This is a genomic window from Endobacter medicaginis, from assembly GCF_014192375.1.
GTDB classification, from domain to species: Bacteria; Pseudomonadota; Alphaproteobacteria; order Acetobacterales; family Acetobacteraceae; genus Endobacter; species Endobacter medicaginis.
On sequence record NZ_JACHXV010000007.1, the window covers coordinates 56406 to 111866 of the forward strand.

Genomic DNA, 55461 nt, shown 5'->3' on the forward strand with positions numbered 1-55461 from the left:
CGACGATGTCGCCGCCGCCGGCATAGGCGAGATTCTGGGTGTAGTTCCACTTGATGCGCTGGGTGTCGAAGGCGGTCAGACCGACGAAGACAAGCACGCCGATCGCGCTGACCACGAACTGCACCATCGGGGAGTGCAGGAACATGTTGACCAGGCCGGCGATGATGATGCCGATCAGACCCATCATCAGGAAGCTGCCGAAGCGCGAGAGGTCGGCGCGGGTGGTGTAGCCGTACAGGCTCATCGCGGCGAAGGTCGCGGCCGTGATGAAGAAGGTCTGCACGATGGAGATGTCGGTGTAGATGAAGAAGATGTTGGTGAGACTCGCACCCATCACCGCGCAGAAGGCCCAGAACAGCGCCTGTGCCGAGCCGCGCGAGAGGCGGTTGACGCCGAAGCTGAGCACCAGGACGAAGGCGAGCGGCGCGAAGATGCTGGCGTAGCCCAGCAGCGTCGGATGAAGCTGCATGTTGCCGTAGGCGTTCGGCACCACGTGATAGAACAGCGCGCGCAGCCCGGTATGGGCGACGCCATAGGCGACCAGACCGGTCAGCAGCACGCCGGACGCCATCCAATTGTAGATGCGCAGCATGTAGGCCCGCAGACCGGCATCGATCGCGCCTGCCTGCGCGGTCGCACCCGGTATGCCGGCCGATCGGTAGTCAGGCATGAAGGCCATGATCGAACTCCCAAGGATCGCTTCCCTCACGCTAGCACAGGCAGGCGGTGGAAGCTGACAGCAATCTTGGTGTTACAATACCACCGGTCAAGCCGCATGGCGCCGACCGGCGGATTAACTCGGCGATAACCGTCGCGGAGCATGCTCGCCGACACCGGGGCCCGCGACTCGCGGGCCGCATTGACCCCCGGGATGGGGCTTGGCACGCTGTGATCCCGGGCATTCGGTGGATGGAGGGTTTGATGCGCCTGTTCGTCGCACTCGATCTGCCCTGGTCCGTGCGCGAGCGTCTCGCGGATCTCGCCGGCAGCCTGGCGGGCGCGCGCTGGGTCCCGGCTGAGAACTACCACATCACGCTGCGCTTCATCGGCGAGACGCCCAACCATGTCGCCGAGGAGATCGATCTGGCCCTCGCGGCGGTGAAGGCGCGTGGCTTCAACGTCGAGATCGCCGGGTTCGGCACGTTCGAGCGCCAGGGCCGGCCGACCACGCTGTGGGCACGGGTGGCGCCCAATCCGGCGCTCGACCATCTCCAGGGCAAGGTGGATACCGCACTGCGCCGCGCCGGGCTCGATGCCGAGCGCCGGCGCTTCTGTCCGCATATCACGCTGGCCCGCGTGGACCATGTCGCCCCTGCCGCGTTGGCGAGCTGGGTCGCCGCGCATAACCTGATGCGCAGCGCGCCCGTCGAGGTGCAGCACTTCACCCTGTTCAGCTCCGCGCTCGGCAAGGAGCAGTCCGTCTACACACCGGAGGTCGATTATGCGCTTGCCTGAGCGGCGGTTCCTACATCCGGCGGCGCCGCTGCTGGCAGGTGCGCTCGCCGTGACCGGAGGCGACGGCCTTGCCCGTGCGGCGCAGGTCAATCCCTATCCGGCGCCGGCGCGGGCCTCCACCATGGCGGTGGCGCCGCTGTATGTCGGCCCCGCCTGGGGCGACGCCAATCCGCAGGCGCGGACCGCGACCCTGCATGTGCGGATCGACAATACCGGCACCGTGCCGGACCGGCTGGTGCGCATCAACTGCGCGCCGATCGGCCAGGCAGCACTGCTCGACGGCATCGTGCGCCAGGTCGACGGCGTGCAGCAGAACGGGCTCGACATCCCCGGCCGCACGCCCGGCAGCGATGCGGACCTCGCTTCGGCAGCGCAGGCCGACATCTCGCTGACCGGGCTGCAGAGCCATCTCGCGCCGGGGATGACGGTGTCGTGCACGCTCGGCTTCCTCAATGCCGGCGAGCGGCTGGTGGTGTTCTCGCTCGGCGCGCCGGGAAACCCCGTCAACGAACCCTGAGCCCGATCGCGAGGATCTCGCCAGCCTCGCCGCCGAGATCCGCGCCTGCCGGGTCTGCGCCGAGGTCCTGCCGCTGGGGCCGCGGCCGATCATCCATGTCTCGACCACCGCGCGGCTGCTGATCGCGAGCCAGGCGCCGGGCACCAAGGTGCATCTGTCGGGACTGTCGTTCTGGGACGCGTCCGGCGACCGGCTGCGCGACTGGCTCGGGGTCGACAAGGCGACCTTCTACGACGACAGCCGCATCGCCATCGCGCCGATGGGGTTCTGCTATCCGGGCCGGCTGCCGAACGGTGGCGACCGGCCGCCGCGGCCGGAATGCGCGCCACTGTGGCGGGCGCGGCTGCTGGCGGCGATGCCGCAGGTGAAGCTCACGCTGCTGGTGGGATCGTATGCCCAGGCCTGGGCGCTCGGGCGCGGCCAGATGACCGAGCGGGTGCGGCGGTTCCGCGACTACCTGCCGCAGGTCATGCCGTTGCCGCACCCGTCCTGGCGCACCGGCGTGTGGGAGCGTCGCAACCCGTGGTTTGCTGCGGAGGTGCTGCCGGAGTTGCGACGGCGGGTGGCGGAACTGCTCTGAGCTCCCCGCATGCTTCTCGATGAAAAACGCCGCCGCCCCTCATGACAGGTTCATGACACCCTTTCGTCCAGATAAGGCTTCAGCACGTCCCGTATCCAATCCATAAATATCCGGACGCGACGCGACAGGTTTCGTCGATGGGCAACGACGAAAGACACTGGCAATGCTTCGGGGCGCAAGGTTGGGAGGATTTCCACCAATGTGCCGTCGTGAAAGTGATGCTGAAGAGAAAACAAGGGGGCCTGGATCAGGCCAATACCGGCCAGGCCAGCCGCCTCGTATGTCTGGACACTATTCACCTGCAGGTTTCCAGCCAGAGGAAGCGTGGCATAGGCACCGCCATCGGGATATTCCCAGCCAGGAGGCCTGGCGCCAAGCGTCATGGTGTAGTGAACCATACGATGCCCTTGCGACTGAAGGTCATCCAGCGTCTGGGGAGTGCCATGGCGCTCCAGGTATTCGGGACTGGCAGCATTCACCATCCGCAAGTGACCAAGAGGTCGGGAAATGAGCGTTTCATCGCCGATCGGACCCAAGCGCAGGACACAGTCGAAACTCTCCTGAACCAAATCGACCCGCCGGTCTGTGCTGGACATTTCCAGGACGAATTCCGGATGGTTGGCCATGAAGGTGGGCAAGGCCGGCATAACGATGCGGCGCGCCAGTTCGGTCGGCAAATCAACCCGGAGCCGCCCTCGGATGGCAGCCTGGTCGCCGGAAAACATTGACTGCAGCTCATCGAAATCCGTCAGCAGATCATGGGCACGCGCCAGAAAGGCTCGCCCGTCTTCCGTGAGCTGCACGGAACGCGTCGTCCGGTGCAGAAGCCGCACCCCGATCTCGGATTCCAGTTTGCGAACGGCCAGCGAGGCGCTTCCCTTCGGCATCCCGAGACTGTCGGCCGCACGTGTAAAGCTTGCCATATCGGCCACGCGGATGAACACGGCCAGGGCCTCGAGATTTCGCATCCATCACTCCTGGAAGGATTGTTTTGGAAAATGATAACAATGCGTTTGGTTACACGATATTTATCATAAGAAAATCACACACCATGCTGTTGGCTCATCATCCAGATGACCCGGTCAACGGCAGAGGTGAATCTCCATGAAATACAATCAACTAGGACGCACAGGACTGTTCGTTTCCGAACTTTGCCTCGGGACCATGACGCTCGGCGGCAATACCGATGCGGGCATGTGGAAAATGATCGGTGCGTTGGGTCAGGATGAAGCCGATGCGCTGATCGGCCACGCTCTCGCCTCGGGCATAAACTTCATCGACACCGCTGATGCCTACTCATTTGGCCACTCCGAGCGCCTGGTGGGCCAGGCCCTGCGAAACCTCGACGTCAAGCGCAGCGACGTCGTGATCTCAACGAAGACAGGGGTATCGACAGGGGACGGTCCCAATGATCGCGGCGCGTCGCGTGCCCACATCATGGATTCGGTCAGCGCCAGTCTGAAGCGGCTACAACTCGATTACATCGATCTCTATCAGATCCACAGCAGCGATCCCGTAACCCCGATTGAGGAAACGCTCCGCGCTCTGGACGACCTGCGCAGTCAGGGACTCGTACGCTATTTTGGCGTCTCCAATTGGCGCGCCGGCAAAATTGGCAAAGCCCTCGGATTGAGTGCCGCATCCGGGATCGGCCGGTTTGAAACCCTTCAGGCCTATTATTCCATCGCTGGCCGCGACCTCGAACGCGACCTTGTACCCCTGGTCACTGACGAAAGACTGGGACTGATGGTGTGGTCGCCGCTTGCGGGTGGCCTGTTGTCGGGAAAGTTCGGTCCAGGCGCACCTACGGTCGAAGGGGCACGTCGCACCGAATTCGACTTCCCGCCAGTCAATCTGGATCGAGCCTGGGCCTGTGTTGCGGAGATGCGTGAAATTGCCGATGCACGAGGCGTCTCGGTCGCGAGAATTGCCCTGGCCTGGTTGCTGGCGAAGCCATATGTGACGAGCGTCATTGTTGGAGCGAAGAAGGTCGTGCAGCTTGAGGACAATCTCGGTGCAACCGAGGTCGTCTTGACGGCTGACGAGATGGGCCGGTTGGACGCAGTCAGCGCACTTCCGGCTGAGTATCCCGGCTGGATGATCGAAAATCAGGATGAGGGCCGGGTGCCTCAACCTTTCAGACGCACGACGTCGGCATAACTTGGCCCGACACCGTAAACCCCACGATGCTGATCGATGATCATCGCCTGAACGGGGGGTCGAGCTCCGCCTGAGCGAACCAGCGTCAGGTAGGGCACGACCACCGGCCACCCGTCGTCGGAAATGTCAGAAGGATACGGTTTGCGGGCACTCGTCCTGCCCTCCCGCCTGAACCAGGCCGGTCGGGAAGTACGTGACACCCTCTAGCCAGCAGGCCCGCGCCTTGTCACAACACGCGCGCCCGATACATCCGAACAAAGGCATCGACATGACCGCCTCGCCGCTGATCATGATGGTCGACCCTGCCCATTACGAGGTCTCCTACCAGATCAATCCGTGGATGGAGCCCGGCACCTGGGCCGCGGATTCGCAGGCCAATGGCGAACGCGCCCGCGCCTCGTTCGCCGCCCTGCGTTCCGCCCTCACCGGGGCGGGGGCGCGGGTGACGACGGTGGCCGGCATTGCCGGACTGCCGGACATGGTGTTTCCGGCCAATGCGGCGGTGGTGCTGGATCGGCGCGTGCTGGTGGCGCGTTTCGCCTGGCCGCAGCGCCAGGGCGAGACCGACGCCTTCGTCGAGACCTTCGCCGCGCTGGCACGGCACAACATCATCGAGGAGGTCGCCACCTTCCCCGAGGATTCGGTGCACGAAGGCGCGGGCGATGCGATCTGGGACCAGCGGCGGCGGTTCTTCTGGGCCGGGCACGGCCAGCGCACCAACCTCGCCGGCGTGCATGCGGTGGAGGATTTCTTCCGGCAGAAGACGGTGCGCCTCGAACTCGCCACCCCCGACTACTACCATCTCGATACGTGCTTCTGCCCGCTCTCGGGCGGACATGTGCTGTATTATCCCAAGGCGTTCACCGAGGAGGGCCTGCGCACCATCGAGGCGCATGTCGCTCCCGAGCAGCGGATCGTGGCGAGCGACGAGGATGCGGCGGCGCTGTGCGTCAACGCGGTCAATCTCGGCCGCACGGTGGTGATGGCCAAGGCGCCCCCTGCCCTGCGCGCCCGGCTGGAGGCCGCGGGCTATGAGGTGCGCGAGGTCGATCTGGGACCGTTCATCCTGTCGGGCGGGGCGGCCTACTGCATGACGCTGCGGCTGGACCGCAGCAGCGATCCGGCGTGAGCGATCGCGCGGCAGCCGCCATCGCGCTCGAGAAGCGGTTCGGGGCGAACAACTACAAGCCGCTCGACATCGTCATCGAGCGCGGCGAGGGCGTGTGGGTCTGGGATGTCGAGGGGCGGCGCTATCTCGACTGCCTGGCCGCCTATTCCGCGGTCAACCAGGGGCATTGCCACCCGCGCATCGTCGCGGCGCTGAGCGAACAGGCGGCGCGGCTGTCGCTGACCTCGCGGGCGTTCCGCAACGACCAGCTCGGCGCGTTCTACGAGGAGCTGATCGCGGTGCTGCGCCCGGCGATGCCGAAGGCGGAGCGCGTGCTGCCGATGAATTCCGGCGCCGAGGCGGTGGAAAGCGCGCTCAAGCTGGCCCGCAAATGGGGCTACGAGCGGCATGGCATCCCGGCCGGGCAGGCGGAGATCGTGGTGTGCGCGGAGAATTTCCACGGGCGCACCATCGCCATCGTCGGCTTTTCCACCGATCCCGGCTCGAACGGCAATTTCGGCCCCTTCCCGGCCGGGTTCCGCACCGTGCCGTATGGCGACGCCTCCGCGATGGCGGCGGCGATCGGGCCGAACACCGCCGCGGTGCTGGTCGAGCCGATCCAGGGCGAGGCCGGCGTCATCATCCCGCCGCCGGGCTGGCTCGCGGAAATCCGGCGACTGTGCGACGCAGCCGGCTGCCTGCTGATCCTCGACGAGATCCAGACCGGGCTGGGCCGCACCGGGCGCTGGCTGGCGGCCGAACACGAGGGGGTGGGCGCGGACCTCACCCTGCTGGGCAAGGCGCTGGGCGGGGGGCTGTATCCGGTCTCGGCGGTGGTCGGGCGGGCGGATGTGATCGAAGTGCTGACCCCGGGCACGCATGGCTCGACCTTCGGCGGCAATCCGCTGGCCTGCGCGGTGGCGCGCGCCTCGCTGGCGGTGCTGCGCGACGAGCAGATGATCGGCCGCGCGGACGCGCAGGGACGCCGGGTGATGGCAGCACTCGAGGCGGCCGCCCTGCCAGGCGTGGTGGCGATCCGCGGGCGGGGGCTGATGATCGCGCTCGATCTCGATGCGCGCGCGGGCGGCGCGCGACGTTACTGCGAGGCGCTCGCCGCGGCCGGGCTGCTGTGCAAGGAGACGCACGACCACACCATCCGCCTCGCCCCGCCACTGGTGCTCAGTGACGAGGAGGCGGACGCGATAGTCGCGACACTGGCACGGGTGTTCGCCGAATTGGCCTGAGTGACCGGGCGCGTTACACAACGACATGCATGTCGCGACGCCCGTTCTGCTTCTCCTGCTGGTCATCGCCGTGGCCGGGCCGCTGTCGCGGCTGGTGCGGCTGCCGCTGCCGCTGCTGCTGATCGCCGCCGGGGCGGCGCTGGCGGTGGCCGGGGTGCATGTGCGCTTCGAGCCGGACCTGTTCCTGCTGCTGTTCATTCCGCCGCTGCTGTTCTCGGACGCGTTCCTGATGCCGCTGCGCGAGTTCCGGCAGGTGCAGGGGGTGGTGATCGCGATGGCTGTCGGCCTGGTGCTGTTCAGCACGCTGGGCGGCGGCTGGCTGCTGCATGCGATCGTGCCGGAACTGCCGCTGGTGGTGGGCTTCACGCTGGCGGCGATCCTGTCGCCGACCGATGCGGTCTCGGTGGGCAGCATGATCGACGAGACGCAGGTCCCGAGCCGGTTCATGCGCATCCTGCAGGGCGAGGCGCTGCTCAACGACGCCTCGGGGCTGGTCTGCTTCAAGTTCGCCGCGGCGGCGGCGATGACCGGCAGCTTCTCGCTCGCCTCGGCCTCGGCAAACTTCGCGCTGGTCGCGTTGGGCGGGCTGGCGGTGGGGGTGGTGCTGACGATGGGGTTCAACCTGGTCAACAGCCAGCTCCAGCGGATCGGCTTCGACGACCCGGCGACGCAGTGCACGCTGGTGGTGCTGCTGCCGTTCGCGGCCTATCTCGGCGCCGAGCATCTGGGGGTCTCGGGCATCCTGGCCGCGGTCAGTGCCGGACTCTATGCCAACCAGAGCCGCATCTTCGGTCGCGCGCAGACGCTGACCCGGCTGCGCGCGACCTCGGTCTGGGCAATGGTGACGTTCGTCTTCAACGGCATGGTGTTCCTGCTGCTGGGGCTGCAACTGCCGGAAATCACCGCGACGGGCATCGCGCTGGCGCGGGCGGTGCATGTGCCGCTGTGGCGGCTGGGGCTGCTGGCGACCATGCTCACCGTGGGCCTGCTGGTGCTGAGGCTGCTGTGGATCTGGCTGGCGCTGGGGGTGCGTTGGGGCGTGGCACGGCTGCGCGGCCGCACCGCGATCGTGCCGACCTTCACCGGCACGCTGGGGCTGGCGTTGGCCGGCGTGCGCGGCGCGGTGACACTCGCCGGCGTGCTGTCGCTGCCGGAAGCGGGCGCGGAAGGGGCGGGATTTCCGCATCGCGACCTGCTGGTGACGCTGGCGGCCGGGGTGATCGTGGTGTCGCTGCTGGGGGCGGCCCTGCTGCTGCCGCTGGTCACACGACGGCTGCGGGAACGGCCGGATGTGGCGCGACGGCCGCATGACGACGAGGTCGAGGCGGCGCGCGTCGCGATGGCGCATGCCGCGCTGGACAGCGTGCAGGCGGACCACGCGCCCGAGCCCGACCCGGATGCGCAGGCCCGGGCGGAGGTGCGCGGCGGGCTGGTGGCCGAGTTCCAGCGCCGGCTGCGCCTGCTGGGCGACAGCGGCGAGGAGGACACCACGCGCGGCGAGCATGACGGGCGTGGCTGGCGGCGCGACGCGCTGATCCGCCAGCGCCTCGAAAGCTCGATGCGGCTGCGCGCGCTGCGGGCGGAGCGCACGCGGCTGGGCGAACTGCGCCAGCGCCGCCAGATCAGCGACACCACCGAGCGCGAGCTGCTGCGCGACATCGATTACGAGGAGACGGTGCTGGCCAACCAGGCGCAGGCGCTGCCGCGGCAGGTGGACGAGGCGAGCGCGGGCTGAGGGCGCGGGACCGACCAACCGGCCCGGCGGGACCTCGCCCTACAGCAGGGTGGTGGAGCGGCCGGCGAGGGTGCGGGTCAGCAGGCGGGTGACGGTCCCGGCGACGTGGCGCAGCCCGGGGCGGCGGCGGGGCGGTGGCGGGCTGAACAGGGATGGCAGGCGCGCCAGCAGGGCGGGCGCATGGCGGGCGTCGCAGCACAGATAGGTGGGCGGCGCACCGGCGGGCGCACCGGGCTGCGGCGTGGCGATGTGGACCGGGACGAGGCCGATATCGCTGTAGGTGCGCAGCAATGCGCCGCCGGCGGCGCGCCAGATGGCGAGTTCGCGGCCTTCCTGGGTGGCGAGGTCGCGCAGGCGCCAGATGGCGGCGACCCGGTCGGCGGGGGTGCCGACCGGGTCGCCCAGGCCGACCAGCAGGCGGTCGACGCGACGGAAGGGATAGGCGGCGCGGCCATTGTCGCTCGGCACCAGACCATGCGCGTAGTCGACGCAGGCGGGGCTGGGGACGGCGGAGGTGCCCTCGTTGAGGGCGAGATAGCGCTGGCGGGCGGTATGGCCCCAGGGCAGCGGATGCACGCGACCGGGCAGGATCAGGCGCAGCCCGGCACCGATGCTGCACAGCACGGCGAGGGCGACGCCGATGCGGATGCCGCCGGGCACACCCTCGGGGGCGAAGATCACCGCCCACCAGCTCGTCGCACCCATCGCCTCGAGGCGATGGTTCATCGAGACGAAGGCGACCACGCTGGCGACCAGCAGCAGCACCGGCAGGGCGGTGGCGGGGTGCAGCGGCTCGGACAGCAGGCGCGCCTGCCGGTAGTAGGAGCGGCGGAAGGGGGCGATGATGGCGGCGGCGGCGGCCAGGATCAGCGGCACGACCGGCGAGTAGCCTTGCGCAACGGTGATCGCGGCCGCTGCGGCCAGCGTGCCGATGGTGATGCTCCAGGCCAGCGAGACGCGGCGCTTGAGACCCACGGCGAGCACCAGCAGGGCGACCCCGATCAGCGAGGGGACGTAGCCGAAGGCGGCGGCGGCGAGGGTGGCGACATCCATCGAGTACCAGGGGATGTCGGGACGCACCAGGCCGGGGGTGTCGTCGAGGACGGTGAGGGCCAGCAGCATCGCGCCCGACAGTCCGACCGCGCCGACGGCGGTGCTGGCGGCGAATTCGGCATCGGCCTCGCGGATCAGGGCGAGGCGCTCGCCGGGGCGCAGGCCGGCGGGCAGGCGGTCGATCAGGCCGCCGCCGCGCAGCAGGATCTCGTGGGCGGCGAACATCCCGCCGGCGAGGAACAGCGGGATGATGTAGTAGAACAGGCGGAAGATGACGATCGCCGACAGGATGGCAGGGGTCGGGAACCACGGCGACAGGCCGACCAGCATCGCGCCGTCGAACACGCCGAGGCCGCCGGGGATGTTGGCGGCGAGCCCGGCCGTGTAGGCGGCGAGATAGATGGCGAGGAAGGTCAGGTAGCCGAAGGGCGCGGCACCGGGCAGGGTCTCGGACGGCAGGGCGGCGTAGGCGATGGCGGCGGTCGCCCCCAGTTCGGCGGTGGCCAGCACGATCTGGCGCAGGGCGGTGGCGGGGCCCGGCAGGTCGATGCGGTGGCCGAACAGGGTGACGTGACGGATGCGGGTCGACAGCGTGGCGTAGGCGGCGACGGCCAGCCACATGCCGGCACCGATCGCCCACAGCAGCGGACGCGGCGCGTGCAGCAGATGCGCGACCGCGCCGGGGGCGGCCAGCAGCACGACGCCGCCGAGCACAAGCGCGCCGAGGATGAAGGTGAGCGAGCAGAACGCCACCACGCGGGCGATCTCGGCCGCGCCCAGGCCCCAGTTGGCATAGAGACGGTAGCGCACCGCCGCCCCCGATACCGCCGCGAAGCCGAGATTGTGCGACAGCACGTAGGAGACGAAGGAGGCGAAGGCGGTGCGCAGGTAGGCGATGCGGTGACCGGCATAGATGGTCGCCAGCCGGTCGTAGAAGCTCAGCGTGCCGTAGGAGACCAGCGTCCACAGCGCGGCCATCAGCACCGCGTGGTGCGGGGTGGCGGAGAGTGCTGCGCGGATGTCGGCGAGGTGGATGGCGCGCATCTCGCGGTGCACGACCCAGACCGCGCCCCCGAGCAGCATCAGGCCGAGCAGATGCGGCAGGTGACCGCGCAGGCGCTGCATCGCGGAGGGCCCGGGGGCCGCGCACCGGCTGCTGTGGGGGGCCGGGTCCGGCGCGAGGTCGGAGGCGGGCGGGTGGACGCTCATCGGCCGGCCGGCTCAGGCCGCCTGCTCGGCAGGGGTGGCGAGCTTCGCCTCGATCAGGGCGATGGTCTCGGGCACGCCGTACATGGCGATGAAGATGCCGAAGCGCGGGCCTTCGGTCTGGCCGAGCAGCACCTCGTAGAGGCAGCCGAACCAGTCGCGGAGCGAGGGGTAGTCGTGGCGCTTGCCGACCTCGAAGACGAGGTTCTGCAGGGCATCGGCATCCAGGGCGGGCTGGGTCAGGGCGCCGGAGCTGGCGGCGCGCAGCGTGTCGGCGAGGTCGGTGAGGGCGGCGCGGTCGCGGGCGTCGGGAATGCGGAAGGATTTCTTCGGGGCGACGAAGTCGCGGTAATAGACGATGGCGTGATCAACGAGGCGGGCGAGCAGCGGGCTGCTCTGGGGGGTTACATCAGGTGCGTAGCGGCGCAGGAAGCCCCACAGCACCTCGGACTTGTCGGTGTTGGCGACGGAGGCGAGGTTGAGCAGCATGCCGAAGCTGACCGGCAGGTCGGTGCTGGCCGGTACCTCGCCGCCATGGATGAACCAGGTCGGGTTGTCGGAGAGCGCGGCCGCATCGCCGCTGGCCTGGGCGGCGCGGGCCTTGCCGGCAAAGGCCAGGTAGTCGTCCACCGCGCGCGGGATGACGTCGAAGAACAGCCGCTTGGCGCGCTGCGGGGCGGCGAACATGTAGGTGGCGAGGCTTTCGGGCGGCGCGTAGGTCAGCCATTCCTCGATCGACAGGCCGTTGCCCTTGGTCTTGGAGATCTTGCGGCCCTGGTCGTCGAGGAACAGCTCGTAGGTAAGGTTGACCGGCGGCTCGGCGCCCAGCGTGCGGCAGATGCGCGAGGACAGTTTCACGCTGTCGATCAGGTCCTTGCCGGACATCTCGTAATCGACGCCGAGGGCGAACCAGCGCATCGCCCAGTCGGCCTTCCACTGCAGCTTGGCAGCGCCCCCGGTGACTTGGGTGACGAACACCACGCCTTCGGGGTCGGTCCAGGTGACGGTGCCGGCGGCGGTGTCGATGGCGTCGATGCGGACCTGCATCACCTGGCCGGTGAGCGGGTGGATCGGCAGGATCGGCGAGTAGGTCGCGCGGCGCTCCTCGCCCAGGGTGGGGGCGATGATGGCGACGATCTCGTCGTGGCGCTCGAGCACGCGCAGCAGGGCGGCGTCGAAGCGGCCGGAGCGGTAGTATTCGGTGGCGGAGGCGAATTCGTAGTCGAAGCCGAACCCGTCGAGGAAGGCGCGCAGGCGGGCGTTGTTGTGGGCGCCGAAGCTGGCATGGGTGCCGAACGGGTCGGGCACCTCGGTGAGCGGCTTGCCAAGATGCTCGGCCAGCATCGCCTGGTTGGGCACGTTGCCGGGCACCTTGCGCAGCCCGTCCATGTCGTCGCTGAAGGCCAGCAGGCGGGTCGGGCGGCCGGTGAGCGTGGTGAAGGCCTGGCGCACCCAGCAGGTGCGCGCGACCTCGCCGAAGGTGCCGATATGCGGCAGGCCGGACGGGCCGTAGCCGGTCTCGAACAGCGGCACGTGGTCGGCCGGTTTGCCGGCGGCCTCGAGGTGACGGATGAGTTTTTCCGCCTCCTGGAAGGGCCAGGAGCGGGCGCGCGGGGCGGTGCTGGTGTCGGACATGGTCTGCGGAAGCTAGGTATCGGGGCGGCGCGGGTCAATCTGAACCGTCATCGGCGGCTCGCCGATCCGCTGGCCTCCGCCGCGCGGGCGGGCCATCATGCGGGCGAATGACCCCGCCTTCCCCTCCCGACGTGGTCGCCACGACGACAGAGCCCTGCCTGGTGGCGGGGTGGCGGCGGGCCAGCCTGCTGAGCGGGGATGGCGAGGTGCTCGACCTCGCCGCCGGGGCGGTGGAGGCGGCGCTGGCCGGGGAGAAGCCGCCGCTGCTGGTGCACGGGCCGGCGAGCTGGAGGCGGCTCGGGCTGCCGCCGCGACCGGCCTATGACCTGCTGGAGCTGTTCGCCTTTGCCTGCCCGGCGGTGGCCGCGGCGCCGACGCCGCGGGGGCTGGCGCTGGCGCTGGATCTCGCGCCGCCGCGCGATCGCGAGAGCGCGGCGATGATGCTGCACGACATCGCGGCCCGGCTGCTCGACCGGGTGCGCGACCTGGCCGCCACGCCCAACGCGCCGGAGATCACCGCCATCGCCCAGCGCATGGCGCAGGCCGGCTGGGGCTGGGGGGCGGCGGTGCTGGCAGCACTGCGCGAGGGCGGGGCTGCGATTCCGGGCCGGATGGACCCGGCCGACGCGCTGCGGATCTGGCGGCGGCTGCCGAAATGGGAGGAGACCGCGCCGCGATCGCCGCCCGCGACCCATCCGGTCGGCCCGGCCGAGGCGCGCACGCGGCTGGCGGGGCTGCTGGGTGCTGCGGCCGAAAGCCGGGCCGGACAGTCGGACTATGCCCATGCGGCGGCGGCGGCGTTCGCGCCGCGGGCGGTGCGTGGCGACCCGGTGGTGCTGCTGGCGGAGGCCGGTACCGGCACCGGCAAGACGCTGGGCTATCTCGCCCCCGCCTCGCTGTGGGCGGAGCGCAACCAGGGCACGGTGTGGATCAGCACCTATACACGGCACCTGCAGCGCCAGATCGAGGCGGAGAGCCGACGTGTCTATGCCGATCACGCACGGGCGGCGCGGGCGCGGGTGGTGCTGCGCAAGGGGCGCGAGAACTATCTGTGCCTGCTCAACATGGAGGATGCGGTCAATGCGGCGGCGAACGCGCCCGCATCGACGGCGGCGATCGGGCTCGGGCTGATCGCGCGCTGGGCGCGGGCGAGTGCCGATGGCGACATCCTCGGCGGCGACCTGCCTGGCTGGTTCGTCGAGCTGTTCGGGCGGGGCTACACCGCCGGGCTCGCCGACCGGCGCGGCGAATGCATCCATGGGGCGTGTCCGCATTACCAGACCTGTTTCGTCGAGCATTCGATCCGCCGCGCCCGGCATGCGGACCTGGTGGTGGCCAACCATGCGCTGGTGATGGTGCAGGCGGCGATGCACGGGCGGTTCGGCACCGCGGGCGACGAGGACGCGCTGCCGACGCGCTATGTGTTCGACGAGGGGCACCATCTGTTCGATGCCGCCGACAGCGCCTTTGCGGTGACGTTCTCGGGGGCGGAGGCGGCGGAGCTGCGGCGCTGGCTGCTGGGCGCGGAAGGGGCGCGGTCGCGGGCGCGCGGCCTGCGCCGGCGGCTCGACGAGCTGGTCGCCGGGCATGAGGGGCTGGAAGGCCCGCTCGACGCCGCCCTGCAGGCCGCGCGTGCCCTGCCCGCCCCCGGCTGGGCGCTGCGGCTGAGCCCGGCGCGCGCGACGGTGGATGGCGACGAGGATGCCCCGGCCGACGAGCCGGTGCTCGACAATCCATCGGAGGCGCTGCTGCATCGGCTGCGCGTGCAGGTGCTGGCGCGCATCCGGGGCGCGGGAGCGTCATCGCGCGAGCCGGGACGGCAGGCGGAATGCGACATCCATCCGGTGCCCGACGAGGTCGCGGCGATGGCCGCGCGGCTGGAACGCGCGCTCGACCGCATCGCGGCACCGCTCAACACGCTGGTCGAGCGGCTGCTGGCGCGGCTGGAGGACGAGGGCGAGGATCTCGATACGCCGACCCGGCTGCGCATCGAGGCCGCGGCGCGCACCCTGCTGCGCCGCGCGATCGGGCCGCTGGAGGCCTGGAGCGGCATGCTGCGCGATCTCGGCGATCCGCCGCCGGAGCCGGGGATGATGCCGGTGCATGTGCTGTTCCTGCGGCTGGAGGCGCGCGAGGGGCAGACGCTGGAGACCGGCGAGGTCGGGCTGCACCGGCATTGGCTGGACCCGACGGTGCCGTTCGCGGCCACGCTGGCCGCGCCCGCGCATGGGCTGCTGGTGACCTCGGCGACGCTGCGCGACGAGACCGGACCGGCGGAGGACGTCACGCGCGCGGATGCGCCCAGGCTGGATGCGGCGGAGGAGGGCTGGCGGGCGGCGGAGGCGCATGTGGGCGCGAACCACCTCCCCTCGCCCGCCCTGCGCGCCTCGGTGGCGAGCCCCTTCGACTATGCGCGCCAGACGCGGACCTTCGTGGTCACCGATGTCGCGCATGGCGAGACCGGCGCGCTGGCCGGCGCGTTCCGCACCCTGTTCACCGCTTCGGGCGGCGGGGGCCTGGGGCTGTTCACCGCGATCTCGCGGCTGCGCGCGGTGCATGCGCGGCTCGCGCCGGCGCTGGAGGCGGAGGGGATCGGGCTGTATGCCCAGCATGTCGATGCGATGGACAATGCCACCCTGGTCGACATCTTCCGCACCGAGACCGATTCGTGCCTGCTGGGGACGGATGCGATGCGCGACGGGGTGGACGTGCCGGGGCGCGCGCTGCGGCTGGTGGTGTTCGAGCGGGTGCCGTGGCCGCGGCCCGACATCCTGCATCGCGAGCGGCGCATCCATCTGGCCGGCGAGGGTGCGGCGTATGACGACCGCATCGCGCGGCTGCGGCTGCGGCAGGCGTTCGGGCGGCTGATCCGCTCGGCGGGCGATCGCGGGGTGTTCGTGCTGCTCGACCGGCGCATGCCGAGCCGGCTGCTCGGCGCGTTTCCGCGCGGAGTGGCGGTGGAGCGGGTGGGCCTCGCACAGGCGGCGGCGGCGATCAGGGATTTCCTGCCGCCGGCTTGACGGCGCCGCAGCGTCGTTTATCTGAATGATCGTTCCTGAAATCAGAGAGGCCATCCAGATGGCATCCACCGACACGCTGTTCCGCCCCTTCAGCCTCGGCAGCCTGAGCCTGCCCAACCGGATCGTGATGGCGCCGATGACGCGCACCTTTTCGCCGGAGGGCGTGCCGGGCGAGAACGTCGCCGAATATTATGCCCGACGCGCCGGATCGGTCGGGCTGATCATCTCCGAAGGCACGGTGATCGACCGGCCGAACGCGCGCAACGATCCCAAGATCCCGTTCTTCCACGGCGAGGCGCCGCTGGGCGGGTGGAAGCGGGTGATCGACGCGGTGCATGCCGAGGGCGGCCACATGGCGCCGCAGATCTGGCACACGGGGGCGATGAAATACGGCAATTTCGAGCCGGGCACGCCGGTCGAGAGCCCGTCGGGGCTGATCGGGCCGGGCAAGCCGCGTGGCGAGGCGATGAGCGAGGCGGCGATCGCCGACACGATCGCGGCGTTCGGTCGCGCGGCCGGCGACGCCAAGGCGCTCGGCTTCGACACCGTCGAACTGCATGGCGCGCATGGCTATCTGATCGACGAGTTCTTCTGGGCGGGCAGCAATGTCCGCACCGACCGCTGGGGGGGTGCGACGATCGCCGAGCGGTCGCGCTTCGCGGTGGAAGCGATCCGTGCGGTGCGTGCGGCGGTGGGGCCCGAGATGCCGGTGATCATCCGGCTCAGCCAGTGGAAGCAGCAGGATTATGCCGCCCGGCTGGCGACCAGCCCGGCGGAGATGGAAGCCTGGCTGACGCCGCTGGTGGAGGCGGGGGCGAACGTCCTGCACTGCTCGCAGCGGCGGTTCTGGGAGCCGGAATTTCCCGAGATCGACGGCGGGAACGGGCTGAACTTCGCCGGCTGGGCGAAGAAGCTGACCGGGGCGGCGACGATCTCGGTCGGTTCGGTGGGGCTGTCGGGGGAGTTCATGGCCTCCTTCCGCGGCGAGAGCTCGGAGCCGGCCAGCCTCGATGCGCTGCTCGAGCGGATGGAGCGCGACGAGTTCGACCTGATCGCGGTGGGACGCGCGCTGATCACCGACCCGCACTGGGTCGACAAGGTCCGCGACGGTCGCACCGACGAGCTCAGGCCCTTCAGCCCGGCCGCACTGGCCGAGCTGGTCTGAGGACCGGGGACGGGGCGCGCGACGACGCCCCGTCCGTTCAGACGGATTTGAGGTTGGAGGCGGCCGCCTTGCCGCGCTCGGTGACGATCTCGTAGGCGATCTTCTGGCCCTCGTTGAGGCCGCGCAGGCCGGCCGCCTGCACGGCGGTGATGTGGACGAACACGTCCTTGCCGCCATCATCGGGCATGATGAAGCCGAAGCCCTTGGTGGTGTTGAACCATTTGACGGTTCCAGTCGCCATAGCCGCAATCCTTATCCAGCCGCGGCGGTATTTTCGCCGGACCCATCGTTACTCAAGCGGAACCGTCAGCACGGAACCCACCGCTCGTTGCAATGTGGCATCGGGAAGCGCCGGCTTGTCAATTGTCTCTTGCGCGGCCGGCCCGACACACATGGTATGTATGGCATGACCCTGACCCATGGCCTGCTGGCCGCCATGATCGTCATCGCGCTGCTGGCGCATCTGCTGGTGCGCTGGCAGACCGGCGACGAGGCGCGCGCGATGCTCACCGCGCTGGTCATCGTCGCCCTCGGGCTGAGCGGTGTGCTGGCGCAGATGTGGTGGCGCGGCGTGATCCTGTAGGGACAGGGACAGGACCCGACCAAGGGCCGATGGAGATCGTCGATGGATCTGCTCCTGCGTGACCGTGCGGCTTTGGTGATGGGTGGCAGCAGCGGCCTGGGCCTGGGCATCGCAACGGCGCTCGCCGAGGCGGGTGCGCGCGTGTGTCTGCTGGCGCGCGATGCCGGGCGGCTGGCGGCGGCGGCCGAACGGCTGCGGCAGGCGAGCGGCGCCGGGGTCGGCACGCTCGCCGTCGATCTCGCCGAGCCGGAGGCGGTCGGCGCCGCGATCGGCGACATCGTCGAACGGATCGGCACGCCGGACATCCTGATCGGCAACGGCGGCGGCCCGCCGCCGGGCGTCGCCACCCGGTTCGACCCGGCGCTGTGGCAGGCACAGGCGGCGAAGATGCTGCTGCCGACGATGACGCTGACCGACGCCTTCCTGCCGGCGATGCGCGAGCGCCGCTTCGGCCGCATCATCATGGTCTCGTCGACCAGCGTGGTGGAGCCGATCCCCGGGCTGGTGCTGTCGAACGCATTGCGCGCCGCGCTGGCCAACTGGGGCCGCACGCTGGCGCGCGAGGTGGCGCGCGACGGGGTGACGGTCAACACGCTGATGCCGGGGCGGTTCGACACGGCGCGCGCCAGGGCGCTGACCGAGGCGCGGGCGAAGGACGGGCTGAGCGTCGAGGATGTCCGCCGCCGTGACATCGAGACCATCCCCGCCGGGCGTTTCGGCACGCCGGAGGAATTCGGCGCCGTCGCCGCCTTTCTCGCCAGCCCGCGCGCTGCCTATGTCACCGGCACGCTGATCCCGGTCGATGGCGGTCTGCTGGGCTGACCCCGGCGGGTGAGCGGCGCGGGGGCCACGATTGACATCGTTTCGGCAGTGGCGTCCATACCGCGCATGGGACCGATCGCCACGATCGCGAGACGGCCCGGCTGGCGACGCCGGGGGATCGTGCTGCTGGTGCTGCAGGGCCTGATCGGCCTGCTGACGCTGGAAGCGGCCGCACGCCCCGGGGAGATGCCGCGCAGCACGCTCGAACGGCTGGTCGGCGACATCGCCGGGCAGGCGATCCCCGCCGAGATGACGATGACCGGCATGGCGGCCGATGCCGACGACATGGCGGGCGTGGCGGAATGCTGCCCGCCGCAGGCGCCCGATCGGGATCAGTCACATCACGGCGATTTCCGCACCTGCTGCGCCCTGTGCGGGCTGCTGCACCTGCCGCCGGGGCTGCTGCCCCTGCTGCCGGCGCTGCCGCTGCCGGTGCGCGGGATGTTCGCGGCCCGGCGGCTGATGGCGCTGCAGGCGCTGATCGTCGCGCGGCGCTCGACCCTGCCGCCCGCGCGCGCGCCACCCCTGACGGTCTGATTCCGAACCCTCCGTTCCAGACCTTCAAGGATATCGTCTCATGTCGATCCAACCGCCCGCGCGCGGTCGGGCGCGCATGGCCGGCCGCCTGCCGGTTGTGCTGCTGCTCGGCACGACCGCGCCGTGCCGCCCTGCCCTCGCCGCCGATGCGCCCACCGCCGTCATCGAACAGTCGATTACCGTGCTCGGCGTCTCGACGCTGCCGGCGCACGATGCGGACACCACCGCGCTGTTCACCGGCACGCCGGGATTTTCGGCCTACAGCGCAGGCGGCGTGTCGGCGCTGCCGGTGCTCGACGGCATGGCCGACGACCGCATCAATACCCTCATCGACGGCGTGCGGATGGAGTCCGCCTGTCCGAACCACATGAATCCGGCGATGTCGTATATCGATCCGGACATGGTGCAGACGGCGCGTGCGATCGCCGGCATCACGCCGGTCAGTCTCGGCGGCGACAGTACCGGTGGCACGATCGAGATCCGCCGCCGGCCACCGCGCTATGCCGAGCCGGGCCATGTCCTCGTGACCGGCCGCCTGGCTGCGAACTACGGCAGCAATGCCGACGGGCGCGGGGTGTCGGGCGAGGTCACGGTCGCCGACGACCATCTCTCGCTGCGCTGGAGCGGCGCCTACCGGCAGGCGGACGATTATCGCGCGGGCGGTGATGGCGGGATCGTGCGTTCGACCAGCTTCCTCGCCTTTAATCACGCGGCAACACTCGGCCTGCAGGGACGCAACGATCAGTTCGAGCTGACCTTCGGCCAGCAGGACATTCCCTACGAGGCCTTTGCCAACCAGTACATGGATATGACCAACAACCGTTCGAGCTTCCTCAACGGTCGCTGGACGCACCGCTTCGATCGCGGGTTCCTCGACGGCGCCAGCCTCGAACTCGGCGGCCACTGGCAGCGCGTGGATCATGTGATGAACATGCTCGACGACAAGGGCGGGCATTCCGCGACCACCGGCATGCCGATGAATACCGCCGCGCGCCAGGCGGGGTATGCGCTGGATCTGACCATCCCGCGCGGCATCCACACGGTGAAGCTCGGCACCAGCTTCGACCATGACGGGCTGAACGACTGGTGGCCGCCGCTGCCGGGCAGCATGATGATGGGGCCCGGCACCTGGCACAACGTCAATGACGCACACCGCGACCATGAGGCGCAGTACCTGCAATGGGACGCGCAGTGGAACCGGAGGCTGTCGACGGAGCTGGGCTGGCGCAACGACATCGTCATGATGAACACCGGACCGGTCGCGCCCTATTCCCGCATGGCGATGTCGATGGGCACGATGCCGATGGACGCGATGCCGATGGACGCGATGGCGATGCCGTCGGACGACGCGATGGCGGCCGATGCGTTCAATGCGGCGCACCGGGGGCGCACGGACGTCAATTTCGACGTGACGGCCACGGCGAAATACCTGATTACCGATGCGCTCGACATCGAGGGCGGGTATGCGCGCAAGACGCGGTCGCCGAATCTCTACGAGCGCTATGCCTGGGGCGTGGATGCGATGGCGGCCGAGATGATCGGCTGGTTCGGCGACGGCAACGGCTATGTCGGCAACCTGAACCTCAGGCCGGAGACCGCCAACATCGCCAGCTTCACCCTGCTCTGGCACGATCCGGCCCAGGGCGATGCGGATGCGCAGCGATGGCGGCTCAGCGTGCGCCCCTTCACCAACTACACGCAGGGCTACATCAACGTCGTGTCGCTGGGCGCGCTGGGCGCAGGCGCGTCGCTGCTGCAGTTCGCCAATCATGACGCGGAGAGTTTCGGCGTCGATGTCGGAGGTCATGCGCGACTGTGGGCGGATCGCCGCTTCGGCCGCGGCACGCTCGACACCACGCTCAGCTGGGTGCGCGGCACCGACCTGACCACCGGCACGTCTCTGTATCACCAGATGCCGCTCAACGGCGTCACCACGCTGTCGGAACGGCTCGGCGCGTTCGCGGGCCGCATCTCGCTGAGCTGGGCGGCGGCGAAGACGCTGGTCGATGCGCTGCGCGACGAGCCGGCGACGCCCGGCTATGCGCTGCTGGGGTTCGGGGCGAGCTGGCGCTGGCGGGGGACGACGCTGGATGTCGGCGTCGACAACGCGCTCGACCACACATACGTCCTGCCGCTGGGCGGCCGCATGCTCGATGCCGGCGAGGGACGGCGCGCGCTGCTCGCGCCCGGCCGCTCGGTCAATGTCTCGCTCGCCACCACCTTCTGAACCTTCCTGATCCGCCATGGGCAGATCTGCCCATGCGCGGCGAGAGCCGAACCCATGTCCAGAATCCTGCCTGTCATGACCTGCGTCATCGCCTGGGCGCCTGCCCACGCCATCGCGCAGGCTGCGCGCACGACGCCCCCGCCGTCGCCGACCGAGGAGATCGTCGTGACCGCGACGCGCGCGCCCGATCCGATCGGCGATGTGCCGGCCTCGGTCAGCGTGATCAGCGCGGCACAGATCGCCGACACGCCGGCGCGCGGCATCGACGACATCCTGCGGCGCGTCCCGTCGGTGGACCTGCCGATCGCATCGACCGACGAGCAGCATCCGACCGACACCATCGTGTCGATGCGCGGACTGTCCGGCATCCGCGCGCTGGTGCTGCTCGACGGCGTTCCGCTCAATGACCCGTTCTTCGGCTATGTGCAGTGGAGCGAGGTGCCGCTCGACACCATCGAGCGCGTCGAGGTGGTGCGCGGCGGCGGTGCCACGCTGTGGGGCAACTATGCGATGGGCGGTGTGATCAACATTCTCACCCGGCCGATCGACAGGACGGAGCTGGTGATGGCATCGTCCGGCGGCAGCCGCGGCACCACACGGACCGATGGTCACGCCGCCGTCGCCGGGCAGTCTTACGGGATCGGGCTCGATGTCGGCCAGAGCCACTCCGACGGCTATGTCGAGCAGATCGTCTCCGCGCGGGGTCCGGTCAGCGTGCCGACATCGTTCACCGCGCATACGGCAGCAGTGTCGGGCGAGGCGCATCTGTCGGAGACGCTCACCGCGCGGGCGCGGGCAGGCTGGTATGACAACGACCAGAATTTCCTCACCCGGCTCAACACCAACACGCAGCGCAACCTGCGCACCACCGGCTCGCTGGGCTGGCGGCCGGATCGACGAAGCCTGCTGGAACTGAACGGCTTCTTCATTGACGAGCGCTTCCTGACCGACAACCCCGGCACGCCGGACGGCGCGGATCCGCTGGCCGAGGAATATGTGCAGAACAGCCACCTCACCCGTGCGCAGGATCGCGGCGCGTCGCTGAGCGCGCGGCGCGAATGGTCGGGATGGCTGCGTGCGCTGTCGGCCGGCATCGACTGGCACACGATCCGCGGCAACGACCGCGCGCGCATCTTCGACGAGACCGGCGCGCTCACGCGCACCGATCTCGGCGCCGGCGCGCAGCGCTTCGTCGGCGGCTTCGCGCAGGCGGATCTGCGTCCGCTGCCGCAGGTGCAGGTGCTCGCCTCGGTCCGCTACCAGGACTTCCTCAGCTATGACGGCACCGACGACACGCCCGGGGGCCTGGGCGCGAACCTGCCGCACAGGCACAGCAACGATGTCGATCCGCGCCTTTCGCTGCGCTGGCGCCTGCCGGCCGGCTTCGCGCTGCGCGGCGCGGTCTATCGGGCCTTCCGCGCACCGACGCTGGACAACCTGTATCGGGCGGCCTCCGTGCCCGGATACATCCTGTATGGCAATTCCGCACTCGCACCCGAGACGCTCAGGGGAGCCGAGGCTGGGTTCGACTACATCCATGACACGGTGCGCCTGCAGGCCACCGCCTATGACAGCGTGATCTCGAACTTCATCACCTATCGCTACCTCGACGCCGACGCGCTGCCGCCGGGCTTCGACATCGGCGCGCGGCTGATCAATGCCGGGCGTGCCCGCGCGCGCGGGGTCGAGGCGGAACTGAGCTTCAGGGCCGCCGACGCGCTGCTGGTCACGCTGGGCTACACCTATGCGGATTCGGTGGTGACGCGGAACGCGGAGGATCCCGCCTCGGTGGGCGTGCAGCAGCCGGGCATTCCGAAGCACCGGGTCAGTGCGGGACTCGACTGGACCGGGCCGCGCGGGGTGGTGCTGTCGCCGCGCCTGCGCTGGCTTGGGGCGACCAGCGGCGATCCCGACGCGATCTATCGCACGCAGCAGCACCTTGTGGTCGATCTCGGCGGGCGCGTGCCGCTCGGACATGGCGTCGAAGGCTTCGCGCAGATCGAGAACCTGTTCGACCGGCGCTATATCGGCACCAATGACGGCTTCACCGCGCCGCTCTATGGGCGACCGTTCACCGCCACGGCGGGAGTGCGGGTGAAACTCGACTGACACCTCGCCTTGAATGTCATGTTATAACGTTCTACTCGTTCGGTTATGTTGGTCGTCGAACAATTCCTGCCGGGCTGCCCGGACGCGGCGTTTTCCATCGCCGGCCCGGATCTCGACGTGCTGTGGTCGACCGCACGGCGGCCCGCCCTGTCGCTGGCCGTCTGGTGTCGAAGGCCACGGCCGGTCGAGCTCGCGGCACTGCTCGACCAGGCACCGTTCTGCGTCGCGGTCGAGGGACATGCGACGACGGTGACGACCCGGCTGGCCGCCGCCCTGCCCGGCCCGGCGCCGGGCGCGCTGATCGAGGACATGCACGGGCTGGCGATGGTGTTCGGGCTGCTCAGCGGCAGCACGCGGTTGCGGCTGCGTCTCGAAGGACTGATCGAGGCAGGCTGCCCGCGCTTTCACACCGATCAGGTCGCGCTGCGCCTGCTGTGCACCTATGCCGGACCGGGCACCGAATGGCTGGCGCTCGGGGGTGGCGGACCGGCGGCGGCGGCGCTGCCGCAGGACGACGCGGAGCTGCCCGCCGGGCTGGTGCCCCACACGCTCGCCCCCTGGGATGTCGCCCTGCTCAAGGGGGAGCGCTGGCCGGGCCTGACCCAGGGCGGCTGCATCCATCGCTCCCCGCGCCAGAGGGGCGGCGACGAGCAACGGATCGTTTTCTGCATCGACGAGATCATGGGAGATCAGGAATGACCATTGCCCGGACATTGCCGGCGCGATTGCCGGTCACCGTGCTTTCCGGCTTTCTGGGCGCGGGCAAGACCACGCTGCTCAACCACATCCTCGCCAACCGCGAGGGGCGTCGGGTGGCGGTCATCGTCAACGACATGAGCGAGGTCAATATCGATGCCGCGCTGGTGGCGCGCGAGGGCGGGCTGTCGCGCACCGAGGAGCGGCTGGTCGAGATGTCGAACGGCTGCATCTGCTGCACGCTGCGCGACGACCTGATGCAGGAGGTGACGAAACTCGCCGCCGAAGGGCGTTTCGATGCGCTGGTGATCGAGAGCACAGGGGTGTCCGAGCCCATGCCGGTCGCCGCAACCTTCGATTTCCGCTCCGAGGAGGGCGTATCCCTGTCGGACATCGCGCGGCTCGATACGATGGTGACCGTGGTGGATGCGGCCGCCTTCCTGCGCGATTACGGCTCGCGCGACAGCCTCGCCGATCGCGGCGAGACGGCGGGGCAGGAGGATGGCCGCATGCTGGTCGATCTGCTGGTCGAGCAGATCGAGTTCGCCGACACCATCGTGCTCAACAAGACCGACCTGGTCTCCGACGCCGAACTCCGCCGCCTCGCCGGCATCATCGCGACCTTCAATCCGGGGGCGGCGATCGTCGCGAGCGCGGAGGGGCGCGTGGCGCTTTCGGAGGTGCTGGACACCGGGCGCTTCGATTTCGAGCGCGCGCAGCAGGCCGCCGGCTGGTCGCAGGCGCTGGCGGGCGGGCACATCCCCGAGAGCGAGGAGTTCGGCATCGCTTCCTTCGTGTGGAAGGCGCGCCGCCCGCTGCATCCCGCGCGGTGGAAACGCCTGCTGGAGAGCGATCTGCCGGGGGTGATCCGGGCGAAGGGCTTCTTCTGGCTCGCCAGCCGGATGGACTGGGCCGGCACCTGGCAGCTCGCCGGTGCGGTCGGCCGGCACGGGCCGGGTGGCCTGTGGTTCGCCGCCGTCGGGCCCGAGCGCTGGCCGGACGATCCACGATGGCGCGCGGGCATCGAGGCCAACTGGATCGAGCCTTACGGCGACCGGCGGCAGGAGATCGTGTTCATCGGCGTGGAGATGGACGAGCGGGCCCTGCGCCGGCGTCTCGATGCCTGCCTGCTGACCGACGCCGAATATCGTGGCGGCCCGGATCGCTGGAAGCGACTGCCGGATCCGTTTGAGCCGTGGCGTCGGGGCGGCGACTGAGGCTGCGGGGCGCTGCCCTGCACCCGCCGGGGCCAACGGCCCCGCCCCCCCGATCCGGAGACAAAAAAGGGCGGCCCGAGGGCCGCCCTTTCGTGACGAGGAGACGCGGACTTAGAAGTCCATGTCGCCCATGCCGCCCATGCCGCCCGGAGCGGCCGCGGGGGCCTTCTTCTCGGGCTTCTCGGCGATCATCGCCTCGGTGGTCACCAGCAGGCCGGCGACCGAGGCCGCGTCCTGCAGGGCCGTGCGCACGACCTTGGTCGGGTCGATGATGCCGGCCTCGACGAGGTCCTTGTACTCGAGCTTCTGGGCGTCGAAGCCGAAGGTGTAGGAGGAGTTCTCCAGCACCTTGCCGGCGATCACCGCACCGTCCTCGCCCGCGTTCTGGGCGATCTGACGCAGCGGCGCCTGGATCGCCTTGCGGACGATCTCGATGCCGAACTTCTGGTCCTCGTTGTCGTGGCTGAGCGCCTGCAGCACCACCGACGCACGGGCAAGGGCGGTGCCGCCACCGGGGACGATGCCTTCCTCGACGGCCGCACGGGTCGCATGCAGCGCGTCGTCGACGCGGTCCTTGCGCTCCTTGACCTCGACCTCGGACGCACCGCCGACGCGGATCACCGCGACACCGCCGGCCAGCTTCGCGAGACGCTCCTGGAGCTTCTCACGATCGTAGTCGGAGGTGGTGTCCTCGATCTGGGCGCGGATCTGAGCGCAGCGACCCTGGATCTCGTCCTTCTCGCCGACACCCTCGACGATCGTGGTGTTCTCCTTCTCGATCAGCACCTTCTTCGCACGGCCGAGCTGCTGGAGCGTGACGCTCTCGAGCTTGATGCCGAGGTCCTCGCTGATCACCTGGCCACCGGTCAGGATCGCGATGTCCTCGAGCATCGCCTTGCGACGGTCACCGAAGCCCGGCGCCTTGACGGCGGCGATCTTGAGGCCACCGCGCAGCTTGTTGACCACCAGGGTGGCCAGCGCCTCGCCATCGACGTCCTCGGCGATGATGAGCAGCGGACGACCCGACTGCACGACCGCCTCGAGCAGCGGCAGCATCGGCTGCAGCGACGAGAGCTTCTTCTCGTGGATGAGGATGTACGGGCTGTCGAGGTCCGCGATCATCTTCTCGGCGTTGGTGATGAAATACGGCGAGATGTAGCCACGGTCGAACTGCATGCCCTCGACGACGTCGAGCTCGGTGTGCAGGCCCTTGGCTTCCTCGACGGTGATCACGCCCTCGTTGCCGACCTTCTGCATGGCCTGGCTGATCATTTCGCCGATCTCGGTCTCGCCGTTGGCGGAGATGGTGCCGACCTGCGCGGTCTCGCCGGGGGTGGTGATCTTGCGGGTGTTCTTCTTGAGCTCATCGACGACGACGGCGACGGCCTTGTCGATGCCGCGCTTGAGGTCCATCGGGTTCACGCCGGCGGCCACCGCCTTCGCACCCTCGCGCACGATCGCCTGGGCGAGCACGGTCGCGGTGGTGGTGCCGTCACCGGCCAGATCGTTGGTCTTCGAGGCCACTTCGCGCACCATCTGGGCGCCCATGTTCTCGAACTTGTCGGCCAGCTCGATCTCCTTGGCCACCGTCACACCGTCCTTGGTGATGCGCGGGGCGCCGAAGCTCTTGTCGATGACCACGTTGCGGCCCTTGGGGCCGAGGGTGACCTTCACTGCGTCGGCGAGGATGTCGACACCGCGCAGCATGCGCTGGCGGGCATCACCGCCGAAACGGACGTCTTTGACTGCCATGTTACCTACTCCTTGGAGCGAATTCGTTCAGAAGCCCTGGAAAAGCGGATCGGCGCGAGAGGCCTTGTCTGGATCTGCGATTCACGCCCGGGCTTCGCCCGGACGACCGCAGATCAGGCCTCGATCACGCCCATCACGTCGCTTTCCTTCATGATCAGCAGCTCCTCGCCGTCGACCTTCACCTCGGTGCCCGACCACTTGCCGAACAGGATGCGGTCGCCCGACTTGAGCTCGAGGGCGACGATCTGGCCCTGCTCGTTGCGCGCGCCGGGGCCGACGGCCACGACCTCGCCCTCGGAGGGCTTTTCCTTGGCGGTGTCGGGGATGATGATGCCGCCCTTGGTCTTTTCCTCGCCATTGAGGCGACGGACGACCACGCGGTCGTGCAGCGGACGAAACTTCGCCATGCGAAGCGCTCCTCTCTGATGGGCCGCGCCCTCATCTGCAAGCGGCACAGCCCGGTTGGTTGCCACCTACAGCCACCGGCGCCGCGCCCGTCTCGCATGACGGGCGGCAAGCCAGCCGCCGGAGGCTGTCTGGCACTCGAAGCGTCCGAGTGCCAAAACGGCATGTAGGCGTCCGTATGGGGTGTGTCAACGGGGCTGCGGGCGGTGTTTTTTCACCGATCCGCGGGCGGTGTCGGGACGGGATTAATCCGTCTCCGAGCCGGGGGCAAATGACGTGTCCGCGTCGACTCGCGCGCCGTCGAGCAGGCGGTCGCGCCCGGCGGTCTCGGCCTGCGCGCGGTCGCGCTCCGCACGGGTGCGGCCGAATTTCGCCCGGTTGGCGTCGGCCTCGGCCGATTCGGCAGCGCGTGCGCGGGCCTTGCGGTGGCGGCGGAGGTTGATGATGTCGGCCATGATGCTCACCGCCTCCGGGCACGCAGACGGGCAAGCGCACGCGGCAGCAGGCCTTCCACGCAGAGCAGGCCGAGCGCGATGAAGGCGACGCCGATCCAGGTGCGGCCGGGCAGATGTTCGCCAAGCAGCAGCCAGCCGAGCAGCAGCGCGCTGAGCGGCGAGAGAAAGGTGACCAGCATGGTGTTGGTCGCGCCCACCCGGGCGATGAGCGAGAAGAAGATGATGTAGGCGAGGGCGGAGCCGAGCAGCGCGATGCCGAGCAGGGCGGCCCAGACCTCCGCGCCCGGCACCGGCAGCGTCCAGGGGTGGTCGATGACCAGCGCGAAGGGGGCGATGACCGCCGCGCCCGCGGTCATCTGCGCGGTGGCGACGATCATCGGCGGGACGCCGCGCAGGCCGCGTCCGACATGGCCGGCGACGGCGTAGCAGACCGTGGCGGCCAGCACCTCGACCTGTCCGAGCAGCCCGTCGCGTCCCAGGCCGGAGAGCGCGTCGACGCCGAGCAGGATCGCCACCCCGAGCAGCCCCGACGCCGCACCCAGCAGCCGCCAGCGCGTCCAGCCGCCGCCGTCACGGAACAGCGGCGCGATCAGCACCGCGTTGATCGGCGTCATCGCGTTGAGCAGGGCGGCGAGCGAGGAGCTGATGTGCTGCTCGGCGGCGGCGAACAGGATGAAGGGCAGCGCGGAGGACAGCAGCCCGACGATGGTCAGCCGGCCCCACGGCAGCGCGCGCGACAGCCGCAGGCCGCGGGCGCGCAGGACGACATTGAGTGCGAGGGCGCCGATGCCGACGCGGCCGAGCGAGATGGTCATCGGCGGCAGGGCGGCGTCGAGGATCTTGTAGAAGAAGAACGATGCGCCCCACAGCAGCGAGAGGAACAGCAGTGCGGCCCAGTCGCGGCCGCTCATGTGCGTCGGAGCTTCACGCACAGCACCTGCCGCCGCCATCGCTACACCTTTTCCACGCTCTCACGACGGGCTTTGAACCAATGGGCCCGCGCATCGTTAGCGGCGTGTATCGACCGGGTGGCCTGTCGCGCAAGGGCGCATCCTCCCGTTCGGCGTCAACTGGGAGGTAGACACATGCTTGGTACGATCCTGCTCGTCATCCTGATCCTGCTCCTGATCGGCGCCCTGCCGAGCTGGGGCTACTCCAGCGGCTGGGGCTATGGCCCGTCGGGCGGGCTGGGGCTGATCGTGATCATCGTGATCATCCTGCTGGTGATGGGTCGAATCTGACCGCATCCCGCAAGGATCTCGACAAGGCCATCCGGTGTATTCCGGATGGCCTTTTTCTTGGCCTGCAACGTCAGCGCGGTCTCGGGGCCGACCCAGTTGTTCAGCCGGGCGATGGCGGCGAAGCCATGGATTTCCTGCGCAGGATCGTTGGCGTTGTGTGACGAACGGTTGGCTCGTGCAGGGAGATGACGATGCGCAGGATGACGCTGTTGATGGCCGCACTGGCGGGGGCCCCCGCGCTCGGTCGGGCGGAGGTTCCGGCCGCGTCCTTCGATGCGGCTGCCGCGAAGGCGCGGATCGATGCCGAGCTGGACAGGGATTATCCGGCGCTGGAGGCGCTCTACAAGGATATCCACCAGCATCCCGAAATCGGCTTTCAGGAAGTCAGGACCGCAGCCCTGCTGGCGGAACGGATGCGCAGGCTGGGGTTCACGGTGACCGAGCATGTCGGGCGGACCGGCATCGTCGCGATCTACAGGAACGGGCCGGGCCCGGTGGTGCTGGTGAGGACCGAGCTGGACGCACTCCCGCTGGAGGAAAAGACCGGGCTCGCCTATGCGAGCCACGCGCAGCAGAGCGTCGACGGCAAGCTCACCCCTGTCGCTCATGCCTGCGGTCATGACAGCCACATGGCCTGGTGGGTGGGCACGGCCGAGGCGCTGCTCGCGATGAAGGACCAGTGGCACGGCACGCTGATGTTCGTCGGCCAGCCTGCCGAGGAAATCATCTCCGGTGCGAAGGCGATGCTCGACGACGGGCTGTTCACCCGGTTCCCCAGGCCCGATTTCGGCTTCGCCGCCCATGTCGGCCCGGCGCCGATCGGCCAGATCACCGTCAAGCAGGGCGTGACCAGCTCGGCCACCGACACGCTCCTGGTGACCTTCCATGGCGTCGGCGCCCATGGCTCGATGCCGGACAAGAGCATCGACCCGATCGTGGAAGGTGCGCACTTCGTCGACGATGTGCAGACCGTGATCAGCCGGCAGAAGGACCCCCAGAAATTCGGCGTGATCACCGTCGGATCGTTCAACGCCGGGACGGTGGCCAATATCATTCCCGACCATGCAGACCTGCAGCTCACGCTGCGCTCGTTCGACCCGGACGTCCGCAAGCTGTTGACCGATGGCGTCGCCACGACGGCCAAGGCGGTCGCCGACATGGCGCACGCGCCGGCGCCGGAGGTGAAACACGCCTTCGGTGCGGGGTCCGTCATCAACGATCCGGACCTGTCCGCATCGGCGGCGGGGATGCTGAAGACCGCGCTCGGCGCCGGGCATGTCACGCTCGTTCCGGCCACTCTGCCCGGTATCAGCGCCAGCGAGGATTATTCGGAATTCGTCGCGGCGGGGATGGCGAAATCGGTCTATTTCGGCATCGGCGGCTATGATCCGAAGACGATCGCGCAGTACAAGGCCGAGGGCAGACCGCTGCCGGTCAACCATTCGCCTTATTTCGCGCCGGTTCCCGAACCGACCATCCGCACCGGCGTCGAGACCCTGACGCTCGCGGTGCTGATGGTGGCTCACGACGGGGGCCGTTGACGGACCGCTCTGCGCTGCATTCGCTCTGCGAGCCGAGGTCGTGTCATCGCAGGCGTCAGAATGTCACGCCGGTCTCAAGGTCGAGCAGCAGGGCGTTGGGGGTGCGGTTGGTGCCGCCGGGGTGCCAGTAATATTGCAGGCCGGGACGGATCAGGAGCCAGCCGGCGGGGTGCCAGCCGTAGTTCATCTCGACCGCGTGTTCGCTGCTGGGGCGCAGCAGGGTGGTGTTGCCGGCGAGCTGCTGGGTGGAGACGTAGTCGGCGAGCTTGCGGTTGACGAAATCGAGCTTGCCGCCGATCGAGAACGTGTCGTCGGGGCGGCTGGCGAAGGTGCCGTGGCGGACGAGGCCGAAGGTGACGTAATAGGGCGAGATGGCGGTGCGCGGGTCGCCCCAGATGAAGGTCGCGAACGCCACCGTGCCGCGGGCGGGATCATGGGCGTCGCGTTGCAGCATGTGTTCGGCCTGGACCCAGCCGCCGAAGCGGCCGCGGATCTGCTGGGCGGGCAGTTCGCCGAGGCTCGCACCCGTGGGCTCGATCGCCTTGAGCTGGGCGGCGACGACGTTGTCGACCTCGGAGCTGTCGCGGTAGCCGCCGATCACGATGTTGGTCGGCAGCGCGCCCTTGGTGTCGGTGCCGCCGAAATGCCAGCCGACCTGCACGGGAATGTAGGTGCCGGTGGCGCCATGCAGGCCGAGCTTCCAGCCATTGTGGGAATTCACGATCGTCGGGTCGGCGCTGTAGATGCCGGCGGCGATCATCATGCGATGGTCGCCGAACGGGAACAGCCTGATGCGCGCCGCCGGCACCGCGGTCGGATAGTAGCTGTAGGCGGCGTTGTTGTAGACCGCCTCGGGCACGCCGCAGAGCGCATCGGACTGGAACTGACAGTAAAGGTTGAGGCCCCAGTGCAGGTTGGACTGGGCGAACTCGTCTTCGGTGTTCATCCAGCCGAGCTCGGTTTCGAGATATCGGCCGAACTCGCGCTCCCAGGACAGCCGGCTGAGGCGCACGGTCTGGCCGCCGCCGTAGATTTCCTGAGGCGAGTCGAGTGCGGGCAGCGTGTTGACGAGCCCGAGCCCGGCGCGCTCGGTGATCAGCACGTGCAGCATGCCGTAATTGGTGCCGGTGAGCTGGGCGAAGTTGACGTCCGCGCCGAGGGCCACCTCATGCGCATAGCGCAGGGCCTGAGCGCTGCCGCCGACGGGATTGCCCGATGTTTCCTGGAAGTAACGACCGACGAAATCGATGCCCTCGTTGTCGAGGCGCACACGCTCGCCGCCCCAGTTGCCGGTGAAGGTCTTCTGTTTCAGCCAGGCGGCCAGGCTCTGCGGCAGGAACGGCTCCGGCACGAGTGGTGGCGGCGGCACGCGGGCGATGCCGAGCGTGTCGAGCGAGCGGTCATAGGGGCTGCCCCAGAGCGAGGCGGGATGCTTGGGCAACTGGGTCGCACTGCCCTTGGCACTGCCGGAGATCCGCACGGTTCCGGTGGGGACGACAGGCGGGGCGGGCTGGGCGTGGAGCGTCGGCAGCGAGAGGACGCCCATCGCGGCCAGGATACAGACGTTCCTCATGGCCATCTCCCGCGCGGCGGCCTGTTGTGCGGCCGATTTCTCTTCCCGGTCCGCAACGAGACCGGGTCGCGGGAGTTGCGTCGTGGTCGCAGGGGCGCTGCCCCTGCACCCCGGCAGGAGGCTCGGCCTCCTGCACCTCGGTTTCATGCGCAATCGGGATTGCAAAGGGCTCAGCCCTTTGCCGGGGGTGCAGGGGGCGGCGCCCCCTGCGTTCAGGCGAGCACGCGACCGGCGATGCTGCGCAGCTTCTCGACGAGCGCCGGATCGCGCGCATCGGGGCTGGTGATGATGGCGTGATCGAGGGCGCGGTCGCAGCCCGCCGGGCAGGGACCGCGCGGCGTGCCGAGGCGGGGGATGACGGCGCGGACCAGGGCGCGGGCGTTGGCGGCGTTGGCGGTCATGACCTTGACCACCGCGTCGACGGTGACGCTGTCGTGGTCGTCGTGCCAGCAATCATAGTCGGTGACCATGGCGACGGTGGCGTAGCAGAGCTCGGCTTCGCGGGCGAGCTTGGCCTCGGGCATGTTGGTCATGCCGATCACCGCGCAGCCCCAGCTCCGGTAGAGCTCGCTTTCGGCGCGGGTGGAGAATTGCGGGCCTTCCATCACCAGGTAGGTGCCGCCGCGGACCACGCTCAGGGCGAGTTCGCGGGCGGTGGAGTCGAGGATGTCGCCGATGCGCGGGCAGAGCGGGTCGGCCATCGCGACATGGGCCACGCAGCCGGTGTCGAAGAAGGATTTCTCGCGCGCGAAGCTGCGGTCGATGAACTGGTCGATGATGACGAAGGTGCCGGGCGAGAGGTCCTCGCGCAGCGAGCCGACGGCGGAGAGCGAGACGATGTCGGTGACACCGGCGATCTTCAGCGCGGCGATGTTGGCGCGGTAGTTCAGGCGCGAGGGCGGGATCGGGTGGCCGCGGCCGTGGCGGGGGAGGAAGACGCAGCGCACGCCGTCGAGGCGGCCATGCAGCAGCGCGTCCGACGGTGCGCCCCAGGGGGTGTCGATGGTCTTCCATTCCTTGTCGGTCAGGCCGTCGATGTCATAGACGCCGGAGCCGCCGATCAGGCCGATGACGGGTTCGAAGGTTTCAGACACGCGACCAGACCCTCCGCTTGAGTGCGAAAACCAGGCCGGCCAATACAGCAAGGAAGGCGATCGTCACACCCCCCAGCCAGTGGCGTGCGCTGCGATGCGGATCGGCACTCCAGGCGAGGAAGGCGGCCGCGTCGTGGGCTTCCTGTGCAAGGGTGGGGTTGGTTCCGTCATCGTAGGTGACGGCGCCGTCGGCGAGCGGCGGCGGCATGGCGATCAGATGGGTGTGGGTGGCGGCGTTGTAGAACTGGCCGTCGGGGACGCTCACACCCTTGGGCGGGTCGGTGTAGCCGGTGAGCAGGGTGAAGATGCGGTGCGCGCCGCCTTGCCGGGTGCGGGCGATCTCGGAGAGGTCGGGCGGGAGGGCGCCGTTGTTGGCGGCGCGGGCGGAGGCCTCGTCGGGGAAATGCGACAGCAGCCGGTCGGAGAGGTTGGCGGCGCGGGTGGTGGGGGTGCCGTCGGGGCCGGGGGGGCCGGCGACCTGGATGTCGGCGGCGAGGTCGCGGAGCTGTCTGTCGGACAGGCCGAGGCCGGCGAGGTCGCCGATCTCGACATGCGAGAGGCTGTGACAGACCGAGCAGACCTGATGATAGACGGCGAGACCGCGGCGGGCCGCCCCCTCCTCGCGGATCGGCGCGGCGAGGGTCACGCCCGGCAGCAGGGCGGCGAAAGCGGCGAGGAGGACGGGTTTCATGCGAGCGAGGTCGGCAGCGGCAGCGGGCGTTCGATGCGGGCGATCAGCGGCAGCAGGACGAGGAAATGGAGGAACCAGTACAGCCCCGCCAGCCGGCCGAGCCAGAGCCAGAACCCCGTCGCCTCGTGGCTGCCGGCGAGGCCGAGCAGCAGGAAGCTCGCCGCCATCGCGAACCAGGCCGGACGGGCGAGCGGTCGGAAGCGGGCGGAGCGGGTGGGCGCGCGGTCGAGCCAGGGCACGGCGGCGACCACCGCCAGCGCGGCCCCGGCCAGCAGCAGCCCGCCGAGACGCGACGGCACCGAGCGCAACAGGGCGTAGAACGGGGTGAAATACCATTCCGGGGTGATGTCGGGCGGGGTGAGCAGCGGGTTGGCGGGGAGGTAGTTGTCGGCCTCGGTGAGCAGCGCGGGGGCGAGGAAGGCGAGGCCGAGCAGGACGGCGAGGAAGAGGCACAGCCCGACGCCGTCCTTGGTGGTGTAGAACGGGTGCATCGGCAGGGTGTCGGCGGGGCTGCGCGGCTCGATGCCGGCGGGGTTGTTGGAGCCGGTGACGTGCAGGGCGGCGATGTGGATGAACAGCACCGCGCAGATCAGCCCGCCGCACAGCATGTGCAGCACGAAGAAGCGCATCGGGGTGGCGGCACCGGGTGCGTCGCCGCCGAGCAGCATGCCGGCCAGCGGGTGGCCGATCAGCGGGATGGCGGCGACCGCATTGCCGACCACCACCGCGCCCCAGTACGACATCTGCCCCCAGGGCAGCACGTAGCCGAAGAAGGCGGTGGCCATCACCATCAGCAGGGCGACGAAGCCCGACAGCCACAGCACCTCGCGCGGCGCCTTGTAGGAGCCGTAGTACAGACCACGGAAGATATGGACGTAGAGCACGGCGAAGAAGCAGGACGCGCCGGCCATGTGCACGCTGCGCAGGATCCAGCCCGACGGCACGCGGCGGATGATCGCCTCGACGGAATCGAACGCGCCGGCCTCGGTGGGGGTGTAGTGCAGCGCGAGGCAGATCCCGGTGACGATCATCGCCGCGAGGGTGACGACCGCGAAGGCGCCGAAGAACCACAGCGCGTTGAGGTTTCGCGGCAGGGGATAGTCGCGGTATTCCCGACGCAGGGCCCGGCCGACCGGCAGGCGCCGTTCGAGCCACGATCCGGTGGCAGGCTCCGGGGCTTGATCCGGATCAAGGTCGAGGCGGGTCGCCGGAGTCATGGATGGCAAATGCGGCTCCCCGGAATGGACCGGGGCACTCTAAGCAGCGGTCATTTCGGCCGCAACCCGATGGAAAGTACCTCTTCGCCATGAATGCCGACCCCCTGACCGAGACCATGGCCCGCAGCCGGGGTCAGAGCGACGCCGACCGACACCGTGCGCTGCGCGAGCCGGCGGCGGCGTGGTTCGCGAGCCTGCGCGACCGCATCTGCGCGGCGTTCGAGGGGATCGAGGACGATTATCCGACGGGTGCTGCCCTGCCCTTCGCCGACCTGCCGGCCGGGCGGTTCGAGCGCACGTCGTGGCAGCGTCCCGACGCCGAGGCCGGCGAGGGCGGCGGCGGCACGATGGCGGTGATGCGCGGCGGGCGGGTGTTCGAGAAGGTGGGGGTGAACGTCTCGGTGGTGCACGGGGTGTTCTCACCGGCCTTCCGCGCGCAGATCCCCGGGGCCGCCGAGGATCCGCGCTTCTGGGCGGCGGGGATCTCGCTGGTGTCGCACATGCGCAATCCGCACGTGCCGGCGGCGCACATGAACACGCGCATGATCATGACCACGCGCGGCTGGTTCGGCGGCGGCGGCGACATCACGCCGATGTTCATGGAGGCCGACAGCGCGAAGGCGGATGCGGCCACGTTTCACGACGCCTTCCGCCGCGCCTGCAACGCGCACGACCCGGAGTATTATCCGCGCTTCAAGGAGTGGTGCGACCGCTATTTCTGGCTGCCGCACCGCAACGAGCCGCGCGGCCTGGGCGGCATCTTCTACGACCGTCTCGACAGCGGCGAGCCGGAGGCGGATTTCGCCTTCACCCGCGATGTCGGCCTCGCCTTCCTCGAAGCCTACCCGGCGATCATCCGTCGGCGGATGCATGACGCGTGGAGCGAGGCCGATCGCGCCCATCAGCTCGTCCGCCGCGGCCGCTATGCGGAGTTCAACCTGTTGCACGACCGCGGCACGCTGTTCGGGCTGCAGACGGGGGGCAACGTGGATGCGATCCTGATGAGCCTGCCGCCCGAGGCGAAATGGCCCTGATCCCGCCCGATTTGAGCCACAACGCCCCGATCAGCTATTGAGCGCAAGGCGGGGTGGATGGCATCCCGTATGCGTCCATGCCGAGCGGAGCCCTGTTGTTGCATCCATCGAGTGCCGATCGAACCTTGCGGCTGACCCGCCGCGCCCTGCTGGGCGGCGGAGCGGCGCTGGTGGTGACGGCCGGGTCTGCCCGGGCGCAGGGGCTGCATGACAACGTCCATCGGCTCGGCCATGCCCTGCGCGAACGGGTGCAGCTCACCGCGGCGATGCTCGGCATCGCGCCGCCACCGATGCACGATCCGGGGCTGCTGGTGGCGGGCTCGGCCGACAGCGCCAGCGGTGCGTTCGCCAGTGCCATCGCCGACGCGCTGGGTCATGCGCTGCCGGCGCATGCGCCGCTCGGCGTCACCGACACCGTCGGACAGGACGGCGTGACCGGCGCGAACCAGTTCGACAGTCTCACCGCGCCGGACGGCAACACCGCGCTGGTCGCGCCGGGTACCGCGTGGCTGGCGTGGCTGGCCGGCGATCCGCGGGTGCATTTCGATCCCTCCCGCTGGATGCCGGTGGCGGCCCGGCTCGGGTCGGGGGCGCTGGTGCTGCGCCACGACACCCCGACGCCGGGGCCGGACGTGACGATCCGTCTCGCCGCCACCAGCCCGACCGGGGTGGAGCTGCCGGCCTGGCTGGCGCTGTCGCTGCTGGGCGCCAAGGTGGTGGCGGTGCCGGGGCTCGGCGATGACGAGGAGCGACGGCGCGCGCTGATCGACGGGCGCATCGATGCCGCCCTGCTGCTGGGCACCGACACCGCCTCCACGCTGGGCAGCTTCGCCGGCGAGGCGGCAACGGCGGCGTTCAGTCTGGGCTCCGAGCGCGACCCGGCCCTGCCCGCGCTGCCCTCGTTCGTGCAGTATGCGACCACTGCGGGGCGAACCCCCTCCGGCGCGCTGTTCGACGCCTGGCAGGCGGGAACGGCGGCGGCGCGGCTGCTGTCGGGGGTGATGCTGCCGGCCCTCGCACCCGCGGCGATGGTGGCGACCTGGCGGCGCGCGGCGCGCGGCCTGCCCGCCACGCCGGGCCTGCTTGCTGCTCCGGCCTGCCTGCCGGCCTGCCAGACGGCGCTGGGCAGCGAGGCGGCAACCTTTGCGCTGCGCCGCTGGCTGGCCGACACCGCCGGCTGGCGCCCGGCCTGACCCGGAGCCCGGACGAGGCACGTCGACACGCCGGCCATGGTCTGCTCAGGGCAGATCAGCGCGGATACGGGCCATCCGCATGGCCGGGACGAAATACGCGCAGTGGCGGTCGACCAGCAGACAGCCGGCACCACGGCCCGCCCAGCAGCCGGAGCAGCCGATCCGGCATGCCCGCGTCAGTTCGGCGGGCGGATGCCCGGGCGGGTGCCGCCGAAGGGCAGCGGCATGCCGGGCATGTGCGGGGCGGTGGTGAACATCGTCGGCAGGCCGGCGGGCGGAGCGGCGGGAGCGGCGCCGTCGGCGCCGGTGGCGAAGGTCGGGTGCAGGACGGTGCCGTTGTCGAGGGTGACGCCGTTCGGCGTGATGGCACGGAGGGTGTGGCCGGCGATCGACTGGCCGATGCCGAGCACAGGCGGCTTGTCGTCGCCGGTGGCGGCGAAGATCGCCTTCGGCGGCGTGCCGCCCCCGACGATCACCCCGGCCAGGCGCGGCAGTTCGGCGGGGCCGGAGGCGGCGATGTCGGGTGGGCGGCGGTTCTGGGCGAACAGCGGCCGCGCCAGGGCGACGGCCGAATCCGCGGCCACATCGCGGCCGGCCGCGTTGTCGGTCGGCGGGACGGTGGCGACCAGGGGGAAGCGTCCCGGCCCGGGATCGCCGCCCCACGGCAGCAGCATCAGCAGCACGGCGAGCGCGAACAGCCCCGCGGCGACCAGCAGCAGCAGCCGCTCGGCCGGATTGGCGGGCACCGGCAGGCGCGCGCGCAGCGGGGCGGCGCGGCTCAGAGCGCCGGCCGCGGCTGCACGCCGGCCCGGCCGGTGCGCAGCAGCGCGCTGAGCCCGAGCGAGACGACGAGGTTGGCGGCGAGCGCGATCAGCCCGGTATAGAACGTCCAGGGCAGGCCGATCGCGGCGAGCGAATGCGTCGGCACCAGCCCGTCGGAGAACACCAGCCAGTTGCCGATCACCATGCCGGCCAGCCAGCCTCCGATCAGCCCGGGCGCGCGCAGCCACGGGATGAACAGCCCGCAGATCAGCGCCGGCAGGGTCTGCAGGATCCACACCCCGCCCAGCGTCTGCAGCCAGATCGCGTATTGGGGGTTGAGCAGCAGCACGCAGGCGAGGGCCGCGAGCTTGACCAGCAGGCCGACGATCCTGGCCTCGCGCGCGTCGTGCTCGCGGCCCGACCGCGCGCCGAGGATGTTGCGGGTGACGAGGTTGGCCGCTCCGATCGCCATCACCGAGGCCGGCACCAGCGCGCCGATCGCCACCGCCGCATAGGCGAAGCCGAGGAACCAGGACGGAAAGATCGCCGCGAACAGCGCCGGCACGGTATCGTTGGGCCTGGCCACCACGACGCCGGCGGCATGCGCCATGTAGCCGAGCATGGCGATCAGCCCGAGCAGCAGCGTGTAGGCCGGCAGCATCACCGCGTTGGTGCGGATGGTCTGCGCGCTGCGCGAGGCGAGCACGCCGGTCAGCGTGTGCGGGTAGAGGAAGGCGGCGAGGGCCGAGCCGAGGGCCAGGGTGGCGTAGGGCATCATCTTGCCGTCCGCCAGCAGCAGGCCGGTGCCGGGCTTCGTGTAGGCGGTGGCGGCGGCGTCGAACACATGGCCGTAGCCGCCGAGATGCATCGGGATGACGGTCACGGCGGCGATGACCACGATGTAGATCATCACGTCCTTGATGAAGGCGGTGAGCGCGGGCGCGTGCAGCCCGCCGAGCCACGTATAGACCGCGAGCGAGAGGAAGGCGACGATCAGCGGGATCTGCCCGGGCAGGCCGAGAGCGTGGATCACCGTCTGGATGCCGACGAGCTGCAGCGCGATGTAGGGCAGCACCGCGACCAGCCCAGTCAGCGCGACGAGGAGCTCAAGCGGGCGGCTGCCGAAACGGCCGCGCACGATGTCGGCGGCGGTCATGTAGCCGTGCTTCTGCGCGTAGCGCCACAGCAGCGGCATGGTGGCGAAGATGAACGGATAGACGATGATCGTGTAGGGCAGCGCGAAGAAGCCATATGCGCCCTGCCCGTAGACCAGGGCCGGAACCGCGATCACGGTATAGGCGGTGTAGAAGTCGCCGCCGACCAGGAACCATGTCACCCAGATGCCGAAGCGGCGGCCCCCCAGCCCCCATTCCTCGTGCGCGGTGCCGGTGCCCGCACCCTCGCCGCGCGGGCGCAGGCGCATCGCGAGCGTGCCGAGGAAGGCGGCGCCGAAGAACAGCACGGCGAAGACCGCGAGGGCGACGGGATTGCTGGTCATCGCATGTCCTCCGCCGCGTTGGCCGAGCGGGTGGCGCGATCGACGATCCACAGCAGCAGCGACGTCACCGGCACCCAGGCGAGCTGATACCAGTAGAAATACGGAATGCCCCACAGCTTCGGCGTCAGCGCATTGTAGAGCGGCACCAGCAGCAGGCCTGCGAACGGCAGCAGCAGCAGCAGCAATCTCATCGAACCCTCCCCGCATGTCCTTGCCGGCCCGTGCCGCGGAGGATGCCCCGGGACGCGCGCAGGCGGCACGCCTGTTTGTCTGTCCTGCTCATAGCGTGCCTGTCCGCAAACGCAACGAAGCAATTCATCCCGGCGCGCCGCGGCTCCTGCGGCGCAGCAGCAGCCGCACCGAGCCGGGATTGCGTGGATGCGGATGCGCCGCGCCGAGCACGATGGCGCGCAGCGCGGGCGCGTTGAGCCAGTGCGGCAGTTCGCGGCGGATGCCGCCGCCATCGGTGCCGCTGCCCCGGCCGGTGATGATCTCGACATGGCGGATGCCGTCGCGCCAGGCGCGGTCGAGGAAATCGTGCAAGGCGAGATAGGCCGCCTGCACCGTGCGCCCGTGCAGGTCGAGCGTGCGGCGGCGCACCGCGCGCCGGGAGGTGAGCGACGACCAGCCGAGATCGTCGAGCCCCGGCGCGCGCTCGCCCACCACCAGCAGCGTGCGACGTGCCGGTGGCGCGGGTGTGGGTGCCACGGGTGCCGGGACGGGCGGGACGGGGCTGGCGGCGGGGGGCGGCGGGCGGGTTTCCGCCCCTGCCCCTGCCCCCGCCCCTGCCCCTGCCCCTGCCCTTGCGGGGCGATGCAGCGGGGTCGCCTGACGCGTCAGCTGCGTCCACAGCGCGTGGTCGTCCTCGCTGATGCGCGCGCGGTGCGGCTTCGGCGAGGGGGGAATGGCTCGACGCAAAGACCCTGCCCTCCTTGTCGCTGGACGCTGCCGGACGCCCAGCCTACACCAGCCGGCGTGAGAGTTCATCGCCCGCCCGGACCGACCGCACGGCGCGCGCTCGGCGTGCTGGCGGCGATCGGCGCGATCGTCGGGCTGCTGTTCGCGCGCATGCCGGTGCCGCCGCTGAGCCTGTACGACCAGCCGTTCTATCTCGGCATCGCCCAGGACCTCGTCCACACGGGCCGCTTCACCGACGGGTTCATGTTTGCCAGCCCCGGCGATGACGGGCGCAGGCCGCCGGGGATGCGGTTCGCACCGCTGTATCCGGCACTGCTCGCCGCCGCCGCGCGCCTCGAACCGGGCTTCGACCGCGACAGCGCCTGCGTGGTGACGACAGACGGCCATGGCCCGTGCGGGACCGAGGCGACGCTGCCGCGCACGGCGCAGGCGCTCGCCCTGGTCGCGATCCTGTGGCTGGTCTGGTGGATCGCGGCTTCGGTGGCGGGCGGGGGGGCCGGGATGGCGGCACTTGGGCTCGCGCTGTGCACGGCGCCGGTGCTGCTGCGCTCGGTGATGGTGACGATGACCGAGATCGCGGTGCTGCTGGCCGATCTGCTGGCCATCGCCTGCGCCCTGCGTGCGCTGTGGAGTCCCGAACGGAGCACACGCTGGGCGGCGACGTGCGGGGCCATGCTGGGGATCGCCACCCTGCTGCGTCCGAGCGGGCTGGAGTTGGCACTGGCGATCGTCGCCGGCGGGCTGGGCTGGCTCGTCGCCTGCCGCCCGGGCCGGCGCCGCCGGCTGGCGCAGGCTTTGGGCGCGGGCGGGCTGGCGCTGGTGCTGGTGCTGTCACCCTGGCTGCTGCGCAATGCGCGGCTCGGCCATGCCGGGCTGACCGAAGGCTATGCGGGACATACGCTGGTGCAGCGGATCAGCTTCGATTCGATGACGCCGCACGAATACGCGATGAGCTTCGTCTGCTGGCTGCCCGATGGCAGCGGGCTGGGGGCGGCGATCGGCGGCCGGGGCGCATGCGACCGCTTCGGCTGGGAAGAGCACGCCGACAGCTTCTATGCGATCGGCCTCGGGCGGCTGCTGGCGCGCACGCTGGCCGAGGCGGGCGGCCCGCAACATCACCTGCGCTGGCTGCTGCGCCACGAGATCGCCGCCCACCCGCTGCGCCACGCGCTGGTGACCCTGCCGCTGGCGCTGCGGGGCGCGTGGATCGATCACTGGTGGGGGGTGATGCTGCTGCCGGTGTGCCTGGTGTGGGCGGTCCGCCGCCGGCGCGATCCGCAGGTCTGGCTGATCGCCGGACCGGCCCTGTTCATGCTGCTGTTCAATGCCGCGGTGGCGGTCAACCAGCCACGCTACAATCTGCTGCTGGTGCTGCCGATGGCGGTGGCGGGCGGCGACGCGGTCGATGCGCTGGCCCGCAGGCTGCGCGCGGCTCGCGCCGCCGGGCCGCGCCGTCAGGCGGAGGCCTGCATCGGCAGCTGCATCGGCAGCGGGCCGGCCGGCTGCTCGCGCTGTGCGGCGATCAGCCGCGAGCGCGCCACCGCCACATAGTCGCGGTCGAGCTCGATGCCGATGCCGCGACCGCCCTCCTCGGAGGCGGCGACCAGCGTGGTGCCGGTGCCCATGAACGGGTCGAGCACCACCGGGTCGCGCCGCCCGTGCAGGCGGATGCACATGCGCGGCAGCTCGACCGGGAAGGTGCCGGGATGGTGGAACTTCTGCGCGCGGTCCTGCACCGTGGCGTAGGGGATGAACCAGGTATCGCCCCGGCAGCGCAGGTCCTGCGCGTGGCCGCGCCGGGCGATGTTGCTCTTGTCCTTGTAGGGCACGCCGACGCCGAGCCGGTCGAGCTTCACCCGGCCGGTGCGGGTGAGGTGGAAGATGTGCTCGTGATTGCGGTTGAGGAAGCGGTCCGAACGGACGGGCTTGAAATGGCCCGCGCTGTCGGTGCCGACGGTGACCGACTTGATCCAGGTGATGTGGTTCTGCAGCTCGAAGAACGGGCGCAGCCGCACCATCAGCTCGAACGGCAGCCAGGGCCGCGACGAGGAACCGGCGATGTTGAGGAAGAACGATCCCTCGGGCTTCATCACCCGGCGTACCGAACGCGCGATGCGCACCATCCAGTCGAGATAGTCCTCCTCGCCGCGGCGGTCGGCATAGGAATTGTAGTCGAGGCCGATGTTGTACGGCGGCGAGGTGATGACCACGTCGGCGAGGTCCGCCGACAGCCCCGGCAGCACGCGCTGGCAGTCGCCGCGATACAGCAGATGTGGCCCGACTCCGATGCGGCTGTTGCGCGATGCGCGGGCACGGGGATCGTAGCGGGGCAGGGTCTCACAGGATGCCGCAGCGGCGGTTCGGGAGAGATCGCGAACCTGCGAATCGAAGGCGTGCAGCGTCGTCATCGTGGCAGTATTGCGACGAACATCCGCTACGGCCAGCGATTCGGATCGGTGTCCTTGCACCCGTTCAGGACTGTGCCCGCAAGTCTCAACGTGCGGTTGCGGGGCCTTCGACCGGGCGTGGCAGCAGCACGTACAAGGCGCCGTTTGCGTGCATCGGACCGGCCAGGGCGGCGGCCTGCGCGCCCCAGCCGAAATACAGATCCACATGCCGCGCGCCGGTGATGTCGGCGCCCGTATCCTGGGCCAGCACCAGACGGCGGAGCGGGCGGTCGTACACATCGGTGGTGTCGACCCAGAGCGGCATGGCCAGCGGCAGTACGGCCCGATCGACGGCCGCCGAGCGCAGCGGCTGCAGCCCGACGCCGAGCGTGCCGGGCGCGCCGGACATCTCGCCGGCCGCCGCCGGGGGCTGGATGCGGAAGAACACGTAGTTGGGGTTCTGCTCCATCAGCCCGGTGGCGAGGTCGGGATGCGCCGTCATCCAGCCGCGGATCGACTGCATCGACACGTCGCTGGACGCCAGTTCCCCGCGCTCGACCAGCAGCTTGCCCAGCGCGACATAGGGCTGGCCGTTGCGGCCCGCATAGGCGAGCCTGACCTCGCTGCCATCAGGCAGCGATACCCGGCCGGAGCCCTGGATCTGGAGGAAGAACAGGTCGGCCGCATCGGCGACGTAGAGCAGCGGCACCTGCGCGCCCAGCGCGCCGCGGTCGATCTCGGCACGGGTGTAGTACGGCACCAGATCCCCATCGACGCGCCGGCCGCGGCGCAGGCTCTGCTTGCCGTCGGCGTCGGTGACCACCTGCGTGACCAGGTCGCGCGGCAGGCCGTAGACCGGAGTGCGGAAGCGCGCGGTGGGGGTCATCGAGCCGGCGACGACCGGCTCGTAATAGCCGGTGAACTGCGTCTCGCCATCGACACGGTAGGCGGCGAACCAGGTCTCGAAGAAGCGCCTTGCCGCGGCGGCATCGCCCGCAGGCGCCATCCGCGCGGCCCGGCAGGCGGCGGCGTAGGTCGTCGGATGGCCGGCGAGCTGCGCATCCAGCCCCGCGCCGCCGAGACTCTCGTCCTGCGGCAGCAGGGCCAGGCGCTCGCAATCGGCGAGCAGGCCGCGCAGGGCGACCTCCTGGCGGTCTGCGGTCCAGCCCGGCAGGTCGGCGAACGCGACCGGCTGGAGATCGGGCGGCGACGGTGTTTCGGAGGCTGTCTCGCAACCGGCCAGCGTCAGCATGGCGGCCAGCAGCGCGGCTCCGGCGCGAAGCGGCCGGGGGCGGCAGGGGCGTGGGATCATGCGTCGTCCATGTCAGAAATTCGGGATCGCCCGGCGAGTGTGCCGGCTCGGCGCTCGCCCGGTCGGGTGGCGGGTCAGGCGCTGCGCGTGGCCGCGACCAGCCAGGACGGGCGGCCACCTTCCTGCGCGCCGGCTGCCGCCGCCTCGAAGGTCCAGACGTCGCACAGCTCGGTGACCGCATCGGCGCCGCTGACCGGCTCGCCGTTGCGTCCGGTGACGTAGCTGACCTGGTCCGAGACGAACCGCACCTCGATGGTCGGACGCCCGGCCCCCTCCCCCTGACCGATTTCGGCGCCGATCAGGGCGACCTCGCAGATCTGGCGGATCTCCGCATGCTGGGTCTCGCCGGCCGCCTCGCGCGCGGCGATCGCGCCCTCGAAGGCGGCGAGCGTGTCGGCGGCGAGCAGGCTGCGCAGGGTGTCGCGGTCGCCCTGCGCATAGGCCGCGACCACGCGCTCGAAGGCGCGCGTCGCGCCGTGCAGGAAGGCGGTGGCGTCGAACTGCGGCATCAGCGCGCCGAGCGTGACCAGCGCCTGGCCGGCGGAGCTGCCGCTCTCGGGCAGGACATAGACGGTGGCGGCCTTCGGCTCGGGCGCGGCGGCGCGGCCCGGGATCGCGGCCGGCGCCTCGGGCCTGGGCGCGAGCGGGTTGCGCAGGGTTCCGAGGCGCGGTCGGGCGGCCTCGCCGCGCGGCGGTGGCGCATCCAGCCCGGTGCGTTTTCCCAGCACGCTGCGCAGCCGCAACGCGAGCAACAGGGCGATGAGGCCGAACACCACCACGCCGACGGGAAAACTGCCGTTCTTGAAATCCATCCCCAACCCGGTCCGATCCTGTGCCCCCTCGGGGGCCGATATCGGGCCAGACCTACGCCGGGCAGCGGTCGGGCGCAAATCAAAGCGCGTTTATGTGCTCCGGACTGGCCCGGGACGGGCGCAGCGCCTACATCTCGCGGCATGATTCTGCTGCGTCATGGCCAAAGCGAGTACAACCACGCGATGAGCACCACCGGGCGCGATCCGCGCATCCCGGACCCGTCGCTGACCGCGCTCGGCGAGCGGCAGGCGGAGGCGGCGGCACGCGCTCTCGCCGAGAGCGATCCGCCGATCACCCGCATCCTGGTCTCGCCCTACCGGCGTGCGCTGCAGACCGCCGCACCGCTCGCGGCACGGCTCGGCATCGTGCCGGAAGTGACCGGGCTGCTGCGCGAGCGCTGTGCGTCGTCCTGCGACATCGGCCGGCCGCGGATGGTGGTGGCGAGCGAGTGGCCGCATCTCGATCTCAGCCATCTCGACGAGATCTGGTGGCCGCGCCGGGCCGAGAGCGAGGCGCAGGTGATGGGCCGGGCGGCGGAATTCCTCGCTCTGGCGGCGGCACGCCCCGACTGGGAGACCACGGTGGCGGTGTGCCACTGGGGCATCGCGCTGGCGATCTGCGGCGAGAGCCTCGACAACGGCACCTGGGCCCGGGTCGACCCCACGGCGCCCCATCGCGGGGAGTTCTGGTAGCGGGGCGAGCGTCAGTCGACGGTGATGTCGTATCTGATGGTGGGCGCGTGGCCGTCGGGAAAGAAGATCCGCACCACGGCCACGTCGGGACCGGTGTAGCCGGCGGCCGCCTGGTAGGTGATCAGCGTCGCCGGGGATTTGCGCGCGTTGCACATGAATGGCGGGTCGCCGGGCTGGAAGTTGGAGTAGGCGCTGCCGGCGGCGACATGCACCGTGCCGTGATCGGGGGCGGAGGTCACCTTCACGGCGATGTCGCCCAGCGGGGCGCAGCTCGGGTCGAGCGCCTGCGGGCTGGCGAGCAGCAGCGTCGCCGCCGCGCTCGTGGTCCGATGCACGATGATGAGCCGCGCCGAGGCCAGGGCCGCGGTGGGGGTGACGCGACGGGGCGGCGGGCGCGACGCGAGGCCGTTCGCCTCGAGCTGGGTGTTCTGCGTCGCGACGGTATTGTTGACGCAGCCGCCGAGCCACAGACAGCCCATGACCGCCAGGGAGGCTCTCGCCATTCGCGCCGCCGTGATCGTCGGACCCCTCGATATCGATGTCATGACGCGACTGTATCAACCCGGCGGGCGCGGCCAAGCCGGACGCCCTGCGCCGAAACACTATTTCCCATTCCGCAACATGTCCCCGGGTCGGCGGCACGATGGCTTGAGGCGTCGCGGCCGGCGTGATAGGCGCGACAGCCACGAGCGGCGCACTTCCCTGCCGTCTTCATTTCTCTGTCAGGAACCGACGATGTCCGACACCATTCCGCCCGGCGTGCCCACCGGCGACGCTCCCGCCCAGGCCGGCGTGCCGGCGGCGATGCCGCTGGCGATGAACCTGCAATACATCAAGGACCTGTCGTTCGAGGTGCCATCGGGGCCGGAGATCTTCGCCACCCTGCGCGCGGCCCCGCAGATCGCGGTCAATATCGACGTGCAGGCGCGCCGGCTCCAGGAGCAGCCGATCTTCGAGGTGGCCCTGGTGATCCGCGTCGAGGCGACGGAGCCGAAAGAGGGCGAGCAGGCCGGCACCCCGGCCGCCGGCGGGCGCGTGGTGTTCGTCACCGAGCTCAACTACGCCGCGGTGGTGACCCTCGGCGAGGTGCCGGAGCAGGCCATCGAGCCGCTGCTGCTGGTCGAGGTGCCGCGGCTGATCTTCCCGTATGCGCGCGCCGTGGTCAGCGAGATCACCCGCGATGGCGGTTTCCCGCCGGTGGTGCTGCAGCCGATCGATTTCGTCGCCCTGTGGCAGGCCAAGCGCCAGCAGGATGCTGCTGCCGCCACCGGCCAGGTCGGCCACGCATAGGCAGGAATTCGATCTGTCGGCCATCCGACGGCGATCTGCTGCGCTTCGCTGCTCACGACCCGAAAGGTCGCTCCACTGCGATGCTCGCAGATCACCGCCGGGCGGCGCCGAAAGACGGCGCCTCCGACTCGACATATCGAATTCGGCAGGACTTTTCCTACAGTATCGCCAGCAGGGCAGCGGCTGTCGGACAGGCTGCGACCTGCCTGGATGCGAACGGCAAATCGGCCAGCGCCGTGTCCACTGCGGGACTGAGCGAGAGGGCTCGGACGCTCGCCAGTGTCGGGCGCAGCGGCGGCGGGGTCGTGTTCGCAAACGCCCGTGCGGTCTCGGCTGAGAAGAACAGCGCAGCCGCGAGGTCGCGTCCGGCGAGGGCGGCGAGCGCGGCGTCGGGGAGGCGGCGGACCGGGCGGGCGGTGTAGACGGCGCGGCGCAGCACGCCGAAACCACCGGCGCGCAGCAGTTCCACCAGCATCGTGCCCTGTCGCTCGGCGGTGGCGAGCAGCAGCGGGCCGTCGCGCGGGGCGAGGCGGCGGGTGACGAGCGCCGCCAGCGCGAGCGCATCGCCCTCGGCACTCTCCACGACGGCGAAACCCTGCGCCCGCGCCGCGGCCGCGGTGGCCGCACCGACGGCGAGCAGGGGCTTGCGATGCCAGGCGGCGCCGAAGGCGGGCAGCGCGTTGGCGCTGGTCACCAGCACGGCCTGCACCGCGCCGGGGACCGGCAGGCTCGGGTCGCGGCGGAGGATCTCCAGCATCGGGGCGAGCAGCGGCTGCCAGCCGGCCGCGCGGAGGGCCTCGGCGGTGCGCGCCGCACCCGGTTCGGGCCGCGTGACCAGCACGCGGCCGCGCGATTCAGTCACCGGTAAAGATGTCGGCCGGCGATTCGGCGCGCAGCTCGGCGCCGAGCGCGCGGCCGAGGCGCTCGCCGTCATCGACCGCGCCCTCGACGGTGCGGCGCAGCAGGAACGAGCCGTCCTCGCGCGCGACCAGGCCGGTCAGGCGCAGGCGGGTGCCGGATTCGTCGCGGATGACGCGGGCATGGCCGCCGATCGGGGTGCGGCAGGAGCCGTCGAGTTCGGCGAGGAGCGCGCGCTCGGCGGTGGAGACGGCGCGCGCGGTGCGGTCCTCGATGGCGGCGAGCAGTTCGCGCAGGGCGAGGTCGTTCTCGCGCACGGTGACGGCGACGATGCCCTGGCCGGCGGCCGGCACCATGATCTCGGGATCGAGGACCAGGCTGGCGCGCTGGTCGAGCCCGAGACGGCGCAGGCCGGCGAGCGCGAGCAGGCTGGCGGTGCACTGGTTGGAGGCGACCTTGTCGAGGCGGGTCTGCACGTTGCCGCGCAGGGTGGTGATGCGGATGTCGGGGCGCAGGGCGAGGATCTGGGCCTGGCGGCGGACCGAGGAGGTGCCGAGCAGGGCGCCGGCGGGCAGGCATCCGTAGGGGTCGGCCGGGTCGGGGGCGCCGCAATCGGGACCGAGGATCAGCGCGTCGCGCGCATCCTCGCGGCGCAGCGTGCAGGCCAGCACCACGCCGGGGGGGAGCACGGTTTCGAGATCCTTGAGGCTGTGGACGGCGAAATCGACCCGACCTTGCGCCAGCGCCTCGTGGATCTCCTTGGAAAACAGGCCCTTGCCACCGATCTCGGCGAGGCGGCGGTCTTGCACCGCGTCGCCGGTCGTGGTGATGACATGCTCCTCGAACGCCTCGAGGTCGCGCAGGACGGGGCAGAAATGCGTCAGCATGCGCAGGAACGCGCGGGTCTGGGTCAGCGCCAGCGGCGAGCCGCGGGTGCCGACGCGCAACGGCAGCGGCGGCCGGTGGGGGGCGACGGGAACATGGGTGGCGGCCGGCGCCTGGTCGGGTTGGGTGGCGGCAGCGGGATGGGGGCCGAGCATCGGCGTGTCCTATTCCGGTGCGCGCGGAAAGGGAAGCTTCGTTAAGCGGTGATGATGGACCGGATGGATTACCTTCTCGCCATCGAGAGCTCCTGCGACGAGACGGCGGCGGCCGTGCTTGATACGCAGGGCCGCGTGCTCGGCGAGACGCTGCTGAGCCAGATGGACCATCTGCCCTATGGCGGGGTGGTGCCGGAGATCGCCGCGCGCGCGCATCTGGCCCATCTGCCGGGGCTGGTGGACAAGGCGCTGCGGCGGGCCGGGATCGAGGCCGCAGCGCTGGGCGCGGTGGCGGCGAGCACCGGGCCGGGGCTGATCGGCGGGCTGATCGTCGGCAGCAGCTTCGGCAAGGGGTTCGCGCTGTCGCTGGGGGTGCCGTTCATTGCCGTCAACCATATCGAGGCGCATGCGCTCAGCCCGCGCCTGCCGGGGGTGAGCGAACGGGAGGTGGCGTTTCCGTATCTGCTGATGCTGGTGTCGGGCGGGCATTGCCAGTGCGTGGCGGTCGAAGGGGTCGGGCGCTACCGGCGGCTGGGCGGGACGATCGACGACGCGGCCGGAGAGGCGTTCGACAAGGCGGCCAAGCTGCTGGGCCTGGGCTGGCCGGGCGGGCCGGCGCTGGAGCGGCTGGCAGCGACGGGCGATGCGCGGGCGGTGAGCCTGCCGCGGCCGCTGCTCGGCCGGCCGGGATGCGATTTCAGCTTCAGCGGGCTCAAGACGGCGGTCGCACAGATCGTCGCGCGTGGCGATGCGCGCGCCGAGGACATCGCGGCCGGGTTCCAGGCGGCGGTGGCCGACGTGCTGGCCGACCGGGCGGGCCATGCGCTGGCGATGATGCGGCAGACGGGGAGCGCGCCGGGGCTGATGGTCGTCGCCGGCGGGGTGGCGGCGAACGCGGCGGTGCGGGCGGCGCTGCGCACGCTCGCCGACGCGGAGGGGATCGGGTTCTCGGCGCCGCCGCAACGCCTGTGCACCGACAACGCGGTGATGGTCGGCTGGGCGGCGCTGGAGCGGCTGCGGCTGGGCGAGGCGGACGGACTCGCCACCCCGGCGCGGCCGCGCTGGCCGCTCGACGAGATGCGGCCGCCGGCGGAGATGGGCGCGTGAATTACCGTCACGCCTTCCATGCCGGCAATTTCGCCGACTGCATGAAGCATGCGCTGCTGGTCTGGCTGCTGACCGCGCTGCAGCGCAAGCCGGGGCCGTTGCAGGTGCTCGACACCCATGCCGGCACCGGCATGACGGACCTGTCCGGTGCCGAGGCGCGGCGGACCGGGGAGTGGCGCGAGGGGATCGGGCGGGTCGATGACCGCGAGCCGGCGCTCTACGCGTATCGCGAGGCGATCGCGGCGGCCCAAGGTCATTTCGGGGCCGAATTCCATGTCGGGCCGGAGCACTATCCGGGTTCGCCGGCGCTGGTGCGCGCGCTGCTGCGGCCGCAGGACCGGCTGGTGGCCTGCGAGCTGCACGAGGACGACCATGCCAGCCTGCGGCGTCTGTTCGCGGGCGATGCGCAGGTCTCGGTGCATCGTCGCGACGGCTATGGCGCGCTCGCCTCGTTCCTGCCGCCGGCCTCGCGCAGGGGCCTGACCCTGATCGACCCGCCCTTCGAGCAGCCGGACGAGTTCGACCGGCTGGTGGCCGCCGCCTCGGTGGCGCGCAGGCGGTTCGCGACCGGGGTGCTGGCGCTGTGGTATCCGATCAAGGGGCGGGCGCCGTCGCGGCGTCTGCATGACCTGCTGGTGCAGGCCGCACCGAACGGGCTGGGCCTGCGCGATGTGGTGGCGGCCGAGCTGCTGCTGCGCGAGCCGGTCGATCCCGCGCGGCTGAACGGGGCGGGGCTGGTGGTGATCCGGCCGCCCTACGGGTTCGAGGCCGCTGCGGGGGAGATCCTGGCCGCCCTGCACCGTGCGCTCGCGGGCGAGCCGGGTGCCCAGGCGCGGCTGGTGCGGCTGGCCGATGAGTGAGATTGGGGTGATCGGTGGTGGCGCGTGGGGGATCGCGCTGGCGGTGGTGCTGGCGCGCGGCGGCCGGCGCGTGCGGATGTGGGTGCGCGACCCGGCGACGCTGTCGGCCGCGCGCACCCTGCCGCGGCTGCCGGACCATGTGCTGCCGCCTGCGGTCAGCGTCGGCGGCGTGTTTCCGGACGCGGCGGCGGTGCAGTTGCTGGTGGTTCCGACCCAGCATCTGCGCGCGGTCGCCACGCGCCTCAGACCGGGCCGAGGGGCGGCGCTGATCGCCTGCTGCAAGGGGGTCGAGCGGGGTACGGGCGCGTTGCCGGGCGAGATTCTCGCCGCCACGCAGCCGGCGGCACGGCATTTCGTGCTGTCGGGGCCGAATTTCGCCGACGAGATCGCGGCCGGACTGCCGGCCGCCGCGGTCCTGGCCGGAGACGGGATGGAGTCCGCCCAGGCCCTGGTCGAGACGCTGCGGATGCCGACGCTGCGGCTGTATGCGAGCGACGATCCGCTCGGCGTGCAGCTCGGCGGGGCGGCGAAGAACGTGATCGCGATCGCCGCCGGCATCGCCATCGGCGCGGGCCTGGGCGAGAACGCGCGCGCCGCCCTGGTGACGCGCGGGATCGCCGAGCTGTCGCGGCTGGTGGTCGCCCTCGGCGGTCAGGCGGCGACCGCCTCGGGGCTCTCGGGGATCGGCGATCTGCTGCTGACCTGTACCGGCGCGTCGAGCCGCAATTTCAGCCTCGGCGTGGGCCTGGGGCGGGGCGAGCGGCTGGACGATGTTCTCGCGCGGCGCAGCACCGTCGCCGAGGGCGTGAGCACGGCCCCTGCCCTGCTGGCCCGCGCGCGGGCGGCGGGGGTGGAGATGCCGATCGTGGCGGCGGTCGCACAGGTGCTCGACGGGACGCTCGACATCGCGAGCGCCCTGCGCGATCTGATGAGCCGGCCTTTGCGGAGCGAGTAGCGGATGTTCGACCGGGTCGTGCATGCGGACTGGAGCATGGCACCGGGCGGGCGATTTGCCGCCGGCGCGGAGCGGCGAGGGTCGGTCTGGAGCGTGGATGCACCGCAACCCGTCGGGGCGAGCGAAGCGTTTCTCGACAGGCTGCACTGTCCCGGCGAGCCGGTGCTGGCCGGCTTCGACTTTCCGATCGGCGTGCCAATGGCGTGGGGCGAGCGCAGCGGCCTGCGGGATTTCCGCGAACTCCTCGACGTCATCGGCACACCGCCCTGGCACGCGTTCGGCGAGGTCTGCGAACGGCCACAGGACATCAGCCTGCGACGCCCGTTCTTTCCCTACCGCAACCACCCTCGACCCACTGCTTCGATGTTGGTCGATGGACTCGGTGTGCCGGATATGGAGTCCCTGCTGCGCCGGTGCGAACGCCCCGGACCGGGTCGCAAGCGTGCGTCTGCGCTGTTCTGGACCATGGGACCGGCGCAGGTCGGCAAGGCGGCCCTGACCGGCTGGAAGGAGATCCTGCGTCCGTCACGCCACGCGGCGAGGATCTGGCCGTTCGATGGGCCACTCGATCGGCTCGCCTGGACGCCGGGTCTGGTGATTGCGGAGACCTACCCGGCCGATGCGCTGCCGACCCTGCGGATCAGCCGGCCCACGACCTTCAGCAAGGGTCGCCAGTCCGAACGGATGGCCCTGGTGCCGGCCATCGTCGAGCGGCTGCGCGCAGGATTGGGCTCCCGTCGGGTCACGCTGACGGCACGGGCGGAGCGAGCACTCGAGGAGGGCTTCGGGCGCGATCCCGGGGGCGATGCGTTCGACGCGTTCATCGGGCTGCTCGCCATGATCGCGACCCTCGAGACAGGGCCGACCGCGGGAGCAAGCGAGATCGACGCCTGCTGGGAAGGCGCTATCCTGGGACGCTGAGGCACCCAGGCGGGAACGATCGGATGATCGACGATGGCGGCGTGTTTGCGTGGCAGGCGGAGTATGCGCGCTCGGGGGGCACACATTTCACCGCCGCGGTGATGGAGGCGATCCCGGCCAGTCTGGCGCGCGCACCGGTCACCGCCGCGGCGATTCACGGATGGCCGGGCGACCGGCGGGCGGATGCGCTGTCGCTGCGGGTGGGCGGCGCGCTGCACGCGCTGGCGCGTGCGGAGCCTCGGTCCGGCCTCGGGCGGCTGTATGCCCGTCTCGACGGCGATGTCGCCGGGGTGATCGCCGACGCGCTCGAACGCCACGACACCGTCATCGCGTCGTGGCTGGCTTCGCCCCCGCAGACCAACGAGACCGGGCGTGCGGCGGCCCTGCGCGCAGCCCTCGCCGTGGTGGCGGCGCGGTTCGACGGCCCGATCGAGTTGCTGGAGATCGGCGCGAGTGCGGGGCTGAGCCTCAATATGGGGCGGTTCGGCTACGCGCTCGGCGAGCTTCGCGCGGGGCCGGCGGATGCCGCGGTCCGGCTCGCGCCGCGCTGGACCGGGGCTACGCCGCCCGGGGCCGGCGTCGAGATCGCCAGCAGCGAAGGGATCGATGTCGCGCCGCTCCGGATCGGCGAGGCCACGGATCGCGACCGGTTGCGGGCCTTCGTCTGGCCCGACGAGCCGGCGCGGCGGGCGCGGCTCGAGGCGGCGATCGACCTCGCCCTCGCTTATCCGCCCAACCTGTCGCAGGCCCGGGCCGGGGCGTGGCTGCCCGGGCGGCTCGAACGGCCGCAGCAGGCGGGTGTCACGCGGGTGGTGTGGCATTCGGTGGTGCTGCAATACCTGCCGGACGAGGAGCGCGCGGCGGTGGTCGCCGCGATCGAGCAGGCCGGCGGGCGCGCCGACGGGCAGCACCCGTTCGCCTGGGTGAGTTTCGAGTGGGAGATGGCGCGCAGATGCATGGTGCTGCGTCTGAAGCTGTGGCCGCAGGGCGAGGCGTGCGAGCTGGCCACCTGCCATCCGCACGGGGCTTGGATCGACTGGACCGGGGATCTGAGCGGGCCGGCCTGAACGGGCGATGGCCGGCAGACTGCTCCGCTCAGCGCGCGCTGCCGGCCTGAGGCGGCGTATCCGCCAGCAGGGCATGGATGACGGCGGCCCCCACCCGGTAGCCGTTGGCGATTGCCTCGGCATCGGCCTCGTCGGGGGCGTTGAGGGACGCCACCGCGCCCTGGCCGTCATGCTGCTCGGTGAAATTGGCGTTCGAGCGCAGCACCAGCACGCGATGCAGATCGGCGCGGCCGCCGCGCGACAGCCGCGACAGGGCCTCCATGATGCCGGCATCCTCCATGTTGGAGGTCACGAAGCGGGTCTGGCCGCGGGTCACCAGCCTGACCCAGTCGCGGGCGAACTGCGTGTCCAGCCGGCCATGCCAGAAGGTGTCGGCGGCATAGTCGCCGCCGGTCAGGACGATCGGCGGCCCCTGCGTTGCGGGGTGGGCGGTCCACAGGTGCCTCGCGGCGGCCAGGGCGGGCGTGTCGGCGAGCGGCAGGGTTCGGGTGAGCCCGACGGCCCGGGCCAGCAGGGCCGGATCGATCCGCCAGGCGAGGTCGTGCACCACGCCGCTGGACGGATCGGGCGGCCGATACTGGTTCGGCCGCGACGCACCTTCCATGAAGAAGCCATAGGGCCAGTCCTTCGGCGCCTCGCGCGGATCGACACCGCGCATGATGTCGCCGACCACCCAGTCGGCCCACACCACCGAGCCCAGCGGGGCTGCCTGCGGGTCGAAGCCGGAGATGCCGTCGACCAGCCAGTAGGCGTGGCGGAGGTCGAAGCGCGGATCGGTGCCGAGCGCCATCACCGAGGCGGCCGCCGGACCCGTGGTGGTGCCGGTCAGCACGACCAGCAGGTGGTGGTCGCGATCGGTATAGATGTCGTGCAGGCCGAGCGGGAACGGCACCGTCTCGGTGAGGTGTTCGCCTTCCACCCAGGGCTGCAGCTCGCCTGGCGCGTCGCCACGGTCGGCACCGGCCTCGTAGGTGGTGAGCACGACGGCGCGGATGTCCCACGGTGCGGCGCGGGCGGATGCGCAGGTGGCGAACAGCAGGAGCAGTGCTGCGAGACGTGGTGGCATGCTATTCCGCCGTGTTGCCGCGGATGACCTGCGCGAGGCGGGTGACCTGGTTGTCGGTGAGGGAGGCGACGAAATCGGTGACGCTGCGGGCGTTCTCGTCGGCGCCGGCGGTGCGGTCGGGTCGGAACTCGCCCATCATCGTCTCCAGACGCGAGGTGCGGTAGCGCAGCCCGTCATCGCCGCTGTCGCCGCCGATCAGCGCGGCACAGGCTTCCAGCAGCGTGCCGACCGCGGCATAGGCGCCGATCTCCAGCTCCATCTTGCGCGAATGCAGGAAGATCTTGTCCTTGGCGAGAAACTTGGCATGCGCGATGCCGTCGCGGATCGGCGCCGGTGCGCGGTCGACGATGCTGCCGGAGAAGCGGCCGGCAAGGATCGCGTCGTAATCGGCGAAGAACGCATCGACGCAGGCGGCGATGAGATTGTCGACCGCCCTGCCCCGCAGCCGCCGAAAGCGCTGGGCGGTGTTGAAACCGGCCTCGTCACGCTCGTATTCGTTGCGATCGGGCGTCGAGAGCAGCGGCCGCAGCGTGTCGGTCACCTCCGCCTCGGATAGCACGCCCATCTCGTAGCCGTCCTCGATGTCGATCAGCGCGTAGCAGATATCGTCGGCAGCCTCGACGAAATAGGCGAGCGGGTGGCGTGCGTAC

At 70.6% G+C, this 55461-nt stretch carries 53 protein-coding genes (2 of these 53 running past the window's edge); 28 read left to right on the forward strand and 25 right to left on the reverse strand.

Features of this window, described 5'->3' with window-relative positions; translation table 11 throughout:
* Positions 1-679: the 5' portion of a Bax inhibitor-1/YccA family protein gene (locus tag FHR90_RS10730; RefSeq protein ID WP_176622619.1), read on the reverse strand. Its footprint begins 95 nt before the window's first position; the window shows 679 of its 774 coding nt (coding positions 1-679); its start codon is at positions 677-679; its stop codon lies off the left edge, out of view.
* A gap of 242 nt (positions 680-921) precedes the next feature.
* Here FHR90_RS10730 and thpR point away from each other — a divergent pair, with 242 nt between their 5' ends.
* From thpR to FHR90_RS10745, 3 genes are read left to right on the forward strand one after another with little or no spacing between them, the layout of a single operon-like run.
* Entirely contained in the window at positions 922-1455 is a 534-nt protein-coding gene (gene thpR, locus FHR90_RS10735) for an RNA 2',3'-cyclic phosphodiesterase (RefSeq protein WP_176622621.1), read from the forward strand.
* The gene (locus FHR90_RS10740) at positions 1442-1972 is read left to right on the forward strand and encodes a copper chaperone PCu(A)C (protein ID WP_176622623.1); all 531 of its coding nucleotides are present in this window, start codon (positions 1442-1444) and stop codon (positions 1970-1972) included. Before thpR ends, FHR90_RS10740 begins: the two co-directional genes overlap by 14 nt.
* Complete coding sequence (locus FHR90_RS10745) at positions 1908-2552, forward strand: uracil-DNA glycosylase family protein (RefSeq protein ID WP_176622625.1); 645 nt, start codon at positions 1908-1910, stop codon at positions 2550-2552. The genes FHR90_RS10740 and FHR90_RS10745 overlap by 65 nt, the downstream gene beginning before the upstream one ends.
* A gap of 50 nt (positions 2553-2602) precedes the next feature.
* Here FHR90_RS10745 and FHR90_RS10750 read toward each other — a convergent pair whose 3' ends face one another.
* The gene (locus tag FHR90_RS10750) at positions 2603-3520 is read right to left on the reverse strand and encodes a LysR family transcriptional regulator (protein WP_176622627.1); all 918 of its coding nucleotides are present in this window, start codon (positions 3518-3520) and stop codon (positions 2603-2605) included.
* Positions 3521-3656: 136 nt separating this feature from the next.
* Here FHR90_RS10750 and FHR90_RS10755 point away from each other — a divergent pair, with 136 nt between their 5' ends.
* From FHR90_RS10755 to FHR90_RS10770, 4 genes are all read left to right on the forward strand, one after another.
* The gene (locus FHR90_RS10755; protein WP_176622629.1) at positions 3657-4712 is read left to right on the forward strand and encodes an aldo/keto reductase; all 1056 of its coding nucleotides are present in this window, start codon (positions 3657-3659) and stop codon (positions 4710-4712) included.
* Positions 4713-4980: 268 nt separating this feature from the next.
* Positions 4981-5841 carry a dimethylarginine dimethylaminohydrolase family protein gene (locus tag FHR90_RS10760; RefSeq protein ID WP_176622631.1) on the forward strand — a complete coding sequence of 287 codons (861 nt, stop codon included), beginning with the start codon at positions 4981-4983 and terminating at the stop codon, positions 5839-5841.
* Complete coding sequence (rocD, locus tag FHR90_RS10765) at positions 5838-7064, forward strand: ornithine--oxo-acid transaminase (protein WP_183275221.1); 1227 nt, start codon at positions 5838-5840, stop codon at positions 7062-7064. The genes FHR90_RS10760 and rocD overlap by 4 nt, the downstream gene beginning before the upstream one ends.
* A 25-nt stretch (positions 7065-7089) precedes the next feature.
* On the forward strand, positions 7090-8799 hold the full coding sequence (locus FHR90_RS10770; protein ID WP_183275222.1) for a Na+/H+ antiporter: 1710 nt from the start codon (positions 7090-7092) through the stop codon (positions 8797-8799).
* A 39-nt stretch (positions 8800-8838) separates the two neighbouring features.
* Here FHR90_RS10770 and FHR90_RS10775 read toward each other — a convergent pair whose 3' ends face one another.
* Entirely contained in the window at positions 8839-11061 is a 2223-nt protein-coding gene (locus tag FHR90_RS10775) for a lysylphosphatidylglycerol synthase domain-containing protein (protein ID WP_183275223.1), read from the reverse strand.
* Between the two features lie 12 nt (positions 11062-11073).
* A complete protein-coding gene (locus FHR90_RS10780; protein ID WP_176626214.1) occupies positions 11074-12693 on the reverse strand; it encodes a lysine--tRNA ligase in 1620 nt (539 codons plus the stop codon).
* A gap of 107 nt (positions 12694-12800) precedes the next feature.
* On the opposite strand from FHR90_RS10780, the gene FHR90_RS10785 reads away from it, so the two are divergent.
* Together FHR90_RS10785 and FHR90_RS10790 are read left to right on the forward strand one after the other, a co-directional pair.
* Positions 12801-15713 carry an ATP-dependent DNA helicase gene (locus FHR90_RS10785; protein WP_183275224.1) on the forward strand — a complete coding sequence of 971 codons (2913 nt, stop codon included), beginning with the start codon at positions 12801-12803 and terminating at the stop codon, positions 15711-15713.
* Positions 15714-15771: 58 nt separating this feature from the next.
* The gene (locus FHR90_RS10790) at positions 15772-16878 is read left to right on the forward strand and encodes an NADH:flavin oxidoreductase (protein ID WP_176626086.1); all 1107 of its coding nucleotides are present in this window, start codon (positions 15772-15774) and stop codon (positions 16876-16878) included.
* A gap of 37 nt (positions 16879-16915) precedes the next feature.
* Here the strand turns inward: FHR90_RS10790 and FHR90_RS10795 are convergent, their stop codons facing one another.
* Positions 16916-17119 carry a cold-shock protein gene (locus FHR90_RS10795; RefSeq protein WP_176626088.1) on the reverse strand — a complete coding sequence of 68 codons (204 nt, stop codon included), beginning with the start codon at positions 17117-17119 and terminating at the stop codon, positions 16916-16918.
* 165 nt (positions 17120-17284) lie between these two features.
* Between FHR90_RS10795 and FHR90_RS10800 the strand changes: the two genes are divergently transcribed.
* The 7 genes from FHR90_RS10800 (at position 17285) to zigA (ending at position 25069) form a co-directional block, all read left to right on the forward strand.
* On the forward strand, positions 17285-17461 hold the full coding sequence (locus FHR90_RS10800) for a hypothetical protein (RefSeq protein WP_176626090.1): 177 nt from the start codon (positions 17285-17287) through the stop codon (positions 17459-17461).
* Positions 17462-17503: 42 nt separating this feature from the next.
* Positions 17504-18283: an SDR family oxidoreductase gene (locus tag FHR90_RS10805; protein WP_183275225.1), complete on the forward strand. Its 780-nt coding sequence runs from the start codon at positions 17504-17506 to the stop codon at positions 18281-18283.
* Positions 18284-18349: 66 nt separating this feature from the next.
* The gene (locus FHR90_RS10810; RefSeq protein WP_183275226.1) at positions 18350-18820 is read left to right on the forward strand and encodes a DUF2946 family protein; all 471 of its coding nucleotides are present in this window, start codon (positions 18350-18352) and stop codon (positions 18818-18820) included.
* 40 nt (positions 18821-18860) lie between these two features.
* Complete coding sequence (locus FHR90_RS10815; RefSeq protein ID WP_183275227.1) at positions 18861-21047, forward strand: TonB-dependent receptor; 2187 nt, start codon at positions 18861-18863, stop codon at positions 21045-21047.
* A 54-nt stretch (positions 21048-21101) separates the two neighbouring features.
* The gene (locus tag FHR90_RS10820; RefSeq protein WP_218062070.1) at positions 21102-23156 is read left to right on the forward strand and encodes a TonB-dependent receptor; all 2055 of its coding nucleotides are present in this window, start codon (positions 21102-21104) and stop codon (positions 23154-23156) included.
* Between the two features lie 45 nt (positions 23157-23201).
* On the forward strand, positions 23202-23855 hold the full coding sequence (locus tag FHR90_RS10825) for a DUF1826 domain-containing protein (protein ID WP_183275228.1): 654 nt from the start codon (positions 23202-23204) through the stop codon (positions 23853-23855).
* Positions 23852-25069 (forward strand): zinc metallochaperone GTPase ZigA, encoded by a 1218-nt coding sequence (gene zigA, locus FHR90_RS10830; RefSeq protein ID WP_176625065.1) that lies wholly within the window; start codon positions 23852-23854, stop codon positions 25067-25069. The genes FHR90_RS10825 and zigA overlap by 4 nt, the downstream gene beginning before the upstream one ends.
* 111 nt (positions 25070-25180) lie before the next feature.
* Here zigA and groL read toward each other — a convergent pair whose 3' ends face one another.
* The 4 genes from groL to FHR90_RS10850 all read right to left on the reverse strand — a co-directional run bounded on the left by groL (position 25181) and on the right by FHR90_RS10850 (position 28592).
* Positions 25181-26821, reverse strand: coding sequence for a chaperonin GroEL (groL, locus tag FHR90_RS10835; protein ID WP_176625063.1), 1641 nt, complete (start codon positions 26819-26821; stop codon positions 25181-25183).
* A 113-nt stretch (positions 26822-26934) separates the two neighbouring features.
* Entirely contained in the window at positions 26935-27228 is a 294-nt protein-coding gene (groES, locus tag FHR90_RS10840) for a co-chaperone GroES (RefSeq protein ID WP_176625061.1), read from the reverse strand.
* Between the two features lie 243 nt (positions 27229-27471).
* On the reverse strand, positions 27472-27681 hold the full coding sequence (locus FHR90_RS10845; RefSeq protein WP_183275229.1) for a DUF4169 family protein: 210 nt from the start codon (positions 27679-27681) through the stop codon (positions 27472-27474).
* Between the two features lie 5 nt (positions 27682-27686).
* Positions 27687-28592 (reverse strand): DMT family transporter, encoded by a 906-nt coding sequence (locus FHR90_RS10850; RefSeq protein ID WP_221188256.1) that lies wholly within the window; start codon positions 28590-28592, stop codon positions 27687-27689.
* Between the two features lie 174 nt (positions 28593-28766).
* Here FHR90_RS10850 and FHR90_RS10855 point away from each other — a divergent pair, with 174 nt between their 5' ends.
* Both FHR90_RS10855 and FHR90_RS10860 read left to right on the forward strand, forming a co-directional pair.
* On the forward strand, positions 28767-28922 hold the full coding sequence (locus tag FHR90_RS10855) for a DUF3309 family protein (RefSeq protein ID WP_176624888.1): 156 nt from the start codon (positions 28767-28769) through the stop codon (positions 28920-28922).
* A gap of 191 nt (positions 28923-29113) precedes the next feature.
* Positions 29114-30463, forward strand: coding sequence for an amidohydrolase (locus FHR90_RS10860; RefSeq protein ID WP_176624886.1), 1350 nt, complete (start codon positions 29114-29116; stop codon positions 30461-30463).
* 55 nt (positions 30464-30518) lie between these two features.
* Here FHR90_RS10860 and FHR90_RS10865 read toward each other — a convergent pair whose 3' ends face one another.
* From FHR90_RS10865 to FHR90_RS10880, 4 genes are all read right to left on the reverse strand, one after another.
* Positions 30519-32036: a carbohydrate porin gene (locus FHR90_RS10865; RefSeq protein ID WP_246330201.1), complete on the reverse strand. Its 1518-nt coding sequence runs from the start codon at positions 32034-32036 to the stop codon at positions 30519-30521.
* A gap of 212 nt (positions 32037-32248) precedes the next feature.
* Positions 32249-33130: an S-methyl-5'-thioadenosine phosphorylase gene (locus tag FHR90_RS10870; protein ID WP_183275231.1), complete on the reverse strand. Its 882-nt coding sequence runs from the start codon at positions 33128-33130 to the stop codon at positions 32249-32251.
* Positions 33123-33821: a cytochrome c1 gene (locus tag FHR90_RS10875; protein ID WP_176626389.1), complete on the reverse strand. Its 699-nt coding sequence runs from the start codon at positions 33819-33821 to the stop codon at positions 33123-33125. Before FHR90_RS10875 ends, FHR90_RS10870 begins: the two co-directional genes overlap by 8 nt.
* Positions 33818-35038 (reverse strand): cytochrome b, encoded by a 1221-nt coding sequence (locus FHR90_RS10880; RefSeq protein WP_183275232.1) that lies wholly within the window; start codon positions 35036-35038, stop codon positions 33818-33820. Before FHR90_RS10880 ends, FHR90_RS10875 begins: the two co-directional genes overlap by 4 nt.
* A gap of 116 nt (positions 35039-35154) precedes the next feature.
* Between FHR90_RS10880 and hemF the strand changes: the two genes are divergently transcribed.
* Entirely contained in the window at positions 35155-36072 is a 918-nt protein-coding gene (hemF, locus tag FHR90_RS10885) for an oxygen-dependent coproporphyrinogen oxidase (protein WP_183275267.1), read from the forward strand.
* 95 nt (positions 36073-36167) lie between these two features.
* Positions 36168-37265: a hypothetical protein gene (locus FHR90_RS10890; RefSeq protein WP_183275233.1), complete on the forward strand. Its 1098-nt coding sequence runs from the start codon at positions 36168-36170 to the stop codon at positions 37263-37265.
* A 176-nt stretch (positions 37266-37441) separates the two neighbouring features.
* Here FHR90_RS10890 and FHR90_RS10895 read toward each other — a convergent pair whose 3' ends face one another.
* The 4 genes from FHR90_RS10895 to FHR90_RS10910 form a co-directional block, all read right to left on the reverse strand.
* Positions 37442-38011 carry a hypothetical protein gene (locus FHR90_RS10895; RefSeq protein ID WP_183275234.1) on the reverse strand — a complete coding sequence of 190 codons (570 nt, stop codon included), beginning with the start codon at positions 38009-38011 and terminating at the stop codon, positions 37442-37444.
* A gap of 32 nt (positions 38012-38043) precedes the next feature.
* Positions 38044-39525 carry a sodium:solute symporter family protein gene (locus FHR90_RS10900; protein ID WP_183275235.1) on the reverse strand — a complete coding sequence of 494 codons (1482 nt, stop codon included), beginning with the start codon at positions 39523-39525 and terminating at the stop codon, positions 38044-38046.
* The gene (locus FHR90_RS10905) at positions 39522-39716 is read right to left on the reverse strand and encodes a DUF3311 domain-containing protein (RefSeq protein ID WP_176626250.1); all 195 of its coding nucleotides are present in this window, start codon (positions 39714-39716) and stop codon (positions 39522-39524) included. The genes FHR90_RS10900 and FHR90_RS10905 overlap by 4 nt, the downstream gene beginning before the upstream one ends.
* A 124-nt stretch (positions 39717-39840) precedes the next feature.
* The gene (locus FHR90_RS10910; protein WP_183275236.1) at positions 39841-40443 is read right to left on the reverse strand and encodes a Smr/MutS family protein; all 603 of its coding nucleotides are present in this window, start codon (positions 40441-40443) and stop codon (positions 39841-39843) included.
* Positions 40444-40500: 57 nt separating this feature from the next.
* On the opposite strand from FHR90_RS10910, the gene FHR90_RS10915 reads away from it, so the two are divergent.
* Positions 40501-41994 (forward strand): glycosyltransferase family 39 protein, encoded by a 1494-nt coding sequence (locus tag FHR90_RS10915; protein ID WP_183275237.1) that lies wholly within the window; start codon positions 40501-40503, stop codon positions 41992-41994.
* Here FHR90_RS10915 and FHR90_RS10920 read toward each other — a convergent pair.
* The 3 genes from FHR90_RS10920 to FHR90_RS10930 all read right to left on the reverse strand — a co-directional run bounded on the left by FHR90_RS10920 (position 41898) and on the right by FHR90_RS10930 (position 44954).
* The gene (locus FHR90_RS10920) at positions 41898-42851 is read right to left on the reverse strand and encodes a DNA-methyltransferase (protein WP_183275238.1); all 954 of its coding nucleotides are present in this window, start codon (positions 42849-42851) and stop codon (positions 41898-41900) included. The two genes, FHR90_RS10915 and FHR90_RS10920, sit on opposite strands and share 97 nt — an antisense overlap.
* A gap of 85 nt (positions 42852-42936) precedes the next feature.
* The gene (mltA, locus tag FHR90_RS10925; RefSeq protein ID WP_183275239.1) at positions 42937-44142 is read right to left on the reverse strand and encodes a murein transglycosylase A; all 1206 of its coding nucleotides are present in this window, start codon (positions 44140-44142) and stop codon (positions 42937-42939) included.
* A gap of 74 nt (positions 44143-44216) precedes the next feature.
* The gene (locus FHR90_RS10930; protein ID WP_183275240.1) at positions 44217-44954 is read right to left on the reverse strand and encodes a Tim44/TimA family putative adaptor protein; all 738 of its coding nucleotides are present in this window, start codon (positions 44952-44954) and stop codon (positions 44217-44219) included.
* Between the two features lie 141 nt (positions 44955-45095).
* On the opposite strand from FHR90_RS10930, the gene FHR90_RS10935 reads away from it, so the two are divergent.
* On the forward strand, positions 45096-45647 hold the full coding sequence (locus FHR90_RS10935; RefSeq protein WP_176626785.1) for a histidine phosphatase family protein: 552 nt from the start codon (positions 45096-45098) through the stop codon (positions 45645-45647).
* A gap of 11 nt (positions 45648-45658) precedes the next feature.
* On the opposite strand, the gene FHR90_RS10940 is transcribed toward FHR90_RS10935, so the two are convergent.
* Positions 45659-46150: a hypothetical protein gene (locus tag FHR90_RS10940; protein WP_183275241.1), complete on the reverse strand. Its 492-nt coding sequence runs from the start codon at positions 46148-46150 to the stop codon at positions 45659-45661.
* A 232-nt stretch (positions 46151-46382) separates the two neighbouring features.
* Here FHR90_RS10940 and secB point away from each other — a divergent pair, with 232 nt between their 5' ends.
* Positions 46383-46937 (forward strand): protein-export chaperone SecB, encoded by a 555-nt coding sequence (gene secB, locus FHR90_RS10945; RefSeq protein WP_176626612.1) that lies wholly within the window; start codon positions 46383-46385, stop codon positions 46935-46937.
* A 157-nt stretch (positions 46938-47094) separates the two neighbouring features.
* On the opposite strand, the gene FHR90_RS10950 is transcribed toward secB, so the two are convergent.
* Both FHR90_RS10950 and hemC read right to left on the reverse strand, forming a co-directional pair.
* Entirely contained in the window at positions 47095-47799 is a 705-nt protein-coding gene (locus FHR90_RS10950) for a uroporphyrinogen-III synthase (RefSeq protein WP_183275242.1), read from the reverse strand.
* Positions 47792-48835: a hydroxymethylbilane synthase gene (hemC, locus tag FHR90_RS10955; protein WP_183275243.1), complete on the reverse strand. Its 1044-nt coding sequence runs from the start codon at positions 48833-48835 to the stop codon at positions 47792-47794. The genes FHR90_RS10950 and hemC overlap by 8 nt, the downstream gene beginning before the upstream one ends.
* Positions 48836-48889: 54 nt before the next feature.
* Here hemC and tsaD point away from each other — a divergent pair, with 54 nt between their 5' ends.
* Genes tsaD through FHR90_RS10980 form a run of 5 tightly spaced genes read left to right on the forward strand, consistent with a single transcriptional unit; the run spans position 48890 to position 53745 of the window.
* Positions 48890-49942, forward strand: a complete 1053-nt coding sequence (gene tsaD, locus FHR90_RS10960; RefSeq protein ID WP_183275244.1) for a tRNA (adenosine(37)-N6)-threonylcarbamoyltransferase complex transferase subunit TsaD — start codon at positions 48890-48892, stop codon at positions 49940-49942.
* Positions 49939-50802 carry a 23S rRNA (adenine(2030)-N(6))-methyltransferase RlmJ gene (locus FHR90_RS10965; RefSeq protein WP_183275245.1) on the forward strand — a complete coding sequence of 288 codons (864 nt, stop codon included), beginning with the start codon at positions 49939-49941 and terminating at the stop codon, positions 50800-50802. Before tsaD ends, FHR90_RS10965 begins: the two co-directional genes overlap by 4 nt.
* Positions 50795-51757 carry an NAD(P)H-dependent glycerol-3-phosphate dehydrogenase gene (locus tag FHR90_RS10970; protein ID WP_183275246.1) on the forward strand — a complete coding sequence of 321 codons (963 nt, stop codon included), beginning with the start codon at positions 50795-50797 and terminating at the stop codon, positions 51755-51757. Before FHR90_RS10965 ends, FHR90_RS10970 begins: the two co-directional genes overlap by 8 nt.
* A gap of 3 nt (positions 51758-51760) precedes the next feature.
* Positions 51761-52678, forward strand: a complete 918-nt coding sequence (locus tag FHR90_RS10975; protein ID WP_176626535.1) for a DUF429 domain-containing protein — start codon at positions 51761-51763, stop codon at positions 52676-52678.
* A gap of 23 nt (positions 52679-52701) precedes the next feature.
* Entirely contained in the window at positions 52702-53745 is a 1044-nt protein-coding gene (locus FHR90_RS10980) for a DUF2332 domain-containing protein (protein ID WP_183275247.1), read from the forward strand.
* A gap of 28 nt (positions 53746-53773) precedes the next feature.
* Here the strand turns inward: FHR90_RS10980 and FHR90_RS10985 are convergent, their stop codons facing one another.
* Positions 53774-54811, reverse strand: coding sequence for a purine-nucleoside phosphorylase (locus tag FHR90_RS10985; protein WP_176625595.1), 1038 nt, complete (start codon positions 54809-54811; stop codon positions 53774-53776).
* Between the two features lies 1 nt (position 54812).
* Positions 54813-55461: the 3' end of a deoxyguanosinetriphosphate triphosphohydrolase gene (locus FHR90_RS10990; protein WP_176625593.1), read on the reverse strand. It continues 665 nt past the right edge of the window; only the last 649 of its 1314 coding nucleotides appear in the window; the start codon falls outside the window, past its right edge; its stop codon occupies positions 54813-54815.

What these genes read in the sequence shown, in the direction of transcription:
- thpR (WP_176622621.1), top strand. Translation starts at nt 922, where the DNA reads ATGCGCCTGTTCGTCGCACTCGATCTGCCCTGGTCCGTGCGCGAGCGT.
- FHR90_RS10740 (WP_176622623.1), top strand. Translation starts at nt 1,442, where the DNA reads ATGCGCTTGCCTGAGCGGCGGTTCCTACATCCGGCGGCGCCGCTGCTG.
- FHR90_RS10745 (WP_176622625.1), top strand. Translation starts at nt 1,908, where the DNA reads ATGCCGGCGAGCGGCTGGTGGTGTTCTCGCTCGGCGCGCCGGGAAACC.
- FHR90_RS10750 (WP_176622627.1), bottom strand. Translation starts at nt 3,520, where the DNA reads ATGCGAAATCTCGAGGCCCTGGCCGTGTTCATCCGCGTGGCCGATATG.
- FHR90_RS10755 (WP_176622629.1), top strand. Translation starts at nt 3,657, where the DNA reads ATGAAATACAATCAACTAGGACGCACAGGACTGTTCGTTTCCGAACTT.
- FHR90_RS10760 (WP_176622631.1), top strand. Translation starts at nt 4,981, where the DNA reads ATGACCGCCTCGCCGCTGATCATGATGGTCGACCCTGCCCATTACGAG.
- FHR90_RS10770 (WP_183275222.1), top strand. Translation starts at nt 7,090, where the DNA reads ATGCATGTCGCGACGCCCGTTCTGCTTCTCCTGCTGGTCATCGCCGTG.
- FHR90_RS10775 (WP_183275223.1), bottom strand. Translation starts at nt 11,061, where the DNA reads ATGAGCGTCCACCCGCCCGCCTCCGACCTCGCGCCGGACCCGGCCCCC.
- FHR90_RS10780 (WP_176626214.1), bottom strand. Translation starts at nt 12,693, where the DNA reads ATGTCCGACACCAGCACCGCCCCGCGCGCCCGCTCCTGGCCCTTCCAG.
- FHR90_RS10785 (WP_183275224.1), top strand. Translation starts at nt 12,801, where the DNA reads ATGACCCCGCCTTCCCCTCCCGACGTGGTCGCCACGACGACAGAGCCC.
- FHR90_RS10790 (WP_176626086.1), top strand. Translation starts at nt 15,772, where the DNA reads ATGGCATCCACCGACACGCTGTTCCGCCCCTTCAGCCTCGGCAGCCTG.
- FHR90_RS10795 (WP_176626088.1), bottom strand. Translation starts at nt 17,119, where the DNA reads ATGGCGACTGGAACCGTCAAATGGTTCAACACCACCAAGGGCTTCGGC.
- FHR90_RS10800 (WP_176626090.1), top strand. Translation starts at nt 17,285, where the DNA reads ATGACCCTGACCCATGGCCTGCTGGCCGCCATGATCGTCATCGCGCTG.
- FHR90_RS10805 (WP_183275225.1), top strand. Translation starts at nt 17,504, where the DNA reads ATGGATCTGCTCCTGCGTGACCGTGCGGCTTTGGTGATGGGTGGCAGC.
- FHR90_RS10810 (WP_183275226.1), top strand. Translation starts at nt 18,350, where the DNA reads ATGGGACCGATCGCCACGATCGCGAGACGGCCCGGCTGGCGACGCCGG.
- FHR90_RS10815 (WP_183275227.1), top strand. Translation starts at nt 18,861, where the DNA reads ATGTCGATCCAACCGCCCGCGCGCGGTCGGGCGCGCATGGCCGGCCGC.
- FHR90_RS10820 (WP_218062070.1), top strand. Translation starts at nt 21,102, where the DNA reads ATGTCCAGAATCCTGCCTGTCATGACCTGCGTCATCGCCTGGGCGCCT.
- FHR90_RS10825 (WP_183275228.1), top strand. Translation starts at nt 23,202, where the DNA reads ATGTTGGTCGTCGAACAATTCCTGCCGGGCTGCCCGGACGCGGCGTTT.
- zigA (WP_176625065.1), top strand. Translation starts at nt 23,852, where the DNA reads ATGACCATTGCCCGGACATTGCCGGCGCGATTGCCGGTCACCGTGCTT.
- groL (WP_176625063.1), bottom strand. Translation starts at nt 26,821, where the DNA reads ATGGCAGTCAAAGACGTCCGTTTCGGCGGTGATGCCCGCCAGCGCATG.
- groES (WP_176625061.1), bottom strand. Translation starts at nt 27,228, where the DNA reads ATGGCGAAGTTTCGTCCGCTGCACGACCGCGTGGTCGTCCGTCGCCTC.
- FHR90_RS10845 (WP_183275229.1), bottom strand. Translation starts at nt 27,681, where the DNA reads ATGGCCGACATCATCAACCTCCGCCGCCACCGCAAGGCCCGCGCACGC.
- FHR90_RS10850 (WP_221188256.1), bottom strand. Translation starts at nt 28,592, where the DNA reads ATGAGCGGCCGCGACTGGGCCGCACTGCTGTTCCTCTCGCTGCTGTGG.
- FHR90_RS10855 (WP_176624888.1), top strand. Translation starts at nt 28,767, where the DNA reads ATGCTTGGTACGATCCTGCTCGTCATCCTGATCCTGCTCCTGATCGGC.
- FHR90_RS10860 (WP_176624886.1), top strand. Translation starts at nt 29,114, where the DNA reads ATGCGCAGGATGACGCTGTTGATGGCCGCACTGGCGGGGGCCCCCGCG.
- FHR90_RS10865 (WP_246330201.1), bottom strand. Translation starts at nt 32,036, where the DNA reads ATGAGGAACGTCTGTATCCTGGCCGCGATGGGCGTCCTCTCGCTGCCG.
- FHR90_RS10875 (WP_176626389.1), bottom strand. Translation starts at nt 33,821, where the DNA reads ATGAAACCCGTCCTCCTCGCCGCTTTCGCCGCCCTGCTGCCGGGCGTG.
- FHR90_RS10880 (WP_183275232.1), bottom strand. Translation starts at nt 35,038, where the DNA reads ATGACTCCGGCGACCCGCCTCGACCTTGATCCGGATCAAGCCCCGGAG.
- hemF (WP_183275267.1), top strand. Translation starts at nt 35,155, where the DNA reads ATGGCCCGCAGCCGGGGTCAGAGCGACGCCGACCGACACCGTGCGCTG.
- FHR90_RS10900 (WP_183275235.1), bottom strand. Translation starts at nt 39,525, where the DNA reads ATGACCAGCAATCCCGTCGCCCTCGCGGTCTTCGCCGTGCTGTTCTTC.
- FHR90_RS10905 (WP_176626250.1), bottom strand. Translation starts at nt 39,716, where the DNA reads ATGAGATTGCTGCTGCTGCTGCTGCCGTTCGCAGGCCTGCTGCTGGTG.
- FHR90_RS10920 (WP_183275238.1), bottom strand. Translation starts at nt 42,851, where the DNA reads ATGACGACGCTGCACGCCTTCGATTCGCAGGTTCGCGATCTCTCCCGA.
- mltA (WP_183275239.1), bottom strand. Translation starts at nt 44,142, where the DNA reads ATGATCCCACGCCCCTGCCGCCCCCGGCCGCTTCGCGCCGGAGCCGCG.
- FHR90_RS10930 (WP_183275240.1), bottom strand. Translation starts at nt 44,954, where the DNA reads ATGGATTTCAAGAACGGCAGTTTTCCCGTCGGCGTGGTGGTGTTCGGC.
- FHR90_RS10935 (WP_176626785.1), top strand. Translation starts at nt 45,096, where the DNA reads ATGATTCTGCTGCGTCATGGCCAAAGCGAGTACAACCACGCGATGAGC.
- FHR90_RS10940 (WP_183275241.1), bottom strand. Translation starts at nt 46,150, where the DNA reads ATGGCGAGAGCCTCCCTGGCGGTCATGGGCTGTCTGTGGCTCGGCGGC.
- secB (WP_176626612.1), top strand. Translation starts at nt 46,383, where the DNA reads ATGTCCGACACCATTCCGCCCGGCGTGCCCACCGGCGACGCTCCCGCC.
- hemC (WP_183275243.1), bottom strand. Translation starts at nt 48,835, where the DNA reads ATGCTCGGCCCCCATCCCGCTGCCGCCACCCAACCCGACCAGGCGCCG.
- tsaD (WP_183275244.1), top strand. Translation starts at nt 48,890, where the DNA reads ATGGACCGGATGGATTACCTTCTCGCCATCGAGAGCTCCTGCGACGAG.
- FHR90_RS10970 (WP_183275246.1), top strand. Translation starts at nt 50,795, where the DNA reads ATGAGTGAGATTGGGGTGATCGGTGGTGGCGCGTGGGGGATCGCGCTG.
- FHR90_RS10975 (WP_176626535.1), top strand. Translation starts at nt 51,761, where the DNA reads ATGTTCGACCGGGTCGTGCATGCGGACTGGAGCATGGCACCGGGCGGG.
- FHR90_RS10980 (WP_183275247.1), top strand. Translation starts at nt 52,702, where the DNA reads ATGATCGACGATGGCGGCGTGTTTGCGTGGCAGGCGGAGTATGCGCGC.
- FHR90_RS10985 (WP_176625595.1), bottom strand. Translation starts at nt 54,811, where the DNA reads ATGCCACCACGTCTCGCAGCACTGCTCCTGCTGTTCGCCACCTGCGCA.